The sequence below is a fragment of the Micromonospora sp. NPDC049175 genome, assembly GCF_043197345.1.
GTDB lineage: Bacteria > Actinomycetota > Actinomycetes > Mycobacteriales > Micromonosporaceae > Micromonospora.
On record NZ_JBICSY010000007.1, the window covers coordinates 223,598 to 279,921 of the forward strand.

Sequence of the window (56,324 nt, forward strand, 5' to 3'; positions counted from 1 at the left end):
CGCGCTCAGCCTCCCAGGGGTCACGTCCGCGCTCCAAGAGAGACCGGGGTTGGGGGCCCACCGCCGTCAAGGTCACGCTGAAACCAGGTTGTAGTGGCATCACCGATGCGCCGACACCACTACAACCATGATGTTGCGTGATCTTGCGCGACGGCGCGGCGCTCATCGCGTCGTCAAGCAACGTCAGGATGCCGTGGGGCCGGGACGCCGTAGCCAGTCTGGGCTCGGCGGTGCTGGGACCCGTAACGGCCCTCGCCGATCACGGATGTACGTCGCGTAGTCCGCGAAATGTCGATGGCGGCCCAGGTAGTGCGGGTAGTGGTCGAAGTGCCACCGGCAGGCCTCGATGAACTCGGAGTGGTCCTCAAGCCCGAGGCGAGCGCAGAGATGAGCGAATTCGTCCAAGCCGTCCATCATCTCGGCGCACTGTGCGGGCGTTGCGCCATCGGCGCCCCAGAGCACACCGACCGGAAGCTCGTGGACCGCTTGATCGAGCCATTGACGGTCATGGCGGTAGCGACCCTGGTCAAACTCGGCCGAGACGACCGCAAGGTTCCGCTTACCCTCCGTCGTCGCGATCCCGTCCGGCAGCGTCACGCCCATCTCACCGCCATCGACGCTTTCGATCTCGGCCTCGATCCAGAATCCAATGGGGAAAGATGAATCGGCCGTCATATTCAGCGACGTAATGGCGGGGACCTTCTCCACGATGCGGTGGTTCCGCCCGTGAGCGTCGCGAACGGAGACCTCGACCCAGCCGGGAAAGTCGTCAGAGTGCCAGCGCGTCACCAACGCCCTCAGCTTCACCATGAGGCGAACGCTAGGCAGCAGACGTTGGAGCGGCATCAGACGTTGAAGCGGAACTCCACCACGTCGCCGTCCTGCATGACGTACTCCTTGCCCTCGATGCGGACCTTGCCCGCCGCCTTGGCCGCCGCCATCGAACCGTGCTCGACCAGGTCGTGGTAGGAGACCACCTCGGCCTTGATGAAGCCGCGCTGGAAGTCGCTGTGGATGACACCCGCGGCCTCCGGCGCGGTGGCGCCGACCGGGACGGTCCAGGCGCGTGCTTCCTTGGGGCCGGCCGTGAGGTACGTCTGCAGGCCGAGCGTGCGGAAGCCGACCCGGACGAGCTGGTTGAGGCCGGGCTCGTTCTGCCCGATCGACTCCAGCAGCTCGCGGGCCTCGTCCTCGGGGAGGTCCACCAGCTCGGATTCGATCTTCGCGTCCATGAAGACGGCCTCGGCGGGGGCGACCAGGGCCCGCAGTTCGTCGAGGAACGCCTCGTTGGCCAGCTCGGCCTCGTCGACGTTGAAGACGTACAGGAAGGGCTTGGTGGTGAGCAGGTGCAGCTCGCGCAGGTGCTCCAGCTCGATCTTGGCGGCGGCGGCCCCGGAGTAGAGGGTGGTGCCGCCGTCGAGCACCTCGATCGCGGCCTTCGCGGCGGCGACCGCGGCGAGCCGGTCCTTGCGGAGCTTGGCTTCCTTCTCCAACCGGGGCAGCGCCTTGTCCAGGGTCTGCAGGTCGGCGAGGATCAGCTCGGTGTTGATCGTCTCGATGTCGTCGGCCGGGGAGATCTTGCCGTCGACGTGCACCACGTTGGGGTCGGAGAAGGCTCGGACCACCTGGCAGATCGCCGAGGCGTCGCGGATGTTCGCCAGGAAGGCGTTGCCCCGACCCTGCCCCTTCGACGCGCCACGGACCAGGCCGGCGATGTCGACGAACGACACCGGAGCAGGCAGCACCTTCTGCGAGGAGAAGATCTCGGCCAGCTTGCCCAGCCGCTCGTCCGGAAGCCCGACCACGCCGACGTTGGGCTCGATGGTGGCGAACGGGTAGTTCGCCGCCAGCACGTCGTTCTTGGTCAACGCGTTGAACAGCGTGCTCTTGCCGACGTTGGGCAGGCCGACGATGCCGATGGAAAGACTCACGACCAGCCAGCTTACGCGGCGCGCGGTTTATGTCGCGACGCGACCCGGCAAGCGTTGTTACTCTGCCGAACTCGATGTCTCGCTGTGGGAGGTGGGATGACCTCGACGTTGCCCGAGCTGTACATCGCCGTCGATGTGGAGGCGGACGGGCCGATCCCCGGGCCGTACAGCATGATCTCGCTGGGTATGGCCGTGGCCGGACACCCGGACCTGTCCTTCTACACCGAGCTGCGCCCCATCTCCGACGACTTCGTGCCGGCGGCACTTGCCGTCTCCGGCCTGGACCGGGACCGCCTGTTGCGGGAGGCGCCCACCGCGCAGGAGGCGATGACCGCGGCGGCGGCCTGGGTCAACGGGCTGCGCCGGATCGGCCGCCCGGTCTTCCTCGCCGCCCCCGCCGTCTGGGACGGCATGTTCGTGCACTGGTACTTCGTCCGCTTCGTCGGCCACAGCCCGTTCGGCGCCACCGGCTCGGGTGTCGACCTGCGCAGCTACTGGATGGGGCTGACCGGCAGCGAGTGGGTCCAGACCCGCAAGGGCAAGATCAAGCACGAGCTGGGCCTGCACGACGTGCCGCACACCCACCACGCCGGGGAGGACGCCGCCGAACTGGCGCAGGTCTTCGACGCGGTGCTCCGCCGCCGCCAATCCGACGAGCAGGCGTGACCGGCCCCGGGCGAGCAGGCGTGACAGACCTCGGCGAGCAGGCGTGATCGGCCTCGGCGCTCAGCCGAGCAGGCGCGGGGCGATCACCACCTCCTGGACGGTGCCGTCCGCGCCCCGGCTGACCTCGTACGCCGAGACGCCCTCGCGGTCCGCGACCGCCTCGACCAACTGGGTGCCCCGGTAGACCAGGCCGACCCCGTCGTCGGTGCAGTGGCTGGTCGGCAGCGTCCCGTTGCCGACCAGCTCGTGCATGAGCGGGCGCCGCTGCCCCTCGCTGTCGTAGTGCACCCCGTTGCCGTACGGCAGCCAGGCCAGGCCGTCGGTGAAGCCGCGCAGCCGGGGGCCGAAGCTGTCGGTGGCACCGCCGACATGCCAGCAGATCGAGCCCGCCGAGACCCCGGCCAGCACCACGCCGGCCTGCCAGCACTCGCGCAGGATCTCGTCGAGCCCGTGCACCCGCCAGACGGCGACCAGGTTGGCCACGCTGCCGCCGTCGACCCAGATCACGTCCTGGGCGAGCAGGTGGGCACGGACGTCCTCGATGTTCGGCATCGGGAACAGGGCGAGGTGCGACAGCCGGAACCGGGTCTTGGCGAACGCGCCGTAGACGGCGCTCAACACGACGGGGTGGTCCCCGACGGCCTGCCCGAGGTAGCAGACCCGCGGCTGCGAACCCGCCTCGGCCAGCTCGGCCGCCAGCTCGAAGACCGGGCTGGGGCGCAGGTCAGTCGGGCCCCGGTTGCCCCGGAAGAAGCCCATGCTGGTGGCGAGGATGGTCGGTGTGCTGGCGGGCATCGGGCGTCCTTCCGTCGGGGTGCGGCGTCCATCCTGCCGCAGCCGGCTGACGGCACACCGTCGAACCCGGCGAGGCCGGTCGGCCGACGAGGTCAGTTGCCGTGGCGCTGTCGGGGCACCCGGGCCTCGGGCCGGAGGCCCGGGGGCAGCTCGTCGAGCGGCCGGTCGGCCGGGGGCAGCTCGTCGAGCGGCCGGTCGGCCGGGGGCAGCTCGTCGAGCGGCCGGTCGGCCGGGGGCAGTTGGGCCGCGGCGGCGCGGGGCAGGGTGAACCGGTCGGCGGCGGCCGGACCGGCAGAGATCGACTCGCGCAGCATCCAGCGCACCTCGTCGGCCGTCCAGCCCAGCCCTGGCCGGGCGGCTATCTCGCGGACCAACCTCCGGCCGACCCGGGTGTCGTCGTCGTAGAAGCGCATGCACCAGTGGTGCGTCCACATGCCGAGCGCCCGCAGGCCCGCGTCGTCAAGCGAGCCGACCAGCCGACCGCAGGCGGTGTCGGTGAAGGTCTGCTCGGGGTCGGTCGTCCGGTCCCGGTCGATCGCGCCGCGGGCGGCGGGCGCGACGGCCCGCATCCGGCGGTAGAAGGCCTGCGCCACCGCGCGGGGCAGTGGCGGAAATGTGCCAGGTGTCGACGCCGCCGCCCAACCCGCCACGCTCGTCATCCGCCGCACCCCTTCTTGAGTTGGTGGCCGGACGCTACCCGGCACGACCGACACTTCCGGGCCGGAAAAACCCGTGGGATCGCGGATAGCGACGATGACCTGGGGCGTCTGTATCTGTGACAACGAAACGGGGGTGGTGGGTGGACGAGGACGAGCGTGCTCGGCTGGCCGAGTTCGTCGGCAGCCGGACGCCGGCGCTGATGCGTGTCGCGTACCTGCTGACCGGCGACCGCAACGCCGCCGAGGACCTGTTCCAGTCGGCACTGGCACGGACCATCCCGAAGTGGGGATCGATCCGACACGCCGATCCCGAGGGGTACCTCCGCGCGGTGATGTACCGCGAGCAGATCAGCTGGTGGCGACGACTGCGCCGATGGCGGGAGACGCCGCTCAATCCGGCGGACGAACCGGTCGGCGCCGACCCGAGCGGCGGCTCCGACGTGCGGTTGGCGATGCGCGCCGCACTGCGCCACCTACCACCGGCACAGCGGGCGGTGGTGGTCCTGCGCTACTACGAGGATCTGCCCGAAGCCCGGGTCGCCGAACTGCTCGGCTGTTCCGTGGGCACGGTACGCAGCCGTACCCACCGGGCGGTCACTCGTCTGCGCGAACTGCTGCCGGAGGTCGAAATGCTGGAGGTACGGCGATGACCGATCCCTTCGAGCACCTCATCCGCTCCACCCTCACCGACCTCGCCGAGGAGGCACCGATCGTGCATGACCAGTTGAACGGGGCGGAACGGCGGGTGCGCAACAGGCGCCGCGCCACGGTGACGATGGGGGCGGTCGGCACCCTCGCGGCGATCCTCATCGCCACTCCGCTCGCTCTCGCCTCGACCGGCTCGGACGAGGCTCCACCGGCCGCCCCCAGCCCGGCGGGCCCGGCGGCCGTGCCCGGTCCGCCCGCGCCCGACCAGTCCGCGCCGACGACCGTACCGAGTCCGGGCGGCGCGAAGCAGGACCCGCCGACGCGGCCGAGCGCGCCCGGCGAGCCCGCTGCACCCGGCGAGCCCGGTGCCCCCGGCGACGCCGCCGGTACGCCCGGTGCCCCTGGTGCGCCCGGTGCCCCCGCTGCTCCTGGGGTGCCCCGTGATCCATCCAAGCGTGACGTGCCCAGCGAGCCCTCGCCGGTGACCGCGCCCGGCGTGCCGGGCCAGCCGATGACCGGCTCGACTGTGCCGCGCTGAGCAGGATCGGTCAGGTCGGCGGCCTCCTCGCCCTGACCTGACCGGTCAACCGCCGGCGGCTCCGGCGGCCCACCGCTCGATCCTCTGGTCGCAGGACGAGGGCCAGCGCCGGTCAGCCGAGCGGCTGACGGCGATCCGGCCGCGGAGATGCCGGTCACGTCCACGCGGCCCCTCCCCGCACCGGCGAGCGCCGCGCGTCACCGGAAACGGCGGGCGCCGGCCCACCGGGTTTGCCGAGGCCGGTGAGCCCGCCCATCCTTGGGCGCATGACCGATCCCGGACACCCGACGTGCCAGCCGCGGGGGCGACGATGAGCACCACGATGCCCCGGGTCCCCACCTCGCTGACCGGGCAGATCGTCACACCCGGCGACCGCCGGTACGCGCAACTGCGCTCCACGTACACCACCACGGCGTCGCCGGCCGCCGTCCTGCTGCCGAAGACCACCGCACAGGTGATCGACGCGCTGCGCTACGCGCGGGAGCAGCGGCTCCCGATCTCCGTCCGCAGCGGCGGGCACGGCTTCTCCGGGACCTCCTCCAACAACGGTGGCGTGGTCATCGACCTGTCCATGCTCAACCGGGTGCAGGTGCTCGACGAGCGGGCCGGACTGGTCCGGGTCGAGGCCGGGGCCCGCTGGGCGAACGTCGCGAAGGCGTTGGCGCCGTACGGCCTGGTGATCAGCTCGGGTGACTACGGCGGCGTCGGCGTCGGCGGCCTGGCCACCGGCGGCGGTGTGGGCTGGCTGGTCCGCGCCCACGGTCTCACCCTCGACCGCGTCCGCGCGGTCGAGGTGGTGCTCGCCGACGGGACGCTGGTCCGCGCCGACGCCACCCACGAACCGGACCTGTTCTGGCTGGTCCGGGGCGCCGGAGCCGGAGCCGGGATCGTGGTGGCCTTCGAGATCGAGGCGGTCGAGCAGCGCAACGTCGGCGTGACGCAACTGATCGTCGAGGCGCATCCGGACGGGCGCACCATCCGGGAGTGGGTGGCCTACCTCGCGCAGGCCCCACGGGAGTTGTCCGCGGCGGCCGTGGTGTACGCCGAGGGGCGCTCGGCCCTCATGTCCATCACCGCCGTGGTGGCCGCCGAGAGCCTGCGCCGAGCCCGACCCGTGGTGGAGCCGCTGCTCGCCATCGGCAAGGTGCTCGAACACCGCACCGACCTGCTGCCCTACCCGACGTTGGTGCCGACCGCGCACCTGAGCCCCAACGTCGGGCAGCAGCGCGGCACGACCACGAACGGTCTGTTCACCGGGCTTGACGACGCCGGCGCGCGGGCCGTGCAGCGGGCGGTGACCGGGCCGGGGCGGGCCGTGGTCCAGCTCCGCTCGCTGGGGGGCGCGGTCAACGACGTGGCATCCGACGCGACCGCGTACGCCCACCGCCACCAGGACACGCTTGTCATCGCCTCGGTGTTCCCGCCGCGGGGTGGGCCGGCGTTGGACACCGCCTGGCGGACCGTCGGGGCGCGGGCCGACGGCGCATACGTCAACTTCGAGGGCCGACCGGACCCGGCCGCGTTCGCCCGGATCTACCCGGGCGAGACCGGGATCCGGGTACGCCGGCTGTGGAAGCGGTACGACCCGGACGGCGTGTTCCGGTCGGCCCTGCTGACCGGTCAGCCGCACCGCGCCGCCCAGCCGCACCGCGCCGCCCAGCCGAGCCGCGCCGCCCAGCCCAGCCGTTCCGCCCAGCCGCACCGTTCCGGCCAGCCCACCCGATCCGGCCAGCCCACCTCGGCCGGTCAACCGCATCGACGACGTCGCCGCCCCCGCTGACGGAGGCCCCTGCTCACCGGCACGCCGAGGTCCGATTCCCGCCAGCGATGGCGGGTCGAGCGGGGCATCATCGGTGACATGGAGCTGGACTTCGAGCGGTGTTACCGGGCCGTGGACAGTCGTGACCAGCGGTTCGACGGCTGGTTCTACACCGGCGTGACGTCCACCGGCATCTACTGCCGGCCGTCCTGCCCGGCGATCACCCCCAAGCGGCAGAACGTCCGTTTCTTTCCGTCCGCTGCCGCCGCACAGGGTGTCGGGCTGCGCGCCTGCCGCCGCTGCCGGCCGGACGCCGCGCCGGGCTCACCCCTGTGGGACGTCCGCGCGGACGTGGTCGGCCGGGCGATGCGGCTGATCGCCGACGGCGTGGTCGACCGGGACGGCGTACCCGGGTTGGCCTCTCGTCTGGGCTACACCGAGCGGCACCTGCACCGGATGCTGAGCGCCGAGATGGGCGCCGGGCCGCTCGCCCTGGCCCGGGCCCAGCGGGCACAGACCGCGCGGATCCTGATCGAGACCACCGACCTCGGGATGGCCGAGATCGCGTTCGCCGCCGGCTTCGGCAGCGTCCGGCAGTTCAACGACACGCTCCGCGAGGTGTACGCGAGTGCCCCGTCCGACCTGCGGACGGCGCGCGGCGGTCAGCGGACGCCGGCCGGTGCGGGGACCATCGCGCTGCGGCTGGCGTACCGTCCGCCGTTGCACGCCCAGGCGCTGCTGGACTTCTTCGCGACGCGGGCGCTGCCCGGGGTGGACGAGGTTCGCGACGGGACGTACCACAGGGGTCTGCGGTTGCCCCACGGCACCGGCGAGGTGGCGCTGACCCCGGCGGCCGGGCACGTGGCGGCGACGCTGCGGTTGACCGACCTGCGCGACCTGGCGCCCGCGGTGGCCCGGTGCCGTCGGCTGCTCGACCTGGACGCGGACCCGGCCGCCATCGACGCCACGCTGGCCGCCGACCCGGCGCTAGCCCCCCTAGTCGCAGCCGAACCAGGAATCCGCGTCCCCCGAGCGGTAGACGGCTTCGAAATGGCAGTCCGCGCCATCATCGGCCAACAGATCTCCCTAAAAGCCGCCCAAAAAACCCTAACCCGCCTCCTCACCACCCACGCTTCCGATCAGGTCGATCATGAGGTTGACCTGGCGATTGGAGATCGAACCCCAGGCCAACCTCATGATCAACGGGGCGCAGGGGGCGGGCGACGGGGCGCAGGGGGCGGGGCCGGGGGGCTCCGGGGGTTTTTGAGTCCGGAGGAGTTGTTGGCGGTGCCGGATTCCGGGTTCGGGATGCCGGCCGGGCGGCGGGAGACCCTTCGGGGGTTGGCTCTCGCGGTTCTTGACGGGTCCGTCGACCTGGCGGCTTCGGTGGATCGGGTGTCGGCCACTCGGGGGTTGCTCGCGCTGCCTGGTGTCGGGCCGTGGACCGCCAACTACCTTGCCATGCGCGCCTTCGGCGACCCGGACATCCTGCTCAGCACCGACCTCGCGGTCCGGCGCGGCGCCGCCGCGCTCGGCCTGCCCGACAACCCGACAACCCTCGACGGGTACGCCGACCGATGGCGTCCCTGGCGGTCCTACGCAACGATGAGACTCTGGAGAGCGGCATGAGCATCGACAGCACCGTACTGAGCACACCGGCCGGCCCGTTGAGCATCCTCGCCGGCCCGGACGGCGACGTACGGGCAGCCGGCTTCACACCGGACCCGGCGGCGCTGCTGCCCCTGATCCACCCGACCCTGCGGGCGCCGGTGCGCCAACGGGCCGACCTCGGCCCGGTCACCGCGGCGGTCCACTCCTACCTGGACGGTGACCTCGACGCGATCGACGCGGTGCCGGTCCGCCAACGCACCGGCGGGGAGTTCATGGCGCACGCCTGGCAGGTGCTGCGCGAGGTGCCGCCCGGTGCCCCGGTCACCTACACCGGGTACGCCGTGCTGGCCGGTCGGCCACCGGCGGTGCGGGCCGCGGCGGCCGCCTGCGCCCGCAACGCGGCGGCACTGTTCGTGCCCTGCCACCGGGTGCTGCGCACCGACGGCACGCTCGGCGGATACCGCTGGGGGCTGGACGTGAAGAAGTGGCTTCTCGGTCATGAGCGGCGCCTGACAGCAAGCTGACACCGGCGTCGCCCGCCATTGACGCTACCGTCTGGTATGCCTCTGCGGAGCGACGGCGACCCGGCCACCCCGGTCGCCGCGCCCCGGCACCCGTTGCACAACCTCTGGCGGCTACGCCCCTACCTGCGCCCGTACGCCGCCGAGTTCGCCTGGCTGCTCGTCGCGGGCCTCGCGGGCACGGCCGCCGGGATCGCCGTACCGCTCGTCGTGCAGCGGGTGGTGGACGGGCCGGTGGCCCGACACGAACCGGCCGGGCTGTTCCAGCTCGGCGGCCTGGCACTGCTGCTCGGTGTGGTCGAGGCGGTGCTCATCTTCATCCGCCGGTGGGTGCAGTCCTCCTCGGCGGTGGGCATGGAGGCGGCGCTGCGCGCCGACGTCTACGCCCACCTGCAACGGTTGGCGACAAGCTTCCACGACCGCTGGCAGTCCGGCCAGTTGCTGTCCAGGATCACCAGCGACCTGTCGGTGATCCGCCGGTTCCTCTCCTTCGGCGTGTTCTTCCTGGTGCTCAACCTGACCACCTACGTGGTCGTGGTCGTGCTCCTGGTCAACCTGCACCCGATGCTCGGTGCGCTGGTCGCGGCCAGCTCGGTGCCGCTGCTGCTGATCAGCCGCCGGTTCGGGCGGCACTACCACGCCGCGTCCCGGCGGATGCAGGACCAGCAGGGCGACGTGGCGACCCTGGTCGAGGAGACCGCGCAGGGCCTGCGCACCATGAAGGCGTACGGCCGGGGGCCGGAACTGGCCGCCCGCTTCGGCGTCGGGGCGCAGCGGCTGCACGACACGGGCGTCGGCAAGGCGCGGCTGCTGGCCAACACCTCGGCGTTGCTCGACCTGGTGCCCAACGTGACACTGGGCGTGGTGCTGGTGGCCGGTGCGGCCGCCGCCGCGAAGGGCTCGCTCACCATCGGCGAGCTTGTCGCGTTCGTCAGCCTCCAACTGATGCTCATCTGGCCGGTGCAGTCGCTGGGTTGGATCATCGCCAACGGTCAGGAGGCCGCCACCGCCGCCGACCGGCTCCAGGAGGTGCTGGACACCCCACCCCAGATCGTGGACTCCCCCGGCGCGCTCGCGCTGCCCCGGGACGCGGTGCACGGCCGGCTCCGCATCGAGCGGGTCTCGTTCAGCTACCCGGGCGCCACCGCGCCGGTGCTGCGCGAGATCGACCTGGTCGTCGAGCCGGGCGAGACGCTCGCCCTGGTCGGCGCCACCGGCTCCGGCAAGAGCACGCTGCTCTCGCTGGTGCCCCGGCTGCACGAGGTGACCGCGGGCCGGATCACCCTGGACGGTCACGACCTGCGTGAACTGCGGCTGGCCTCGCTGCGCCGACTGGTCGGGGTGGCGTTCGAGGAGCCCACGCTCTTCTCCATGTCGGTGCGGGAGAACCTCACCCTGGGGCACCCGGACGCCGGCGACGACGACGTCCGCGCGGCCCTCGCGCTGGCCCAGGCCGACTTCGCGTACGACCTGCCGTGGGGATTGGCCACCCGGGTCGGTGAGCAGGGGATCTCCCTCTCCGGCGGGCAGCGTCAGCGGCTCGCGTTGGCGCGGGCCGTGCTCGGCCGACCGGCGGTGCTGGTGCTCGACGACCCGCTGTCCGCTCTCGACGTGCACACCGAGGCGCTTGTGGAGGCGGCCCTGCGGCAGGTCCTGCGCAACAGCACCGCGCTGCTCGTGGTGCACCGGCCTTCGACGATCTCCCTGGCCGACCGGGTCGCGCTGCTCGAAGACGGGCGGATCACCGCCGTGGGCCGGCACTCCGACCTGCTGGCGACGGTTCCGGCGTACCGGGCGCTGCTGGCCGCCGAACCACCCACCGGGCAGCCGCCGGCGGCGGAGACCGCCGGCCCGAGCCCGTTCCCCTCCGACGGTTGGGGGCTGGTGCGCTCGTGACAGTGCCGAAGCAGGCCGAACCACCGCCCGAGGAACAACCGGAGCTGACCCGCTGGCGCGGGACGGCCACGGACCCGGAGGCGGACCGGAGCCGAGCCGAGGACACCGCACCCGAGGCGGTGGCCCGGCTGCGCCGGCTCAGCCGGGCCCTGCTCGCCGACCAGCTCCGACCACACCGGAGACGACTCGCCGCAGCGGTCGGCCTGCTGCTGACCCAGAACGCCGCCGCGATGGCCGGCCCGTACCTGGTCATGATCGGCATCGACCGGGCCATCGCGCCGCTGCGCGCCGGTGACGCCGTCCCGCTGGTCGCCGTCGCCGGGGCGTTCGTGGTCGCCTCGCTCACCGAGTACGCTGCCCGGCGCGGGTTCCTCACCCTCTCCGCCCGGATCGGCCAGGCCGTCCTGCTCGACCTGCGGCAGCGGGTTTTCGGGCACTTCCTGCGGTTGTCCGTCGGCTTCCACGAGCGGTACACCTCCGGCCGGATGGTCTCCCGGCTCACAAGTGACCTGGACTCGATCGCCGAACTCGTCGACGGTGGCATCGACAACCTGGTGATGGCCGGGCTGTCGATGCTGTCGGTGGCCGCCATCCTGCTCTGGCTGGACCTGCCGCTGGCCGCCGTGACACTGCTCGCCTTTCCGTTCCTGTTCGTGCTCTCCCGCTGGTTCGCCAGGTCGTCGGCGAGCGCGTACCGGCGGACCCGGGACGCGGTCGCGCTCGTCATCGTGCACTTCGTCGAGTCGATGCGGGGCATCCGGGCGGTGCAGGCGTTCCGCCGGGAACCGCGCAACCAACGGATCTTCGTGGCGCTCGGCGACGACTACCGGCGGAGCAGCCTGCACACGTTCCGCCTGATCGCCACGTACTCCCCGGCGATCAAGCTGATCGGCAACGTCACCGTGGCTGCGGTGCTCTGCTACGGCGGGTGGCGGGTGCTCGACGGCCAGACCGAGGTCGGTGTGCTCGCCGCGTTCCTGCTCTACCTGCGTCGCTTCTTCGAGCCGATGCAGGAGCTGAGCCAGTTCTACAACTCCCTACAGTCGGCCACGGCGGCGTTGGAGAAGCTGGCCGGGGTGCTCGACGAGCGGCCGGCCGTCGCCGAGCCGGCCCGGCCCACACCGCTGCCGACCGGGCCCGGTCGCGGCGAGGTGAGCTTCCGGGCGGTCTCCTTCGGATACCGGGCCGGCACCCCGATCCTCGGCGGGCTGGAGCTGACCGTGTCGGCCGGACAGACGGTGGCGCTGATCGGGCCGACCGGCGCGGGCAAGTCGACGATCGCCAAACTCGTCGCCCGTTTCCACGACCCGGACAGCGGCACGGTCCGGCTCGACGGGGTCGACCTGCGCGACGTCGGCGACGCCGACCTGCGCCGCGCCGTGGCGTTGGTGACGCAGGAGAACCACCTGTTCAGTGGGACCGTCGCGGAGAACATCAGGTTCGGCCGCCCGAGCGCGGACGACGAGACGGTCCAGGCCGCCGCGCGGGCGATCGGCGCGCACGACTTCATCGCCGCCCTGCCCGAGGGGTACGCCACCCAGGTGCACCGGCGCGGCGGCCGGCTCTCCGCCGGACAGCGCCAACTCGTCGCGTTCGCGCGGGCGTTCCTGGCCGACCCGGCCGTGCTGATCCTGGACGAGGCGACGTCGTCGCTTGACGTACCGACCGAACGGCTGGTGCAGCGCGCACTCGGCACCATCCTGCGCGACCGCACCGCCCTGGTGATCGCGCACCGACTCTCCACGGTGGAGACCGCCGACCGGGTGCTCGTCCTCGACGGCGGGAAGATCGTCGAGGACGGCCCACCCGCCGTGCTGGCCGAGGCCGGCGGCCGGTACGCGGCCCTGCACCGGCAGTGGCGCGACTCGCTGATCTGAACCAGCGATCCCACAACTGCGTGGCCCGACCCCCCGGCGGTGCCTACGATCGCAGCATGACCGATACGGCGAGGACGGCCCGCGCCGGCGTCCCCGAGCGTCCGACCCTGGACGGGCTCGAGGAAAGCTGGGCACGCCACTGGCAAGAGAAGGGCACGTACGCGTTCGACCGCTCGAAGAAGGCGACCGTTCCGGGTCCCGGCGCGGCGTCAGACGCGCCGAGCCGGAATGGTCGTAGTAAGGACGTGTACGCCATCGACACGCCACCGCCGACCGTATCGGGCGAGTTGCACATGGGGCACGTGTACTCGTACACGCACACCGACATCGTCGCGCGTTACCAGCGGATGCGCGGCAAGACCGTCTTCTACCCGATGGGCTGGGACGACAACGGCCTACCCACCGAGCGTCGCGTGCAGAACGTCTACGGGGTGCGCTGCGATCCGGCACTGGCGTACGACCCGGTGTGGCGGCCACCGGCGACTCCTGTCGACGACGCGGCCCGCCGCGACCCCACCCCGCTCTCCCGGCGCAACTTCATCGAGCTGTGCGAACGGCTGACGGTCACCGACGAGCAGGCCTTCGAGTCGCTGTGGCGACGGCTCGGGCTCTCGGTGGACTGGTCGTTGACCTACACCACGATCGGTCGGATCGCCCGGACCACAAGTCAGCGGGCGTTCGTGCGTAACCTGCTGCGCGGCGAGGCGTACCAGTCGGAGGCGCCGACGCTCTGGGACGTCGGCTTCGCCACCGCCGTCGCCCAGGCCGAGTTGGAGGACCGGGAGCGCCCCGGCGCCTACCACCGGCTGCGGTTCGCCGGGCCGGGCGGGCGGGAGGTGCAGATCGACACCACCCGGCCGGAGCTGTTGCCCGCCTGCGTGGCGTTGGTCTGTCACCCCGACGACGAGCGGTACGCCGACCTGGTGGGCACGACGGTGCGCAGCCCGCTGTTCGGCGTCGAGGTGCCGGTGCGCGCCCACCCGCTCGCCGAACCGGGCAAGGGCACCGGCATCGCGATGGTCTGCACGTTCGGCGACCTGAGCGACGTGACCTGGTGGCGGGATCTCGACCTCGACACCCGGGTGGTCATCGGCCGCGACGGCCGGCTGCTTCCGGAGCCGCCGGACGGGGTGCCGGCTCCGCCGTACGCGGCGTTGGCCGGGCAGACCGTCAACGGCGCCCGCCGGGAGATCGTCGGGATGCTTGCCGACGCGGGCGACCTGGTCGGCGAGCCCCGTCCGATCACCCATCCGGTCAAGTTCTACGAGCGCGGCGACCGCCCACTGGAGATCGTCTCGACTCGACAGTGGTATCTGCGCAACGGCGGCCGGGACGCGGACCTGCGGGCCACACTGCTGGCCCGGGGCGAGGAGTTGCACTGGGTGCCGGCGCACATGAAGCACCGCTACGACAACTGGGTGGGTGGCCTGACCGGCGACTGGCTGGTCAGTCGGCAGCGCTTCTTCGGGGTGCCGGTGCCGGTGTGGTACCGGCTCGACAACACTGGCGAGCCGGACTGGTCCCACCCTCTCACGCCGGACGAGTCCGCGCTGCCGGTCGACCCATCCAGTGACCCGGCGCCCGGCTACGACGAGTCGCAGCGCGGCCGACCCGGCGGTTTCATCGGTGATCCGGACGTGCTGGACACCTGGGCCACCTCGTCGCTGACCCCGCAGATCGTCGGTGGCTGGGAGACCGACCCGGAGCTGTTCGCGCAGGTCTTTCCGATGGACCTCCGCCCGCAGGGGCAGGAGATCATCCGGACCTGGCTGTTCGACACCGTGGTCCGTTCGCATTTCGAGCACGGGGTCCTGCCCTGGCGGGACACCGTGCTGTCGGGCTGGATCCTCGACCCGGACCGCAAGAAGATGGCCAAGTCCAAGGGCAACGTGGTCACCCCGCTGGCCCTGTTGGAGCAGCACGGCTCGGACGCGGTGCGCTACTGGGCGGCCAGTGGCAAGCCCGGCACGGACCTGGCCTTCGACCCGGCGCAGATCAAGATCGGCCGCCGACTGGCCACCAAGCTGCTGAACGCGTCCAAGTTCGCGCTCGGGCTGGGGGCGGCGGACGCGCTGCGCGCCCCCGTGACCACGCCACTGGACCGGGCCATGCTCGCCGAGCTGACCACCGTGGTCACCGCCGCGAGCACCGCCCTCGACGCGTACGACCACACGGCCGCGTTGCAGGCGGCCGAGGCGTTCTTCTGGCGGTTCTGCGACGACTACATCGAGTTGGTCAAGGAGCGGGCGTACGCCACCGGCGCGGCCGGCGACTCGGCGCGGGCGGCGCTGGCCTCGGCGCTCTCGGTGCAGCTACGACTGTTCGCCCCGGTGCTGCCCTACGTGACCGAGGAGGTCTGGTCGTGGTGGCGGTACGGGTCGGTGCACCGCGCGACGTGGCCCACCACCTACGAGGTGGCCCGGTCGATCGAGGGGTCGGGTGACCCGGCGCTGTTGCGGCTCGCCGGCGATGCGTTGAGCCAGGTGCGGCGGGCCAAGTCGGAGCGGAAGCTGTCGATGAAGGCGGAGGTGCCGCTGGCCGAGGCGCTCGGCCCGGCGGCCCTCCTGGAGCAGCTCACCCTGGTCGCCGACGACCTCCGGGCGGCCGGCCGGATCGACAAACTCGACCTGCTCCCCGACCGCACCCCGGAGCTGGTCATCGCCTGCGCCTTCTGACCCGGTACGGGTGCTGGACGGTCTCGCTGACCGATGCGATGATCACGGGCCATCATCCAGCACAGTGAGTACGGGGATCATGCGCATTCGTACACTCGTCGCCGGGCTCACGGCCGGGCTACTCCTCGCCGTCGGCCTGGCCGGACCCGCCCAGGCGGCGACGGTCACCGCCACCTACACCGGTTGGACGTGGAACGTCGCCGGCTGGACAATCCACCGAGGCGTCACCAACGACGGCCTCATCCCGGCCCTCGCGGACTCCATCCGGAACCGGGCCGCCAACTTCGCGGCGCTGAACGAGCTCTGTTGGAGCCAGTACAAGGCCGTCCAGGCGAACCTGCTCGCGTCCGGCTGGCCGCAGGACGACACCAACTTCTCCCGGTTCGAGGCGCACAGCGAGACCGCGTGTGGCGGTGAACCGTTCGGGGTGGCCCTCTTCAGCCGGGCACCCCTCGGGGCGGCCAACCGCTACGCGTTGGCCGCGGACGGCACCAGCGAGCGACGCAAGCTGCTCTGCGCCCCGCTCGAAGCGCGCCCACACCTGCGGTTCTGCACCACCCACATCACGCCGTCGAATGCGGTGATCAACGGCAAGAACATCAACGTGACCCAGTTGGACGAGGTACGCGGCAGGATCGACAGTTTCGCCGCCAACGGTGACACCGTCCTGATCGCGGGTGACTTCAACGCCCAGCCGCACTACGGACGGCTCGACTCCTGGTACTCGACCACTCTGAACACGCCGAACAACGGCGCCAACACCGGCGCCTACCGGGAGCTCGACGACACCGACAGCCGCTGCCCCGGGTACGGCGAGACCACCGTCTACGACGGCAACACCGAGGGGCTCTGCGGCCAGGGCAAGAAGATCGACCTGATCTTCGTTCGCAACGACCGGATCGCCGGGTCGTACAGCGGCGACTCGCTCGCCATCTCGACCACCTGCGGCGGCCCCTGTTCGGATCACCGGATCGTCATCGGCACTGTCACCGTCTCCGTGACCGCCTGATCAGGTGACCGGTCCGCCGCCGCTCACCCCCCTTCGGCGGCGGCGGACCGGCCGTCACCAGCCGCGCAGGAAGCGCAGCCCGAGCAGGAACGCGACAACCGCGGGACCGACGAGCAGGGTGATCGCCTGCAGGCGGTACGGCATCCGGTGTCGGGTCAGCTCGCCCGCGTTGCCCAGCACGATGGCCCCGGCCAGCATCAGGAACGCCCCCCACCAGCCGGTCTCCAACTCGATCAGGTCGACCCGGATCAGTTGCAGGGTCACCCCGAGCAGCGCGCCGGTGAGCGCGAGCAGGGCCACCGCCCGGTGCAGGCCCCGGGCCAGCGGGTGGGCCGCCCGCCAACCGTAGGTGCCGGCGACCGCCAGGCAGGGCAGCACCACCATCAGCGGCCAACCCCGCCCCATGACGCCGAACATCAGCAGCGCGCCCACCGCGAACACCAGGGTGCCGACGCAGGCGAGCATGTAACCGCCGAAGGCCCGGCCACCGCCCCGGGCCAGCAACGGGCCGCCGCTGGCCGCGATCAACGCGGCCGGGATCAGGATGAACACGGCCCACCAGTGGAACTGGCCGCTGCCCTGGGCAGCCGTGGCGACCGTGGCGCAGGCCAGCCCGGCAACAGCCAGGCTGGTCAGCCACGGCCGACTGCTCCGGGAGTACGGCTCAGCCAACGACGTCCGCTCCGCTTCGACGCTCACACCCAACAGCCTGGCCCGACAGGGCCCAGCCGGTCCATCCGGCCAGCCCTACCGCCGAGGGGTGGCTGGCCGGAACACCCCCTCGTACCGCTCTCAGCTCGTCTCGCCGGCCACGCTGAACGAACGCAGGCGATCGATGGCCAGCACGGTGAAGCCGACGCTTACCAGCGCGGTCATCACCGAGGCCACCGGCACCGACACGGTGGTCTCCAACAGCCCGGTCGGGGCGATCCGGTCGGCGAGGGCGATCACGTACTGCTGGATGGAGAGCACCTTGGTGCCGCTGACGAAGTTGCCCAGCAGCCCCTCCCAGATCAGCACGTAGACCAGGCCGAGCAGCACCGGCCGCCTGGTGACCAGGCTGAGGGCGAGGAACAACGCCGAGTACGCCAGCGCGCCGAGCGCCGCCGCGACGGCCAACGCCAGTCCGAGGCGTACCGAGTCGGCGAGCACGCCCGCGACGTAGAGCGGCAGCGCGACGGTAGCCGCGCTGACCCCGGCGGCCACCGCGAGCTTCGGCAGCACGATCTGCCAGCGCGGCAGCGGCTTGGTCAGGATGTGCACGACGGTGCCGTCGTCGATCTCGGCGCCCAACACGCCGGTGCCGATGATCAGCGCAACCACCGGCAGCACCACGGCCAGCCCCAGGCCGACGAGCACCGGCGGCCCCCACTCGCCCGGGTCCACCCCCAGCGACCGGCAGAGCACGGCCAACCCGAGCAGCACCAGTGGCAGCGGAAGCAGCAGCAGGAACCGACGCCGGCCGAACAGCCCGCGCGCGGTGATCCAGGTAATTGTCGACATGTCAGGCCTCCACCAGGTAGGAGAAGACGCTCTCCAGAGACTCGTCGGACGGCACCAGTTGGCGCACCCGGATGCCGTGCTTGAGCGCGATCCGGGGCAGTGCCCGGGTGAAGGCGCCGTAGTCACCGGCCCGCACGGTCAGGCCGGTGGGGTCCAGCTCGACACCGCTGACGGACGGCTCGGCGATCAGCGCGACGGCAAGCGCCCGGTCGTCCGTCGACCGCACCGCGAACACGTGTGGGCGGTTGGTCATCAACCGGCGGATGGTCCGGAAGTCGCCGGAGGCCGCCAACCGCCCGGCCACCATCACCTGCACCGTCCCGGAGACCTGCTCGACCTCCTCCAGGATGTGCGAGCTGAACAGGATGGTCCGGCCGGCGTCGCCCAGGCTGTGCAGCAGTTGCATCATGTGCAGCCGCTGGCGCGGGTCCATCCCGTTGAACGGCTCGTCGAGGAGCAGCACCTGCGGGTCGTGCACCAACGCGGCGGCCACCCGGGCCCGCTGCCGCATGCCCTTGGAGTACGTGCCGATCCGGCGGCTCTGCGCCGACTCCAGCTCGACCAGGTCGATGGCCCGCCGGGCGGCCTCCGCCGGATCGGCCAGCCGGTGCAGCTTGGCGCTGGCCAGCACGAACTCGTACGCGGTGAGGAAGCCCTGCACCGCCTCCCGTTCACTGACCAGCCCCAACCGTCGGTAGACGTCGGGGTTTCGCCAGGTCGGCTGGTCGTCGAGGGTGACCGTGCCGCGCGACGGGGCGAGGAACCCGGCCATCATGTGCAGCAGGGTGGTCTTGCCGGCGCCGTTCGGGCCGAGCAGCCCGGTCACGCCCGGCCCCAGGGCCATGCTGATGTCGTTGACGGCGACCACGTTGCCGTACCACCGGGACACCCCGGTCAGGCTCAGCGTGCTCATCAGGAGGCGACCTTCCGGTAGCGGACCAGCAGGAGGGCGGTCGCACCGGCGACCAACAGCACCGCGGCCAGGGCGTAGACCGGGCCGAAGCCGCCGATCATCATCTCGCCCGGATCGCCCTCGACCAGCAGGTCACCAAGCGACCAGATGCCCACCCCCTGCACCAGCGTGGAGGGGGAGGCGAGCCCGGCCAGCTCGTTGGCGGCGCGCGACGGCAGGATGCTCAGCACCCCGACGATCGGGGTGGTCATCAGGAAGACCGCGACCACCCCACCGGCGGCGAAGGCGCGCTTGCCGGTCAGCGAGGCGACCAGCAACCCGACCGAGGCGAAGACCACCGCCCACAGCCCGGCGTACAGCAGCCCGGGCAGCAGGTCGAGCAGCTCGTTCCAGACCCCGCGCATGCCCTGCTTGGTGGTGAAGGCAGCACCCAGGAACATCAGCAACTGCGGTCCGCCGAGCAGCAGCCAGAGGGCGGTGACCAGCGCCAGCAGCTTGGCCAGCGCGTAGTCGCTGCGGGGCAGCGGTCGGGAGAAATACAGTGGCAGGACGCCGCTGCGCAGGTCCCGGGAGACCAGCTCCGGAGCGACCACCGCGACGAAGAAGATGACGAGCCAGCTCATCGCGTCGGCGAACTGGGCGTACGTGGCGACCGGCTCGCCGATCTGGCTGCGGATGGCCGCGAGGGCCACCGCGACCAGGGAGACGATGCCGACCACGAGCCACGGGAAGATCTTGGCCTTGGCGCTGCGCCCGAACCCGAAGGCGGTACGCAGCCCGTGCCCGTAGAGGGCGCCGAAGACCTGGCGGCGGCCCAGCCTCGGGCCCTCGTAGCGCTGGTAGCCGATGTCGTGGATGACGCCTGTCGGCGCCTGGCGCACGGCGGCTGCGGTCGGCTCAGGCATGGGAGAGCTCCCTCGTGGCGAAGAGTTCGGCCACCCGGTGCCGGCGCTGGTCCAGTCGGTGCAGTGGCAGGTCCAGTTCGGCGACCGCGCCGAGGATCAGGTCGTAGGTGCCGTCGTCGGCGAGTGGCACGAGCAGCAGTCGCCCGTCCCGCGCGACCGGCAGCTTCAGCTCGGCGAGCCGGGCGGCGAGCTCCTCGGTGCCCTCGCTGACCTCGACGGCGAGCACGTCGGTGGCCGTGGTCATCGCGGAGATGTGGTCGGCGCGCAGCAGTTTGCCGCCGTCGATGGCGATCAGCGTGTCGCAGATCCGCTCGACCTCGCCGAGCAGGTGCGAGCAGACGAGCACGGAGATGCCGAACTCGGTGCCGATCCGGTGCACGAGCGCCAGCATGGCGTCGCGGCCGGCCGGGTCCAGGCCGTTTGTCGGCTCGTCCAGCAGCAGCAGGTCGGGGTCGTGCACCAGCGCCTGGGCCAGCTTGACGCGCTGCTTCATGCCTGTGGAGTAGCCGCCCACCGGGCGGTAGCGCTCCTCGTAGAGCCCCACGTGCCGCAGGGCCTCCGAGGCTCGCTCGCGGGCGGCGGTGCGGGGCAGGCCGCTGATCCGGCCGAGGTGGGTGACCAGCTCGGCGGCGGACAGGTCGGGTGGGAGGCAGTCGTGCTCGGGCATGTAGCCGACGCGGGCACGGACCGCCGCCGGGTCGGCCGACGGGTCGATGCCGAGCACCGAGACCTGACCGCTGGTAGGTGCGATCAGGCCGAGCAGAATCTTGATCAACGTGGATTTTCCGGCGCCGTTCGCGCCCACCAGGCCGATGATCCCGGGCTCGACGGCGACGGTGAGGTCGGCCAACGCGGTGACCCGACCTCCGTACGTCTTGGTGAGCGACTGGGTCGCGATCAGTGTCACGCTGCCAGCGTAGGGAGTCGACGCCCACCACGGGCACCGGCGCGCCCCCGGCGCTTCCCTGATCCTTGCCCCGAGCGACCCTTAAGGTCTCCTGCCGAGGGTGGTGGAACCGTTGCCGCCGGTAGCGTGTCCGGCGCGACCCCGCCTCGGGAAACACCGATCCGGGGTGACACCATTCATCTCCCGGCCCGTCGGGAGTCGTGCCCGCGTCACCTGGATGTCGAGCGAGCCCGTCCTCCACGCCGACCACAACCGGTCCGGGGTGCAGTCGGCTGCGGTCGGCGACGGCCGGGGAATCCGCCGCCGATCCGCCCGACCGGGTCGTGGAGTGGCGGCCTCGACCGATCGGCGGTCGGCTGCGAAACTGTGTGCCGGTCAGCGAGTGGGGGGTGTGGATGAGCAACGGCTGGGTGCTGCCCGACGAGGTGCTGCAAGACGCACCGGCGTACACGCCGCGTCCCGGTGAGCTCGCTGATCTGGAGCTGCTGCTGATCGGCGCGTACGCCCCCCTGATCGGTTTCATGACCCGTGCCGACCTGGTGTCGGTCAGCCGGCGCGGCCAACTGGCCGACGGCACTCCCTGGCAGGTCGCGGTGACCCTCCAGGTGCCGGCCGCGCTGGCCCAGGGCTTCGATCCGCGTGACCCGGCCCGTCGGGCGCTGGTGCTGACCGACGGCGAGGGCGCGCCGGTGGCCGCCCTGGACGTGGCGGACGTCTGGCCGGTCCGCGACGGTGTGGCCGGGGTTGGCGGCCAGGTCCGGCGCTTGGGCGACGGCGGCCACGGCCCGTTCCAGCGACTGCGCCGCAGCCCCGAGGAGGTCCGCGCGCTGCTGCCTCCGGGCCGGGTGCTCGGTGTGATCGCCGACCGGCCCCTGCACCGTCCCCAGCTCGCTCAGATCGCCCACGCCGCCCGCACCCTGGCCGCGCACCTGCTCGTGATGATCCCGGTCGGTGAGGGTGGCGTCGGTGGGCTTCCGCCGGAGGCGCTGGTACGCATCATCTTCGCCGCCCGGGACCGGATGCCGCCCGCGACCGTGATCGCGGTGCCGCTGTCGCATCGCCGCGAGGAGATCAGCGACGCGCTGCTGCGTGCCCGGGTCTCCGCCGCGTACGGGGTCACCCACCTGCTCTCCACCGGAGAGATGCTCTCCGGCGCCGGGTTGCGGGTGCTGGTGCCGCGCGAGCTGGCCTACGACAACAGGGACGGGCAGTGGCGCTGGCGGGAGGACATCCCACCCCGTAACCGCCGGCTCGCGCTGACCCAGCAGGAGATCGACGACCTGCTGGATCGCGGCTTCCCCCTGCCGGAGTGGCACACCCCGCCGGCCGTGGCGAGGGAGCTGGCCCGGGCCCGGCCACCGCGTCGGCACCGGGGGCTCGTGGTCTTCCTGACCGGCCTCTCCGGCTCCGGCAAGTCGACGATCGCCCGTGGGCTGGCGGACGCGTTGCGGGAGGGCGGCGACCGCACGGTGACCCTGCTCGACGGGGACGTGGTGCGCCGGGAGCTCTCCGCCGGGTTGGGCTTCAGCAAGGCCGACCGGGACATGAACGTCCGGCGGATCGGGTGGGTGGCCGCCGAGATCGCCCGGCACCGGGGGGTGGGCATCTGTTGCCCGATCGCCCCGTACGCGGCGGCCCGTGCCACCGCCCGCGAGATGGCCATGGCGGCGGGGGCGGGTTTCGTGCTGGTGCACGTCGCCACTCCGCTCGAGGTGTGTGAGCGCCGGGACCGCAAGGGCCTGTACGCGCGAGCGCGGGCCGGCCTGCTCACCGGGATGACAGGCATCGACGATCCGTACGAGGAGCCGAGCGACGCCGACCTGGTGCTGGACACGACCGATCTCAGCGTGGCGGACGCGGTTCAGGCCCTGCTGCACCAGCTCACCGAGACGGGTTGGGTGGAGTTGAAGATCGCTTCTGCCTGAGGCGTTTTCCGCATCCGCCGTCCGGCCACCGTCGGCTCCGCGCTAGTGTTCGTCTTTGTTGGAACACGTTTGACCGCGTGAGAGTACGGGGACCACCGGGAGGCACGGCGAATGCTCGCTCAGCAGCGGCAGGCGGCCATCCTGGAGCGGGTCCGGTCCACCGGCGGTGTCCGGGTGAGTGAGCTGGCGGGCGAGTTCGGCGTCTCCGACATGACGATCCGCCGTGACCTGGAGACGCTGCACGAACGTGGCCTGCTGGCCAAGGTGCACGGCGGCGCCACGGCAGCCGGGCCGAGTTCGACCGACGAGCCGGGCTTCCACGCCAAGTCGGTCCGCCAACTGGCGGAGAAGGCCGCCATCGCGGATCGGGCGGCCCAACTGGTCCGGCCGGGCGCGGCGGTCGCGCTCTCCGCCGGCACCACCACCGCCGAACTGGCCCGCAAGCTCGTGGACGTGCCCGGCCTGACCGTGGTGACCAACTCGCTGCCGGTGGCCGAGATCCTGCACGCCGGTGGCCGGCCGGACCAGACGGTGGTGCTCACCGGGGGTGAACGCACGCCGTCGGACGCGCTTGTCGGCCCGCTCGCGGTCGGGGCCATCCGGACACTGCACCTGGATCTGCTCTTCCTGGGCGTGCACGGCATCACCGAGCGGGCCGGCTTCACCACCCCGAACCTCATGGAGGCGGAGACCGACCGGGCGCTCGTGGCCGCGGCGGACCGCCTGGTGGTGTTGGCCGACCACACCAAGTGGGGCACGGTGGGCATCTCCTCGATCGTCGAGCTGGCGGCAGCACACGTACTGGTCAGCGACGACCGGTTGCCAGCGGCCGCACGACGGGTACTCGACGAACGAGTGGGCGAATTGATCATGGTAGAAGCGACAGGGGCGGGCCGCGCGACGCGCACGCCGACGAGTGAGGGGGCGGCGCAGTGAAACGCACCGCGATCGACCTGGCCGACGGCCGGGAACTGATTTACTTCGACGAGCGCGACGACGCGGTCCGCGACCAGCCAGACCGCCGCGACCTGCCGCCGCCGCCCCCCGCGTCCCAACTGCGCTACGACCCGCTCACCGACGAGTGGGTGGCGGTGGCCGTGCATCGGCAGACCCGCACCTTCCTCCCACCGGCGAACGAGTGCCCGCTCGACCCGTCGGTGGGTGACCGACTGACCGAGGTCCCCGCGCCCGACTACGACGTGGTGGTCTTCGAGAACCGGTTCCCGTCGCTCAGTGGCCGGGTCGCCGAGGAGCCCGGGGAGATCACCCCGTTCACGCCTGTTCGACCGGGAGTCGGCCGATGCGAGGTGGTCTGCTTCACCTCGGACCACAACGCCTCCTTCGCCAGCCTGCCGCCGAGCCGGGTCCGCACCGTCCTGGACGCCCTCGCCGACCGCACCGAGGTGCTCGGCGAACTGCCCGGCGTGGAGCAGATCTTCTGCTTCGAGAACCGGGGCGTCGAGATCGGTGTCACGCTGCACCACCCGCACGGGCAGATCTACGCGTACCCCTTCGTGACGCCGCGCACCCGCGCGCTGCTGGCCGCGGCACGCCGGCACGCGGAGCGGACCGGCGGGGGCAACCTGTACGCGGACGTGCTGGCCGCCGAGCGCGCGACCGGCGACCGGGTGGTCGCGGAGAACGAACACTGGACGGCGTTCGTCCCGGCGGCCGCCCGCTGGCCGTTCGAGGTGCACGTCGCGCCGCACCGGGTGCTACCCGACATTCCGGCGCTCAGCGACAGTGAGCGGGATGCTTTCGGGCCGCTCTACCTGGATCTGCTGCGCCGCTTCGACGGCCTGTTCGACATGCCGATGCCGTACATCTCGGCCTGGCACCAGGCGCCGGTGCGGATCGACCGCGAGTTGGGCCACCTGCACCTACAGCTGTTCAGCATCCGGCGGGCCAAGGACAAGCTGAAGTATCTGGCCGGCTCCGAGTCCGGGATGGGTGTCTTCATCAACGACATCTCGCCCGAGCGGGCCGCCGACCTTTTGCGCGCCGCCTGAGCAGCCCCGCTGTGCGCGTGGCCTGAGCTTGGCGGGAAACAGGGCGCGGGGGGCCCGGGACAGGGCCCCCCGCAGGGAAGGGACGGCTGGCTGTGCACGGCACAGCCGGGAAGGCTGGCTGATCGGCGCACGGGTGCCGCGGGTCGACCGTGGTCAACCTTCCTCGGACGCGACTGGCATCTCGTCCATCCTGGTCAACGAGGCGCGCCGACGGCGGTGACGCCAACCGGCGCGTCCGCGCCGGACACGCCGAAGCCCGCCGGCTGGTGCCGGCGGGCTCCGATGACGCGGTACGCCTGGATCAGGCGGCGATCTTGCGAGCCAGGTTCTCGTCGAGCGCGTTCATGAACTCGTCGGTGGTCAGCCACGGGGCGTCCCGCGAGATGAGCAGCGAGAGGTCCTTGGTCATCTGGCCGCCCTCGACGGTGTCGACGATGACCTGCTCCAGCGTGTTGGCGAACTCGGTGACCGCCGGGGTGCCGTCCAGCTTGCCCCGGTGGGCCAGACCCCGCGTCCAGGCGTAGATGGACGCGATCGGGTTCGTCGACGTCTTCTCACCCTTCTGCCACTGCCGGTAGTGCCGGGTGACGGTGCCGTGCGCGGCCTCGGCCTCGACGGTCCGGCCGTCCGGGGAGAGCAGGACGGAGGTCATCAGACCCAGCGAGCCGAAGCCCTGCGCGACGGTGTCGGACTGCACGTCACCGTCGTAGTTCTTGCAGGCCCAGACGTAGCCGCCCTCCCACTTCAGCGCGGCGGCGACCATGTCGTCGATGAGCCGGTGCTCGTAGGTGATGCCGGCGGCGGCGAACTCGTCCTTGAACTCGGTCTCGAACACCTCGGCGAAGATGTCCTTGAACCGGCCGTCGTACGCCTTGAGGATGGTGTTCTTGGTGGACAGGTAGACCGGGTAGTTGCGGTCCAGCCCGTACCGGAACGAGGCCCGGGCGAAGTCCCGGATCGACTCGTCGTAGTTGTACATGCCCATGGCGATGCCGCCGCCGGGGAAGTTGGCGACCTCCATCTCCATCGGGGCGCCGCCGTCGGCCGGGGTGTAGGTGATGGTCACCGTGCCCGGGCCGGGGACGACGAAGTCGGTGGCCTTGTACTGGTCACCGTGGGCGTGCCGGCCGATGATGATCGGCTTGGTCCAGCCGGGGACCAGCCGCGGCACGTTGGACATGATGATCGGCTCGCGGAAGACGACGCCGCCGAGGATGTTGCGGATCGTGCCGTTGGGCGACCGCCACATCTTCTTCAGGCCGAACTCCTCCACCCGGGCCTCGTCCGGGGTGATGGTCGCGCACTTGACGCCGACGCCGTGCTCCTTGATGGCGTTGGCGGCGTCAACGGTGACCTGGTCGTCGGTCTCGTCGCGGTGCTGGATCGACAGGTCGTAGTAGTGCAGGTCGACGTCGAGGTAGGGCAGGATCAGCTGCTCCCGGATCTGCTTCCAGATGATCCGGGTCATCTCGTCGCCGTCGAGCTCCACGACCGGGTTGTTTACCTTGATCTTCGCCATCGGCCGGCGCTCCTCTCGGGGGACACGTGCTCAAGCAGTACGAGCGTACTGCAATTGGACCGGCAGCCCCCACCCGGCCTCGGTCGGCCGACGGAAGCGGACTGCACGGCACAGAATTCCCTGACACCATCGCCCGATGCCACTGAGCCGCACCCTCGGGTCTATCACGGTCACCGCGCTCACCGACTCCGAGGGAGCTTTCTTCCAACCTCGCAGCGAGGCGTTTCCGCACGCCACGGCGGCCCACTGGCGGGAGGCCGACCGCCGCGACCCGGGCGCGGTGACCGCCGACGGGCGGTGGTGGCTGCCGTTTCGCAGCTTCGCGATCCGATCCGGGGACGGGCCGGTCACACTTGTCGACGCCGGCATCGGCCCGGCCGACTCACTTGCCGCGAGCTGGGCACCCGTACCGGGACGGCTGCCCGCCGAACTGGCCGCCGCCGGCATCGACCCCGCGGACGTCGACACCGTCGTGCTCACCCACCTGCACACCGACCACATCGGCTGGGCCGTGACCGGCACGCCGGGCCGGCCGTACTTCCCGAACGCGAGCTACCTGCTGCAGCGCGCCGAACTCGACGCGGCGGAGACCCTCAATCCGGCACTGCCGGCCGGCCTGGTCGCGCCGTTGCGCGCCGCCGGCCAACTCCGGGTGGTCGACGGCGAGACCACCCTCACCCCGGCGGTACGTCTGCTGCCCACCCCCGGCCACACGCCCGGCCACCAGTCGGTGCTGGTGACCTCGACCGAGGAACGCGTGCTGGTCACCGGCGACCTGCTGGTGCACATGGTGCAACTGGTCGATCCCGACCTGGCGTACGCCCACGAGGAGGACCCGGAACAAGCCCGCCACTCCCGACGATCAACCCTGGACACCCACTCCCCCACCCTCCTGGCCACCCCCCACCTGACCACCCCCTTCACCCCCACCCCACCCCCGCCCCCCACCCCGCCCCACCCGGCCCCCCAGTCCCACCCGTTCCCGCGTTGATCATGAGGTTATTGCCTCGACTCGCCGACGAAACTGGCAATAACCTCATGATCAACGCCGGTTTGGGCGGGGGTGGGGGGACGGGGAAGGGCGCGTCGGCTTTGCCGACGCGCCCTTCGGTGGAGCGGTGTTTCGGGGTACTACATGCTGGAGATGTCGCCCTGCTTGGCGCGGACGGCCTCGGCGGCCTCCAGGAGGCTGGCGCGCTCGTCGGCGTCCAGGTCGGTCTCGACGACCCGCTTGACGCCCTCGGCGCCGATCTCGGCCTCGACACCGAGGTAGACACCGGAGATGCCGTACTCGCCGTCGACCCAGGCGCAGACCGGCATGACCTCGCCGGAGTCCTCCGCCACGGCCTTCGCCATCCGGGCGGCGGCGGCGGACGGGGCGTAGTACGCCGAACCGGTCTTGAGCAGCGCGACCACCTCGGCGCCACCGTTGCGGGTCTTGACGACCAGTTCCTCGATCTGCTCGGCCGGCATCGCGTCACGCAGCGGCTTGCCGTTGACGGTGCTCTTCGACGGGACCGGGACCATCGTGTCGCCGTGCGAGCCCAGGGTCAGGGTGCGTACCGACGCGACCGGCACGTTCAGTGCCTCGGCGACGAAGTTGCTGAACCGGGCGGTGTCGAGCATGCCGGCCTGGCCGAGCACCCGGTTCTTGGGGAACTGGGTGGCGAGCTGCGCCAGCGCGGTCATCTCGTCGAGCGGGTTGGAGACCACGATGACGACGGCGCTCGGCGCGTACTTGGCGACGTTCTCGGCGACCTGGCGGACGATCTTGGCGTTGGTCTCCAGCAGATCCATCCGGCTCATGCCGGGCTTGCGGGGCAGACCAGCGGTGATCACGACGACGTCGGAGCCCTCGATCTGCTCGTAGCCCTCACCGTTGGGGCCGGTGGTCACGCCGACCACCTTGGTCTCGAAGCCCTCGATGGCCCGGGACTGGTTGAGGTCGAGCGCGAGACCCGCGGGCTTGCCCTCCACGATGTCGGTGATCACTACGGTGTCGAAGACGTCGTACTCGGCCAGGCGCTGTGCGGTGGTGGAGCCGTAGAAGCCAGCCCCGACGACAGTGACCTTCTTACCCATGGTCGTCCCACTCCCTGATACCAGTCGGTTTTCCGGACCGTATCAGTCATCCTGGCACCGATCGGGCCAGGGGCGGCGGCCATCGCCGGGATGGGGCGAACGTCACCACCGTCCGGGTTTGGGCCGCCGAGGAGTGGGTCAGCCGCGCTCCGCACGCTCCACGACGTTCGTGAGCAGCATGGCCCGGGTCATCGGACCCACGCCGCCCGGCATGGGGACCAACGCGCCGGCGGTCTCGGCCACCTCCGGGTCCACGTCACCGGTGTAGCGGCCCTTGCCGTCCGCGCCGATCACTCGCGTGATGCCGACGTCGACCACGACCGCGCCCGGGTTGATCATGTCGGCGGTGAGCAGACCCGGTACGCCGGCAGCGACGATGACGATGTCGGCTGCCCGGGTGTGCGAGGCGAGGTCGAGGGTGCCGGTGTGGCAGAGGGTGACGGTGGCGTTCTCGCTGCGGCGGGTGAGCAGCAGACCGAGCGGCCGACCGACGGTGTTGCCCCGACCGACCACGGCCACGGTGGCGCCGCGCAGGGCCACGTCGTGCCGGCGGAGCAACTCGACGATGCCGCGCGGGGTGCAGGGCAGCGGGCCGTCGTAGCCGAGCACGAGGCGGCCCAGGTTGACCGGGTGCAGGCCGTCGGCGTCCTTGTCCGGGTCGATCAACTCCAGCACGCGCTGGGTGTCGAGGTGGGCCGGCAGCGGCAGTTGGACGATGTAGCCGTGGCACGCCGGGTCGGCGTTCAGCTCGGCCAGCACGTCGTCGACCTGCTGCTGGGTGGCGTCGGCGGGCAGCTCCCGCCGGATCGAGGCGATGCCGACCTCGGCGCAGTCGCGGTGCTTGCCGTTGACGTACGCCTGGCTGCCCGGATCCGCCCCGACCAGGACCGTGCCCAGCCCGGGGATGATGCCGCGTTCCGCGAGTGCCTTCACCCGTATCCGCAGCTCGTCCTTGATCTCCGCCGCGGTTGCCTTGCCGTCCAGAAGCGTCGCCGTCACCACCAGATCGTCTCACGGCCGCCACCTGAGCGTTCGGACGACCTCAGGTGGCGCGGGCCCCCGCCACCGGTTGGCCACCCTCGACAGCAGGTGACGGTGAGTTACGTGGTGCTAGTCACTCTCAGTCACAGATCGTGGATTAGGTCACCGTAGAACCGGACGGACCGGCGGAGTGCGACAGGGACCGGACGGGCGGCCGAGACTGCGCCAGACCGGCCGAGGCCGACCCATCGGGCGCTTCAGTTGGCCGAATTTTTGCAGGTGAACGACGTTTGAGCCGAATTCGGCTAGCAGATCTGGTGACCCTCGACAAGCCCACACGTGCCGGACCGTTACCCACCCGCAACCGCCTCGTTGCCGACGGCCGGTCGCCGACCTACCGTTGCCGCTTGTTGCGCAGCGTAACCCAGCGTCGGGCCTGACTGCGCAGCGTGAGGAGATGAGGAGGCTCAATGCGAGTTCGTAGACTCGCCGCCTGGACCGCCCTCCCGCTCGCGGTGACGCTGGGCCTCGCGGCCTGCGGCAGCGGCGGAGACGGTGGATCCGGCGGCAGCGGCACGTCGGCGGTCAGCATTCAGATCGCCGAGCCGAAGCACCTGGTTCCCACGAACACCACCGAGACGTCCGGGTCGCAGGTGCTCGCCGGCCTGTTCAGCCCGCTCGTCGACTACGACGCCCAGAACAAGCCGTACGAGGTCGCCGCGCAGTCGATCACCTCGTCCGACAACAAGGTCTGGACGATCAAGCTCAAGGACGGCTTCACCTTCCACAACGGTGAGAAGGTCACGTCCGAGGACTACATCAACGCCTGGAACTACGGCGCGTACGCCCCCAACGGCCAGGACGCCAACGCCTTCTTCGACAAGATCGCTGGCTACGCGGACCTGCAGGGCAAGGCGCCGAAGGCCAAGGAGATGTCCGGCCTGAAGAAGGTCGACGACGCCACGTTCACCGTGACGCTGTCCGACCCGTACATCGACTTCAAGACCACGCTCGGCTACAACGCGTTCTTCCCACTGCCGAAGGCCGCGTTCTCGGCCCCGGGCGTGCTCAAGGACGGCTTCGAGCAGGCGCCGATCGGGCAGGGCCCCTTCAAGATGAAGGGCACCTGGCAGCACGACAGCAAGATCGACGTCGAGCGCTTCGACGCGTACCCGGGCGAGAAGCCCAAGGTCAAGGACATTGAGTTCCGGATCTACCAGCAGCTCACCGCGGCCTACGCGGACGTCCAGGCGGACAACCTGGACGTGCTGCCGACGATCCCGACCGAGAGCCTGAGCACCGCGCCGAGCGACCTGGGCGACAGGTACCAGACCAGCCCGATGTCGTCGTTCCAGTTCCTCGCGTTCCCGACGTTCGACAAGGACTACAGCAACCCGGACGTGCGCAAGGCCATCTCGATGGCGATCGACCGTGACGAGATCACCAAGTCGGTCTTCAAGGGCTCGCAGACGTCGGCACGCTCCTTCGTCTCGCCGGTCCTGCCGGGCTACCGGGACAACACCACGGGCAAGGCGGGCGAGTTCAACCCGACCGAGGCCAAGAAGCTCTACCAGGCCGCCGGCGGCCCGTCGAAGATCGTCATCTCGTACAACGGCGATGGCGGGCACAAGGACTGGGTCGACGCCACGGTCAACCAGCTCAAGGCCAACCTGGGTGTGGACGCCGTCGGTTCGGCCGAGCCGAAGTTCGCCGACCTGCTCACCAAGGTCGAGAAGAAGCAGCCGGTGGGTGCGTTCCGGATGGGTTGGGTCATGGACTACCCGACCATGGAGGACTACCTCGGCCCGCTGTACAGCACCAACGGCTCGTCGAACTACTACGGCTACAGCAACAAGGAGTTCGACAAGCTGGTCAAGGAGGGTTCCGCCGCCAAGACGCAGGACGAGGCGATCGCCAAGTACCAGCAGGCGGAGGACCTTCTGGCCAAGGACATGCCGGTGATCCCGCTCCGCTTCGGCGAGAACGTGTTCGGCCACTCGTCCAAGGTCAAGAACGTGCAGATGGACCTGTTCCAGCGGGTCAACCTCGTCAAGATCGAAGCGGCCAGCTGAGCTGACCATGGTGCGGGCCACCCGGGCGACGACGCCCGGGTGGCCCGACCGCACCACCGGGCCGGGTCGCAGCAGCGGACCCGGCGTCGGTGGTGCCGGCTTCCCCGGGCCGGACGGCACGTCTCGGATATTTCGGGTACGACCAGAGATGCCGTCCTGCGACCCTTTCGCACATTTCCGGAGAGACTGCTAAGCATGTTCCGCTACATCTTGCGGCGCCTACTGCAGATGGTCCTGGCGTTCTTCGGGACCACCCTGATCGTCTACGCGCTGACATTCGCCGGGCAGGGCGACCCCATCCAGGCGCTCGCCGGTGAGCGGCCGGTGACGCCTGCCCAACGGGCCTACCTGACCGAGAGGTACCACCTGGACGCGACGGGCGTCGGTGGCTTCTTCTACCGCTACTTCGACTACGTGAAGAACCTGCTCCAGGGCAACCTGGGCGAGTCGCTCACCGGTCGGAACATCGGCGACATCCTCCAGCAGGCCTGGCCGGTCACCGTCCAGCTCGCGCTCATCGCGCTCGCCGTGGCGATCATCTTCGGTGTCACCGCCGGTGTGCTCGCCGGCATCCGCCGGGCCAGCATCTTCGACAACTCGACGCTGGTGCTGACCCTGCTGGTGCTGGGCATCCCGACAATCGTGCTGGCGCCGCTGGCGCAGTACTTCCTGGGCGTCAGGTGGCAGCTCTTCCCACCCACCGCCGGCTCCGACCCGACGTTCTACGCACTCCTCCTGCCCGGCATCGTGCTCGGCTCGCTGTCGCTGGCCACCGCGCTGCGGCTCACCCGAGCCTCGGTGGCGGAGAACCTGCGCGCGGACTACGTCCGGACCGCCCGGTCCAAGGGCCTGGTCAAGCGCCGCATCGTCGTCGTCCACGTGCTGCGCAACTCGCTCATCCCGGTGGTCACCTTCCTCGGCGTGGAACTGGGCAACCTGATGAGCGGCGCGATCATCACCGAGGGCGTCTTCAACATCCCCGGCGTGGGCTTCAACCTCTTCCGCGGCATCCGCACCGAGGACGGCCCCCTGGTGGTCGGCATCGTCAGCGTGCTCGTCGTGGTCTACCTGGTCTCGAACCTGGTGGTGGATGTCCTGTACGCCGTACTCGACCCGAGGATCCGCTATGAGTGAGCGCAGCGAAGGTGCAGGCATGAGTGAGCGCAGCGAACGAATCATCAGCGCAGCGTGCCTGGGCTCTCATGCCGGCACCGAGCGCAGCGAGGGGCGGGCATGAGTGAGCGCAGCGAACGAATCATCAGCGCAGCGTGCCTGGGCTCTCATGCCGGCACCGAGCGCAGCGAGGGGCGGGCATGAGTGACTTCGAGACGGTGGCGGCCAGCGAGAACCAGGCCGCCCGCCGTGGCCCCTCGGGCGAGCCGGGCACACCCAACCAGGTCGGTGCCGCGAACAAGCCCCGCAGCCTGGCCGGCGACGCCTGGCGCGACCTGCGCCGCAACCCGATCTTCTGGATCTCGCTGGCGCTTGTCGTCATCTTCACCCTGATGGCGCTGCTCCCGGGGGTGTTCACCGCCAACAACCCGAACGACTGCCTGCTCTCCCGGCAGCACGCCGGGCCGTCCGGCGGGGCCATCTTCGGGTACGACTTCCAGGGCTGCGACACGTACTCCCGGGCGGTTTACGGCACCCGCGCCTCGCTGCTGGTCGGCGCGCTCGCCGCGCTCGGCACCGGGATCATCGCGCTGGTGATCGGCATGCTGGCCGGCTACTTCGGCCGCTGGATCGACGCGGTGCTCTCCCGGGTGATCGACGTGGTGCTCGGCATCCCGCTGCTGCTGGCCGCGATCGTGCTGCTCAAGCGGGTGTCCAGCGACAGCCAGTGGGCTCGGATCGGCGCGGTCGTCTTCGTGCTGGCCCTGCTCGGCTGGACCACCGCCGCCCGCGTGGTCCGCTCCTCGGTGATCACCGCGAAGGAGCAGGACTACGTCGCGGCGGCCCGGATGCTCGGCGCCGGCAACAGCCGGATCATGTGGCGGCACATCCTGCCGAACTCGCTGGCCCCGGTCATCGTCGTGCTGACCATCGCGCTCGGCTCGTTCATCGCGGCCGAGGCGACGCTCTCCTTCCTGGGCATCGGTCTGAAGGCGCCGACCATCTCGTGGGGTCAGGACATCGACACCGGCCGCATCCACATGCGGGAAGCCGCTACGCCGCTGATCGTCCCGTCGGCGTTCCTCGCGCTGACCGTGTTGGCGTTCATCATGCTCGGCGACGCGATCCGTGACGCCTTCGACCCGAAGCTGCGGTGACTCTGATGACCCACTCCACAGTCGAACCCACACCCGCCTCCGCGACGCCCGAGGGCGGCCACCTGCTGGAGTTGCGGGACCTGCACGTCGAGTTCCGCACCAACGAGGGCGTAGCCCGGGTGATCAACGGCGTGTCCTACCACCTGGACGCCGGCGAGACGCTCGCCGTGCTCGGCGAGTCCGGCTCGGGCAAGTCGGTCACCGCCCAGGCGATCATGGGCATCCTGGACACCCCACCGGCGTTCGTCCGCTCCGGCCAGATCCTCTACCAGGGTCAGGACCTGCTCACCCGCTCCGAGGAGCAGCGCCGGCAGGTACGCGGCACGGAGATCGCGATGATCTTCCAGGACGCGCTCTCCGCCCTGAACCCGGTCTTTCCGGTCGGCTGGCAGATCGGCGAGACGCTGCGCCAGCGCGCCGGCATGTCCCGGGCCGACGCCCGACGTCGCGCCATCGAGCTGATGGACCTGGTCAAGATCCCGGGAGCCGCCAAGCGGGTCGGCGACTACCCGCACCAGTTCTCCGGCGGCATGCGGCAGCGCGTCATGATCGCCATGGCGTTGGCGCTGGACCCGAAGGTGCTGATCGCCGACGAGCCCACCACCGCGCTCGACGTGACGGTCCAGGCCCAGATCATGGACCTGCTGGCCGACCTGCGTCGGGAACGCAACATGGCGATGATCCTGATCACCCACGACCTGGGTGTGGTCGCCGGTGTCGCCGACCGGATCGCGGTCATGTACGCCGGCCGGATCGTCGAGCACGCCGACGTCCGCTCGCTCTACAAGGCGCCCGCCCACCCGTACACGAAGGGTTTGTTGGAGTCGATCCCGCGCCTGGACGTCCGCGGTGCGGAACTGTCGACGATCAAGGGGTTGCCGCCGAACCTGATGCGCATCCCGTCCGGCTGCCCCTTCCACCCCCGGTGCCCGTACGTCCAGCAGGTCTGCGTGGACGTCGTACCGCACGACCTGGTCCTCGGCGACGGCCGGACCAGCGCTTGCCACTTCGCGCAGGAGGTCCGTGATGACAGCGTCGCCCGCTAACCCCACGAAGGTCCGCGGCGAGGCGATCCTCTCCGTCGACAACCTGGTGAAGCACTTCCCGATCACGCAGGGCGTCCTGTTCCAGCGGCAGATCGGCGCGGTCAAGGCCGTCGACGGGGTGAGCTTCGAGCTGCGTCGGGGCGAGACGCTGGGCGTGGTCGGCGAGTCCGGGTGCGGCAAGTCCACCCTCGCCCGGCTGCTGATGCGGTTGGAGACGCCCACCTCCGGCCGGGCCACCCTGGAAGGTCGGGACCTGTTCAAGGCCTCCGGGGGCGAGCTGCGTCGGGTACGCCGCAACATGCAGATGGTGATGCAGGATCCGTACACCTCGTTGAACCCGCGGATGACCGTCGGCGACATCATCGGCGAGCCGTTCGAGATCCACTCGGATGCCGCCCCGAAGGGCAGCAAGCAGAAGCGGGTCCAGGAACTGCTCGACCTGGTCGGGCTCAACCCGGAGCACATCAACAGGTACCCGCACCAGTTCTCCGGCGGTCAGCGCCAGCGCATCGGCATCGCCCGCGCGCTCGCCCTGCGGCCCGAGGTGATCGTCTGCGACGAGCCGGTGTCGGCCCTCGACGTCTCCATCCAGGCCCAGGTGATCAACCTGCTGAAGCAGCTCCAGGACGAGCTGGGGCTCTCGTACATCTTCATCGCCCACGACCTGTCCGTGGTGCGGCACATCGCCGACCGGGTGGCCGTGATGTACCTCGGGCGGATCGTGGAGATCGGCACCGAGGACGAGATCTACGAGCGAGCCACCCACCCGTACACCCAGGCTCTGCTCTCCGCGGTGCCGGTGCCGGACCCGGAGGCCCGCGATCAGCGCAACATGATCCGGCTGGTCGGCGACGTGCCGAGCCCGGCCGACCCGCCGAGCGGGTGCCACTTCCGCACCCGCTGCTGGAAGGCCCAGGACATCTGCGCGGTAGAGGACCCGAAAACGGTCCCGAGAGCAGCGGACCCCCACCCGTCCGCCTGCCACTTCGCCGAACTCCGCCCAACCCTCCCCGCCTAACCCCGGCCCCGGCCCCGGCCCGGGTGATCATGAGGTTGACGGGCCGTTTCGTCCGGCTTGTCGCCCGTCAACCTCATGATCAACCCTGTCCCGGCGTGGGGTGGGTGGGGGTTCGGGTTAGTGGTAGAAGTGGCGCGTTCCTGTTAGGTACATTGTTACGTTTGCCTTTTTGGCTGCTTCGATTACCTCTTCGTCGCGGATCGAGCCGCCCGGTTGCACGATGGCGCGGACGCCGGCGTCGATGAGGATCTGCGGGCCGTCGGCGAACGGGAAGAACGCGTCCGAGGCGGCGACCGAGCCGCGGGCCCGGTCGGCGCCGGCGCGGCTGACCGCGAGCTGCGCCGAGTCGACCCGGTTGACCTGACCCATGCCGACGCCGACCGTGGCGCCGTCCTTGGCGAGCAGGATCGCGTTGCTCTTCACCGCGCGGACCGCCCGCCAGGCGAACGCGAGGTCCCGCAGCAGCTCCTCGTCGGCGGCCTCGCCGGTCGCCAACCGCCAACTCGCCGGGTCGTCGCCGGGGGCGTTCACCCGGTCGGCGACCTGGGCCAGCACGCCACCGGTCACCGACCGCAACTCCACGAGGGCGGGCGTCCAGGCCGGCGCCCGCAGCAGCCGGATGTTCTTCTTGCCCTGCAACACCTCGACCGCGCCCTCGTCGAAGCCGGGGGCGACCACGACCTCGGTGAAGATCTCGGCGACCTGCTGGGCCAGCTCGACCGAGACCGGCCGGTTGACCGCGATGACACCGCCGTACGCCGACACCGGGTCACAGGCGTGCGCCAGGCGGTGCGCCTCGGCCACGTCCGCGCCGACCGCGATGCCGCACGGGTTGGCGTGCTTGATGATCGCTACCGCCGGCTGGTCGGCGAAGTCGTTCGCGGCCCTCCAGGCGGCGTCGGCGTCGACGTAGTTGTTGTACGACATCTCCTTGCCGTGCAGCTGCTCGGCCTGGGCCAGCCCGGCGGGAGCGTCCGGGTCGGTGTAGAGCGCGGCGGGCTGGTGCGGGTTCTCGCCGTAGCGCAGCGCTGTCGACTTGCGCAGCGTCAGCCCCGCGAACTGCGGCCACGAGTCGTCGGCGGGCGCCAACTCTTGGGCGCACCACTGGGCCACCGCGACGTCGTACTCGGCGATGTCGGCGAACGCCCGGGCGGCCAGCGCGCGACGCTGGGCCAGGGTGAAGCCGCCCTCGTCGAGCGCGCCGAGCAGGGCCGGGTAACCGGCCGGGTCGGTGAGCACGGCGACCGAGGCGTGGTTCTTTGCGGCGGCCCGCACCATGGCCGGGCCGCCGATGTCGATCTGCTCCACGCACTCCTCGACGCCGGCGCCGGACGCGACGGTCGCCTGGAACGGGTAGAGGTTGGAGACCAGCAGGTCGAACGCCGCCACCCCCAGCTCGTCGAGCTGCGCCACGTGCGTGTCCTTGCGCAGGTCGGCGAGGAGACCCGCGTGCACCTTCGGGTGCAGGGTCTTCACCCGGCCGTCGAGCACCTCGGGGAAACCGGTCACCGTCTCCACCGGCGTCACCGGCACGCCGGCGGCGGCGATGGTGCCCGCGGTGCTGCCGGTGGACACGATCTCCACACCGGCCGCGTGCAGGGCCTGGGCCAGCTCGACCAGCCCGGTCTTGTCGTAGACGCTGACCAGCGCCCGCCTGATCGGGCGGCGCCCGTCCTGAGTGGGACTCACGGAACCGTGACCTTCCTTCCGGTGATGGTCCAGCCTTCGCGGACCAGGCGACCGACCTGCTCGACGAGCTGGCGCCGCTCGGCTTCCTTGATGCGCTCGGTGAGCGTGTCGACGTCGTCGTCGTCGAGCACCGGCACCGCGACCTGCGCGACGATCGGCCCGGTGTCCATGCCCGCGTCGACGAAGAAGAGGGTGGCCCCGGTGAGCTTCACGCCGTAGGCGAGGGCGTCCCGTGGACCGTGGATGCCGGGGAACGCCGGCAGCAGGGTGTTGTGGGTGTTCAGGTAGCGGTCGCCGAAGGCGGCGAGGAAGTGCGGGCCGACCAGCTTGAGGAAGCCGGCGGAGATGACCAGGTCGGGTTGGTGCTTCGCGACGTGCGCGGTGAGCGCGACGTCCCAGTCCTCCCGGGTGCCGTGGTCGCGGACCCGCTCGACGAAGGTCGGCACCCCGGCCGCCTCGGCCCGGTCCAGGCCCGCGATCCCGTCGCGGTCCGCGCCGACCGCGACGACCTGTGCGCCGTACGCGGGGTCGGTGGCGGCATCCAGCAACGACTGGAGGTTGCTTCCGGAGCCGGAGATGAGGACGACGATGCGGGCGACAGGCGCGGGCTCGGTCACCGGGCCACCCTATCGGGCAGGTCAGGACGTCCTTTCGCTGGGCGGTGCGCCGATCTTTGCCGGCGTCGACGTGCATCGACCCGGTACGCTGCCGCTCGCTCGGGCCGAACGTCCCACCGACCCGCGCCCCGGCACTGGCCCGACCCGCGGAACTGGTCGAGAAGGGCCTTTTCCTCCGCTTCGCGGAAAATGTCCCCGGGATGCTGCACTGGGCATCGGGAGGACTGACCGCGATCATGGATGGAAACACACAGCAGTAACTGACGGAACCAGTCCAAGGAGCTTTCGAATGCAGCCCGGTACCCCCGGTCAGGACCCGTACGGCCAGCAGCCCAACCAGGACCCGACCGCCCCGCCGCCGCCAGCCGCCCCGTACGGCCAGCAGCCCACCTCCGGTCAGCCCTACGGCCAGCAGGATCCGTACGCGGCGCCGCAGGCCCCGTACGGCCAGCAGCCCACCTCGGGGCAGCCGTACGGCCAGCCCACCTCGGGTCAGCCGTATGGTCAGCCGCCGGCGTACCAGGACCCGTACGGCCAGCAGCAGCCCCAGTACGGCGCCGCCCCGGGATACCCGAACGCCGGGTACCCGCAGGCGCAGGGGCAGAACAACACCCTCGGCCTGGTGTCGATGATCCTCGGTATCGCGTCGATCCCGCTGCTCTGCTGCTTCTCGCTGGGCATCCCGGTCGGCATCGCGGCAGTGATCACCGGTTACCTCGCCCGGCAGAAGGTCGCCCGCGGGGAGGCCAACAACGCCGGGCAGGCCAAGGCCGGCCTGATCTGCGGCGCGGTCGGCGTCGGGCTCGGCATTATCTTGATCATCCTGTCCGTCGTGGCACAGGTCACGCTGCCCGGCCAGCCCTGACCGGCTCGCTGTCGACGGGGCGCTCCGGATTCGTCCGGGGCGCCCCGCGCTCGTTCACCCCGCGAAGACGCGGCCCGTTCCTACTGGGCCGGGGTGCGGGTGAGCGCTCGGGTGGCCGCGGCGCCGAGCAGCGCGCCGACCGCGATCACACCTGTCGCCACCGCCCCGACCTGCCAGCCCACCGGCCCGACCTGCGCCAGCCGACCGGCGCCGAGCGACCCGCCGGACACCGCGGCGGCCACGCCGAGCAGCACTCCGGCCACCGGCCCGGCCAGTGCCGCCGGCACCAGCACCTCGGCCCAGCGCTGCGGGGCCCGCTCCGACCCGGCGAGTCGAGCCACCCGGCGGGCGAGCAACAAGCCGGCGACCATCCCGGCCAGCACCGGCACCGCGAGCAGGAGAGCGCCGAGACCGTCCACCGGACCTCGCGGCAGGCCGGCGAGCAGTGGCACGGCCGGCAACGCGCCGACCGACACCTCGCTGGTGCGGACCGCGGTGTCGGTGCCGACCGCGAAGCCCGGCCCGAGCAGGTAGCTGGCTGACCAGACCGCCGCGTTCGGCGCGTACGCGGCGCTGACCAGCGTGATCCCGGCCTGCCCGGCGACCCCGGTCCGGTACGCGCCGATCATGTCGGCCGCGTCGCCCCCGCCGGTGGCCACCGCCAGGCCAGCCGCGCCGGCACCCGCGCCGAGCAGCAGGAGTCCGGCCACCAGGCCACTGCGCACGCCGTCGCGCACCGGACCCGGCAGCCGGGTGACGAGCAACCGGGTCACGGCGGTGACGCGGGTCGCGCCGACGAGCGCGGCGAGCGTGCCGACCACCGCGAACGTCGCTCCGGCCCGGATCACCGACACGTCCGTCGCGCCGGCGCCGACCAGCACCGCCGCGAGAGCGCCGAGCAGCGCGTACGCGATGCCGACCGCGCCCGCGGCGAGCAGCGCCCGACGCGGCGAGCGGGTGTCGCGGGCACCGATCGCGCGGCTGACGTGCACGCCGGCCCGGGTCAGTCGCCACAGTGCGAGCACCGTCAGCGCCAGAGGAGCGAGCCCGAGCGGGCCGGACGCGGTGTGCAGCGGCACGCCGTGCCCGAGCAACCAGCCGGCCAGCGCGGTGCGCAGGGTGTTGGTCAGGCTGCCGGAATCCGCGCCGAGCTGCACCAGGCCGAGCACGATGGCGACCGGCAGGTAGGAGGTGAGCGCGGCCCCGCAGGCGGCCACCCCGGCGGCGACGGGCAACGGCGCGCGCCCGCGTGGCGACCCGCCCGCGCGGGGCGCGGGCACCCGTCGGGCCGGCGCGGCACGACCGACCGGCCGGTCGTCGGCGCGCACACCGCCGGGACGGCTGGGACGGTCAGGGGTGACGGGGGACATCCGCTCTACTCTGGCACGTCGCGAAGGCGGTGGCAGTCCGTTAACCCGTCCGAAGGGCGACGAGTTGACCGAACCGGGGATCCGGCGACCCGGTCCGGTCTAGCCTCGGCCAGAGGGGGCGCGACCCGCCGCCGCCCGGGTCGGGTCCGCCGGTCGCGGTCCGGCCGGCTCGCCGCCCACGACCGCCCGGAGGACGCCGTGACGACGCCATACCCGCCACCACCGCCACCACCGGCCCGGGGACGAGACCGGACCACGCTCTGGGGTGTGCTTGGCATCGTGCTGGGGCTGATCTGCTGCGGCATCCTGGGCATCATCTTCGGCTACCTGTCCATCCGGGACGCCCGCCGGTACGGGCAGTCACCGTTGCTGGGCTACCTCGCCATCGTGTTCGGCGTGATCAACATCATCGGCGGGGCGATCCTGCGCGCGACCGGTAACTACCCGTTCTGGAACAACGACTGAGCGGGCCGGTCGACCAGCGAGCTGACGCTTGTAGAGCAGAGCGGGGCGGCCGCCGATGCTGGTCTCACCGGTCACGGTGAACCCAGTGCGTGCCAGCACCGCCTGGGACGCCGGGTTGTCGAGTGTGGCCAGCGCGGTGAGACCGGCGAGCCGGTAGTCGTCGGCGGCCAGGTGGCACACCTGCTCGACAGCCGCGGTGGCGACGCCCTTGCCGGCGGCCCGCTCACCGACCCGGTAGCCGAGTTCGGCGAACCCGGCCGCGACATCCACGAGGTTGACCCGGCCGACCAGGTCACCCTGCTCGGTCAGGACGACGTGGAAGTGACACAGGCCCGCCTCCTGCTCGGCCAACAACGCGCGGTGCCGATCGGCGAACCCGGAAAAGTACGCGTCGCCACGATCCGGCACCGAGCCCGCGAAGTACGCCCGGTTCTCCCGTTCGAACGCCAGCAGAGCGTCCGCGTGGTCGGCCCTCAGCCGCTGCACTGTCAGCACGCCGGCAGCCTACGGTCCGTTCGGCGGCCCGGTGGTACGCCGAAGGGGGTCGACCGTGACCGGTCGACCCCCTTCGCTGTTGCTGGACCGGCTCAGTTGCCGGACATGAGCTCCCGCATCAGGTTCGCGGTCTCGGTCGGCGTCTTGCCGACCTTGACCCCGACCGCCTCCAGCGCCGCCTGCTTCGCCTCGGCGGTGCCGGCCGAGCCGGAGATGATCGCCCCGGCGTGACCCATGGTCTTGCCGGGCGGAGCGGTGAAGCCGGCGATGTAGCCGACCACCGGCTTGGTGACGTTCGCCTTGATGAACTCGGCGGCCCGCTCCTCGGCGTCGCCACCGATCTCACCGATCATCACGATGGCGTCGGTCTCCGGGTCGGCCTCGAACGCCGCCAGGGCGTCGATGTGGGTGGTCCCGATGATCGGGTCGCCACCGATGCCGACGCAGGTGGAGAAGCCGATGTCGCGCAGCTCGTACATCATCTGGTAGGTCAGCGTGCCGCTCTTGCTGACCAGGCCGATCCGGCCGGAGCCGGTGATGTCGGCCGGGATGATGCCGGCGTTGGACGCGCCGGGCGAGGCGATGCCGGGGCAGTTCGGCCCGATGATCCGGGTCTGCTCGCCCTTCGCCACGTTGTACGCCCAGAACGACGCGGTGTCGTGCACCGGGACGCCCTCGGTGATCACCACGGCCAGGCCGATCGCGGCGTCGATCGCCTCGACCACGGCGGCCTTGGTGAACTGCGGCGGCACGAAGATGACTGTGACGTCGGCCCCGGTCTCGGCCATCGCGTCCGCGACGGACGCGAAGACCGGCAGCTCGGTGCCGTCGAAGTCGACCTTCTGGCCCGCCTTGCGCGGGTTGACGCCGCCCACCACGTTGGTGCCGGCGGCGAGCATCCGCCGGGTGTGCTTGGAACCCTCGGAACCGGTCATCCCCTGCACGATGACCTTCGAGTCCTTGGTCAGCCAGATAGCCATGATCAGACCCCCGCAGCTGCCAGCTCGGCGGCCCGCTCGGCCGCACCGTCCATGGTGTCCACCCGCTGCACGAGCGGGTTGTTCGCGCCGTCCAGGATCGCCCGGCCGGCCTCGGCGTTGTTGCCGTCGAGACGGACGACGAGCGGCTTGGTGACCTGCTCGCCGCGCTGCTCCAGCAGGGCCAGCGCCTGGATGATGCCGTTGGCGACCTCGTCGCAGGCGGTGATGCCGCCGAAGACGTTGACGAAGACGCTCTTCACGGCCGGGTCGGAGAGCACGATCTCCAGCCCGTTCGCCATCACCGCGGCGCTCGCGCCGCCGCCGATGTCGAGGAAGTTCGCCGGCTTGACGTTGCCGTGCCGCTCACCGGCGTACGCGACGACGTCGAGGGTCGACATGACCAGACCCGCGCCGTTGCCGATGATGCCGACCTCGCCGTCGAGCTTGACGTAGTTGAGGTCCTTGGCCTTGGCGGCCTGCTCCAGCGGGTCCACGGCGGCCTGGTCGACAAGCGCCTCGTGGTCCGGGTGCCGGAACGCGGCGTTCTCGTCCAGGCTGATCTTGGCGTCGAGCAGCAGCATCCGGCCGTCGCCGTTCTTGGCCAGCGGGTTGACCTCGACAAGTGTGGCGTCCTCGGCGACGAACGCCTGCCACAGGCCGACGGCGATCTCGACCACCTGGTCGGCGACCTCGGCCGGGAAGCCGGCTGCGGTCACGATCTCGCGGGCCTTGGCCTCGTCCACGCCCTTGACGGCGTCGATCGGGGCCTTCACCACCTTGTCGGGGGTGTCGGCGGCGACCTGCTCGATGTCCATGCCGCCGGCCACGCTGGCGATGCAGAGGAAGGTGCGGTTCGCCCGGTCGAGCAGGTACGAGAAGTAGTACTCCTCGGCCACGTCCGCGGTCACCGTGATCATGACCTTGTGGACGGTGTGGCCCTTGATGTCCATGCCGAGGATGTCGGTGGCGCGGGCCACCGTCTCCTCGGCGCCCTCGGCCAGCTTGACGCCGCCGGCCTTACCTCGGCCGCCGACCTTCACCTGCGCCTTGACGACCACGCGACCGCCGAGGCGGTCGGCGATCGCACGGGCCTCTTCGGGGGTAGTGGCGACGCCGCCGGCCAACACGGGCAAGCCGTGCCGCTCGAACAGGTCCCGCCCCTGGTACTCGTACAGGTCCACGATTGCGCGTCCCGTCCCGTCTCCGCGGCGCGCCGTCGCGCCGCCACCAGCGTTCGAAAAACAGTTTGACGCCTGTCATCAGTTGAAACAGGCCATTGGCCGCAGCCTAGCGAGGTCGGCACCGCCGGCAACCGAGCGGGTGCGTGGTGTGCGGTAATGCACAACCGGACATCGGGAGCAGCCGGTTTCCGGCCACGACTCCGGCCGCATCCACCGTCCGGGCGATGTTGCCCTGGTGGCGTAACCCGGCCGTGGGGGCGTCGTTGAGTCAGATGTCGGAGCGCTTCACAGCGCGATGACGGGAGACGGCCGATGCCCTGTCGGTCGAGGGGTGGCGGCGGGGCATCGTGCATAGAGGGGCCGGACGTGTGAGGGGTGCGTCCGGCCCCTCCCCCGTGCCCAAATCCGGTCGCCGAGCAAATCCGGTCGCCGAGCAACCCGTCGCGACGAGCCTCAGGAAACCGGCTGCGCGACGTTCTGTCGGACCCACTCGACGATTGCCTGAGTGGTGGCGCCCGGCGTGAAGATCTTTGCGACGCCCAGCTTCTCCAACTCGGGAATGTCGCCGTTCGGAATGATGCCGCCACCGAACACGACGATGTCGCGGGCATCCCGCTCACCGAGCAGTTCCAGCACCCGCCGGAAGAGCGTCATGTGCGCGCCGGAGAGAACGGACAGGCCGACCGCGTCGGCGTCCTCCTGGATGGCGGTCTCCACGATCTGCTCGGGGGTCTGGTGCAGGCCGGTGTAGACGACCTCCATCCCGGCGTCCCGCAGGGCGCGCGCGACGACCTTCGCTCCCCGGTCGTGGCCGTCCAGACCGGGCTTGGCGACGACGACCCGAATACGAGAGCTCATCAGCGCACACCTTTCACCGGCTTCACGGCCTTCACCTTAACGAACGGTAACCCGGCGGACCCGGCCCGGGAAATCCGGGCTCCGCGCCCCGGCCACCGCCCGCCCCGACCACGGCCTGCCGGGAGCAGCGCACCGAGGCGAGCCGCACCCGTCCCGGCGCGGGCCGCCCGGCCCGCAGTCAAGCCGGACGACTCCGCCGGACCGGTCACGCTCGGCGACGAACGGGCAGCAACGGGGGCACCGTTCGGCGTCGCGATGCATGACAATCATGGACGCAAACGGACAGATCGACACGCCAATTTTCCGCTCTAGCTTGTGACTCGCCTGGTGGTTGGCTAACGTGTCCACGGTTGTCATCAGGTCCATGGACGGGTGACGACGCGGTCAGCGGACGTTCACCGGAGCTTCACGAACGCCCACCGGCCGCTTCGGAACCCCGACAACGGAGGGTGTGCGTGCGCCAGCGCCTGTCGTCTGAGCCCGATCGATATCGCGGTCGTCGCCGCGTACCCACCCCACCGCGTAGCCGTTACGCCGCTGTCGTCACCACCGCCTTCGTCGGGGCCGGCATCGTCGCGCTCGGCGCGAGCGCGCTGCCGGACGCCAAGGACGTCAGCCCGAAGGTGCTCGACGAGCTCAAGCAGGCGTCGGTCACCAGCCAGGAAGTGGCGACCCGTGCGGACAACGCCGACCGCGCCTCGCGGGACAGCCGCAGCAAGGTCAGCGCCGAGCCCGAGGTGTGGCTGCTGCCGCTCCAGGGCTACGACTTCAACTCCCCCTACGGGATGCGCTGGGGCAAGATGCACACCGGCGTGGACCTGGTCGCCGGCGAGGGCACGCCCTATGTGGCGATCCACGACGGCCTGGTCACCAAGGCCGGCTGGTTCGGTGGGTACGGCAACGCCGTGATCGTTCAGCACGCCGACGGCAGTGAGGCCATCTACGGCCACTCCTCCGCGGTGAGCGTCAAGGAAGGCCAGCAGATCAAGGCGGGCGACCAGCTCGGCCTGGTCGGCCAGACCGGTCACGCCTACGGCACCCACCTGCACCTCGAGATCCATGTCAAGGGCAAGCCGATCGACCCGGTGCCGTTCCTGCAGGACCGCGGAGTGGACATCAAGCTGCAAGTCGAGGCAATTTACAGCGAGGTAGCCGGCTCCTGACGCTGCGTACCGACCGTTGACCGCCCGGATCTGTCGATCCGGGCGGTTTTTCGTGGGCGTCTGTCTGCCAGGTCACAGTCGAGATTGTGAGCGGCGACACCGTACCGCATGATCACTTTTCCGGTCGTAGCGCCGCAGAGTGGGTCATATCCGGGCAGGTGAGCCGCTCTCCCTGGCCCTGCCACCCGGTCCCCATCCCGCCCCCGCTCGGCGCGATACCAGTATTTCGAGGTCAAGTGCCCCTCGACCGTGAAGGTTCGCCGTGCAGGAAGACAGCCCCGTCCAGAACGAGAACACCCCCGACACCGCCCCGACCGAGCAGCCACGGCACTCCCGTCGACGCAACCGGCTCATCGTGCTCGGCGCCGCCGCGCTGCTCGCCCTCGGCCTCGGCGGCGTCATCGTCGCCACCACCGGTAACGACCACCCGGCACCCGCCGCCGTCTCCCTCGACGCGCAGTCCCGCAACGAGGCCGCCAGCCGGGCCGACCGCTCCGTTCGCGAGTCGAGCACGCCGGCCACCCCCTCGGTCAGCCCCACGCCGAGCCCGTCGGCGACAAGCGCCAGCCCGACGCCCACGAAGACGGCCGCCGCGAAGGCCAAGCCCACGCCGAAGAAGACCTCGAAGCCCACACCCGCCTGGGTCGACCCGATGCCGGGCGCCGCAGTCACCTCCTGCTACGGGCAGCGCTGGGGAACCCTGCACGCCGGCATCGACCTGGCGCTGCCCTCCGGTACGCCGATCCGCGCCGCCGCCTCCGGCACCGTGACCCAGGCCGGTGACGCCGCCGACGGGTACGGCAACTCGGTCTTCATCGACCACGGCAAGGGGTACCTGACCCACTACGCCCACCAGAGCCGCATCGCGGTCACCGTGGGGCAGGCGGTCAAGGCCGGCCAGGTCATCGGCTACGAGGGGGCCACCGGCGACGCCACCGGCCCGCACCTGCACTTCGAGGTGCACCAGGGCATGTGGAACCAGATCGACCCGGCCCCGTTCATGCGGGCGCGCGGCGTGGATCTGGGCTGCTGAGGCCGAGATCCATCGGTCAGCTCGTGCCGCTGTTGGCGGCCGCGCGCTCGGCTGCCTCGTAACGCCGCGCCACCTGGCGGAAGGCTTCCTTCGGCTCCCACCGTGTGGGGTCCTCGGCGGGTACGCGCACCACGCCGAAGCCCGCCATGTCCAGGTCGTGACGCGGGTCGGCGTGGTGCGGGAAGTCCGGCATGGCAAAGGTGTAGACGAAGCAGCCGTGCACGCCGTGTGCGGCGTAGAGGTCGATGAGTTCGGCCAGATACGCGGCCTGGGTCGGCTCGTCGCGGACGTGTCCGTCCCTGACCCGGGGTGGTTGGGTGAACCAGTTCACGATCCGGAACGAGCCGGGCCCGCGGCGCTCGGCCCCGAGGTGGGCGCCGCACCCGAACTCGGTGATGACCACCGGCTTGTCCGCCTCCCGCAGCAGGGCGCGCAGCCGTTGCTGGTAGGCGGCCGGGTCGGGGCCGAGACGGTAGAGGTTGACGCCGACGAGGTCGAAGCCGGACCAGTCGACCTTCTCCCAGAAGCCCGCGGCGTAGCTGACCGGCCCGTGGAACGCGGCGCGGGCGACGGGCAGGGCGGCACCGAGCAGGGCGTTGAGCTTGCGGGTGATCCGGCGGTCGAAGAAGCGGCGCCACCGCACCAGCACCTGTAGCCGGATGAAGACACGCGGTCCCGGGAGCATCCCCGGGGAGGTGAGGGAGAACTCGCTGCCGAGCAACAGCGTGACCCGACCCGGGTACTGGACGCGCAGTTGCTCGGCCGCCGCGGCCGTCGCCGCGAGGTGGGCCAGGATCTCGCGGTGCGGGCGGTCGGCGACATACGGCCGGACGTAGACATCGAGCCCGACTTCCAGGGCGCACCGCGCGGCTTCCATCTGCGTCCGGGTATCGGTGTCGATCACCATCACGGTCGTGCAGTGCAGGTCGTCGCGGATGGCGCGCATGTCCCGACGCACCGCCTCGCCGGAGGTATGGCCGGCGACGTAGGAGATACCTCTGATGTCCAGGCTCATGCTCCTCACTATCCGGGGCCGGGTGCGGTGCCGGCCACGGCCGAGGACCGGAAATAGACCTTGGTTAACGTCTCTATACCTTCGGCGCTGCCGCCCGCGGCAGGGTGCGGCAACGCCGTACGCGTTCCACCTTCCCGGCGTGCTCCGGGCGATGGTCTGGTCGCCGAGGCCGCGACCGGCGACCGGCCCGTCGTTCAGGTGTGCGCCTGGGCGCGCGCCGCGCGGCGTTGCGTCGGCGCGGCCAGGCACCAGGTCAGCACCACGGCCGGCGCGATGTGCAGAACGGCGCCGAGCCAGTCCGCGGCACCGAAGGTACCGCCGAGGATCAGGGTGACGATGATTGCCGCCGGCACCACGTGCATCACGATGTTCGGCAGCAGGAACTGTCGCATTGTCGCGTCCTGACCCCTACTGATGATCCAGTTCATCATCCCGACGACCACCAGATCGGTGCCGAGCGCCCGTGCCACGAGCAGCGATCGAGCATCCGGGTGGTCAGCAAGGCCGGTCCCGGGCGCGATGAGCCACACCGCACCCAGGACCACGATGTCGAGCACCGCGACAGCCTTCAGAACGAGCGACAGTTTCACGGGACTTCTCCTCACCCTCTAAACGGGATGCACATCCCGTTTTGGTGAAAGATACGGGACGCGCATCCCGTTTGTCCAACCACACCGGACACCGCCATGAGCGCGACCCCCAGGGCGGCCACAAGGATGGCGACAGTGATGCGGCCGGCGTGGCCGAGCGGCTCGGTGAGGTACGCGCCGAGCAGCACCCCCGCCGCGACCAGGACGGTCACACCGGCGCGCCGAACCGGCGCGTTGGAGTCCGGCAACCGGGCGGATCGCAGCAGTCGCGCCAACTGCCAGGCCACCGGCCCGGCCAGGCCCAGCGTCGCCGCGCCGACCCCCTCGAACACCACGTCGTCGGGCACCGCGAAATTCAACCCACCGAACACGTTCCGCAACCTGTCGTCAGACATCCCCCCGGCGTGGAACGCCAGCTTGAGAGCGTGGTTGAACCCGCCCTCAACGAGGCCAGCCAGGCCGACGAACGCCACGGCGACCATGACCGCACCGGCGGAGAGCGCCAGACGGCTGCCGGTGCGGGCATGTCGGGCGAGCAGCGCCAGCGCCAACACCAGCAGCAGCCCCAGCGGCAGGAGACCGACGAGCCTGACCGGGGTGCCGTACCGGGCCGCGCCGTAGGCGTGCTCGACGACGAACGCCACGTACAGCGCGATCAACCACCGACCCAGGTCACGTCGCGCACGCGGATGTTCGGACAATGTGCCCACCACCTATAATCGGAACCGCCATCCCGCTTGACCATACGGGATGGCCATCCCGTTTAGGAGTCCGAGATCGCCGAGCAACGCAAGCCGCGCGCCGATGGCGTACGCAACCGGGCGAAGGTCTTGCGCGCTGCGATCGACGCGTTCGCCACGGATGGGCCGACGGTGCCGATCCACGAGATCGCCCGCCGCGCCGGTGTCGGCACCGGCACCGTCAGTCGACACTTCCCGACCAAGGAATCGCTCTACGAGGCGATCGTGCAGAGCGTGGCCAAACGCCTGGTCAGCCGGGCGACCGAGCTGCGGGCCACTCGCGAGGCGGGCCCGGCTCTGTTCGAATTCCTCGCCAGCATGGCAGCCGAGGGCGCGACGAACCGCGCACTGGCCGATGCGCTCTCGGGCACCGGGTTCGACATCGCCGCCGCGGCGGCGAAGGGCGAACACGACCTCAATCATGTCCTGACCGAACTGCTCAGCGCCGCTCAGCGCGCAGGCGCGGTGCGTCCCGACGTCGACGCCGCCGACCTGAAGGCATTCCTGGTCGGTTGCGCGGTCCGGGAACGCGACGCCGCCGCCCCGGCGGCCCGAGACCGCATGCTCACGATCGTCCGGGACGGCCTGAGCACCGTGCGGCGGCCATGATCTCCAGGCGTGCCGGGGTCAGAGTTTGTCGACCGGGGCGTGCCGGAGCACCAGCCACATCGTCTGGTCGCCGAAGTCGATCTGCGCCCGGGCACCCGGGCCGTGCCCCTCGACGGCGAGCACCCGCCCCAGCCCGTACCGCTGGTGGTTGACCCGGTCGCCGGCCGACACCTTCGGCCCCTGCGGCAGCTCACTGGCCGTGGTCAGCCGGCTGGCGTCCACGCCGAGCCGCTGCGCCAACTGCGCGGCCTTCGGCGTGCCCCCGGTGAAGGTGCCACGCACGCCGGGCGCGCGGTCCGCACGACCGCCGACGCCGCCGCCCCCGCCGGCCCACGAGGTGTACGACCCCTCGGTGCGCTCCCAGTGCACCAGCTCGGTCGGCAACTCCTCCAGGAACCGCGACGGCGGGTTGTAGGACGGCTGCCCCCAGGCCGAGCGGGTCACCGCGCGGGAGAGGTAGAGCCGCTGTCGGGCGCGGGTGATCCCGACGTACGCCAGCCGGCGCTCCTCCTCCAACTCGCGGGTGTCGCCGAGCGAGCGCAGGTGCGGGAAGACGCCGTCCTCCAGCCCGGTCAGGAAGACCACAGGGAATTCCAGGCCCTTGGCGGTGTGCAACGTCATCAGGGTGACCACGCCCTGGTGGTCGGGATCGTCGGAGGGGATCTGGTCGGCGTCGGCGACGAGCGCCACCTGCTCCAGGAAGCCGGCCAGGGTGGCCCGCTCCCCCTCCTCGCCCAGCGCCTCGATCCGCTCGGTGTACTCCCGGGCGACGCTCACCAGCTCCTGGAGGTTGTCCACCCGGCCGGCGTCCTGCGGGTCCAGGCTCTCCTCCAGCTCGGTGAGGTAGCCCGAGCGGGTCAGCAGCGCCTCCAGCACCTCCTCCGGGGTGCCGGTCTCGGACAGCTCCCGGGCGCCGTCGAGCAGCGCCACGAAGTCGGCGATGCCATTGGCCGCCCGGCTGGAGATGCCCGGCGCCTCCCGGGCCCTGCGCAACGCCGCGCCGAACGAGATCCGGTCCCGGCTGGAGAGCGCCTCGACACACGCCTCGGCGCGGTCGCCGATGCCCCGGCGGGGGGTGTTGAGGACCCGCCGCAGGCTCACCGTGTCGTCGTCGTTGACCACCGAACGCAGGTACGCCAGAGCGTCACGGACCTCCTTGCGCTCGTAGAAGCGCACCCCGCCGACCACCTTGTAGGGCAGGCCGACGCGGATGAACACCTCTTCGAACACGCGGGACTGGGCGTTTGTGCGGTAGAAGACAGCGACGTCGCCGGGTCGGGTCTCGTCGGCGTCGACCAGCCGGTCGATCTCCCGGGCCACCCAGTCGGCCTCGGCGTGCTCGGTGTCGGCCACGTAGCCGACGATCCGCTCGCCGGCGCCGGCCTCGCTCCACAGCCGCTTGGGCTTGCGGGAGGTGTTGCGGTCGATCACCGCGTTGGCCGCGTTGAGGATGGTCTGGGTGGAGCGGTAGTTCTGCTCCAGCAGGATCGTCCGGGCGTTTGTGAAGTCCCGTTCGAACTCCAGGATGTTGCGGATCGTCGCGCCCCGGAACGCGTAGATCGACTGGTCGGCGTCACCCACCACGCACAGCTCCGCGGGCTCCAGCCCGTCGGTGCCGGACACCAGCTCCTTGATCAGCACGTACTGGGCGTGGTTGGTGTCCTGGTATTCGTCCACCAGCACGTGCCGGAACCGCCGACGGTAGCTCTCCGCGACGTGCGGGTGGGACTGGAGCAGGTGCACCGTGGTCATGATCAGGTCGTCGAAGTCCAGCGCGTGCGCCTCACGCAGCCGCCGCTGGTAGAGCGTGTACGCCTCGGCCAACGCCCGCTCGTTGGGCCCGGTGGCCCGCGCCGCGAACTGCTCCGGGTCGACAAGCTCGTTCTTGAGGTTGGAGACCTGGGCGGCCAGCCCGCGCGCCGGGTAGCGCTTCGGGTCGAGATCGAGCTCGCGGGTGACGAGCTGCATCAGCCGGCGGGAGTCGTCCGCGTCGTAGATCGAGAACGTCGACTTGAGGCCGGCGTGCTCGTGCTCGGCGCGCAGGATCCGGACGCACGCGGAGTGGAACGTCGACACCCACATCAGGCGGGCCCGGGGGCCCACCAGCGCGGCGACGCGCTCCTTCATCTCACCGGCCGCCTTGTTGGTGAAGGTGATCGCGATGATCTCCCCGGGATGGACGTCCCGTGCGGCGAGCAGGTAGGCGATCCGGTGCGTGAGCACCCGGGTCTTGCCGGATCCGGCGCCGGCGACGATCAGCAGCGGCGAGCCGGCGTGGCTGACGGCGTCGCCCTGTGGCCCGTTGAGCCCGGCGAGGAGCTGCTGCGGATCGAGGCGCACGGGGGCCGGCCCGGGTCGGTGCGGGCGGGCCGGCGCGGACTCCGGCGCAGGCGGGGACGCGGGAATGTCGAAGAGAGGATGCATCGCCCGACAAGTCTATGCCGCCGGTCGGACACTCTCCCGCCCGCTGCGCCGAGGCGCGAGGATGGGCCGCTTGATGCTTGCGCAGCCGGTGCCGACGTGGGCATACTCGTCAACGTGATCGCTGCGCGCTACCACTTTTACTATGGCACCGGGAGTCCGGCTGCCGTAGGTCGCGCCTGATCGATTCAGACCTGCAAAAGCCCCGGGCTCCTGGAGTCCGGGGCTTTTTCCGTCCCGGGTTCCGGGCACCGGGCACCACAGTGCGAGAGGTACCCGATGATGACAGACGTGATGGAGCAGAGCGGCGGCCCGACCCGGCCCGAGGCGGAGCGGCCGGTGCCGAACGAGACCGAGGCGACGCCGGCAGCGGTCGACAACGCCGGGCCGGTCGAGGCACGGACCGGCACCGAGGAACCCACCGCCTCGGCACGGATCGTGCAGATCAGGGAACGGATCGACGAGATCGACAACGCGATGATCGCGCTCTGGCAGGAGCGCGCCGCGTTGTCCCAGGAGGTCGGCGCGACCCGGATGGCGTCCGGCGGAACGCGCCTGGTGCTCGCTCGGGAACGCAAGATCCTGGAGCGGTTCCGGGTCGCGCTCGGCACCGACGGCACCCAGTTGGCCCTGCTGCTGCTCCGCGCGGGCCGCGGCCCGCTCTGAGCCGGGTGGCGGGCGGTCAGCCCGAGCCGGCCCGGAAGCGGCCCGGCCGGGTCACCGACAGACGAAACCGCCTGCCGTCGTCGTGGTGACGTCGGCAGGCGGTTTCGGGTGGCTCAGGCCTCGTGGGTGGCGACGATCTCGCGCCGCTCCGCGAAGTGGCAGGCGCTCGGGTGGTCCGAGTCCCGCCGGATCTCCAGCAGTGGGACCTGCTCGGCGCAGATGTCCTGCGCCTTCCAGCAGCGGGTCCGGAACCGGCAGCCCGAGGGCGGGCTGATCGGCGACGGCACGTCACCCGTGAGCCGGATGATCGTCTTGTTGTTGCGCTGCGTCGGGTCCGGCACCGGCACCGCCGACAGCAGAGCCTGGGTGTACGGGTGGGTCGGCCGCTCGTAGATCTCGTCCTCGGTGCCGATCTCGACGACCTTGCCGAGGTACATCACCGCGACCCGGTCCGAGAGGTGGCGGACCACCGACAGGTCGTGCGCGATGAAGACGTACGAGAGCCCGAACTCGCCCTGGAGCTTTTCCAGCAGGTTCATGACCTGGGCCTGGATGGAGACGTCAAGGGCCGACACCGGCTCGTCGCAGACGATGATCTCGGGCCGCAGCGCGAGCGCGCGGGCGATGCCGATGCGCTGACGCTGACCGCCGGAGAACTGGTGCGGGTACCTGTTGATGTGCTCCGGGTTGAGCCCGACCAGGTCCAGCAACTCCCGGACCTTGGCCCGACGGCTGCCCTTCGGCGCCACCTCCGGGTGGATCTCGAACGGCTCACCGAGCAGGTCGCCGACGGTCATCCGGGGGTTGAGCGAGGTGTACGGGTCCTGCATGACCAGCTGGATCTGCCGACGGAGGCGTCGCAGCGCCCCACCGGACAGCTTGGAGGTGTCCTGGCCCTTGTAGATCACGCTGCCGGCGGTCGGCTTCTCCAGGTTCATCAGCACCCGGGCGAGGGTCGACTTGCCGCAGCCGGACTCGCCGACCACGCCGAGCGTCTCACCGGCGCGCAGACCGAACGAGACGCCGTCCACCGCCTTGACCTGACCGACCGTCTTCTTGAACACCACACCCTGCGTGACGGGGTAGTGCTTGACCAGGTCACGGACCTCGAGGATGTTCTCAGACACGGTTCACCAGCTCCTCGGCGAAGTGGCAGGCGCTGGCCCGGGCGGGACCCACCTGCAGCAGCGGCGGGATCTTCTCCCGGCACACCGGCTGAACCATGGGGCAGCGGGGGTTGAACGGGCAGCCCGGCGGGATGTTCATCAGGTTCGGCGGGAGGCCCTTGATCGTCCGGAGCTGCTGCCCCTTCTCGTCCAGGCGCGGGATCGAGTCGATCAGGCCCAACGTGTACGGGTGCGCCGGCTTGGCGTACAGGTCGTACACGTCGGCCTGCTCGACGATCCGGCCCGCGTACATGACCGCGATCCGGTCCGCGACGTCGGCGACCACGCCGAGGTCGTGGGTGATCAGGATCATGCCCATCTGCCGCTCACGCTGGAGCTCGGCGAGCAGGTCCATGATCTGGGCCTGCACGGTCACGTCGAGCGCGGTGGTCGGCTCGTCCGCGATCAGCACCTCCGGGTCGAGCGCCAGCGACATCGCGATCATCGCGCGCTGCCGCATACCGCCGGAGAACTGGTGTGGGTAGTTGTTGAACCGGCCCTTGGCGTTCGGGATCTTGACCTGGTCGAGCATGTCGATCGCGCGCTTCTTGGCCTCGGCGCGACCCATGCCCCGCCGGACCCGGAACTGCTCGGCGATCTGGAACCCGACCGTGAACACCGGGTTCAGCGCGGAGAGCGCGTCCTGGAAGATCATCGCGATGCCCTCGCCGCGGATGCGACGGCGCTCCTCGTCGGACATGCGGAGCATGTCCTTGCCGTGGAAGCGGACCTGCCCGCCGGTGACGAAGCCGGGAGGCGTGTCGAGGATGCCCATGATGGTCTGCGCGGTGACGCTCTTGCCGGAGCCGGACTCGCCGAGCACGGCGAGGGTCTCCCCCGCGTCGACGTGGTAGGTGACCCCGTTGATGACCTTTGCGACGCCGTCCCGGGTGCGGAACTCCACCCGCAGGTCGTCGACCTCGAGCAGCCGGCCGGAGGGACGTCCGGACCCGCCGGATCCCGGCGCGGACTGCTCGGACACGAGAATGTCGGACACTGGATCTCCCCTAGCGGAGTTTCGGATCGAGGGCCTCGCGGACCGCCTCGCCGAGCATCACGAAGCTCAGCACTGCGGTGACGAGGAACGCGGCGGGGAAGAAGACAAGCCCCGGTGCGACCCGGATGAAATCCTTACCCTCGCTGATCATGATGCCCCAGGACACCACCGGCGACTTCAGGCCGACACCCAGGAACGACAGGGTGGCCTCGGCGCCGATGAACGAGCCGACCATGATCGTGCCGTAGACCAGCAGCGGAGCCAGGCAGTTCGGCAGCAGGTGCTTGAGGATGATCCGACCGGTGCCGGCACCCAGCGCGCGGGCCGCCACGATGTAGTCGGCCTCCCTGGTGGCGAGCACCGAGGATCGCATCAGGCGCATCACGACCGGCCAGCTCAGCACGATCAGTGAAGCGATCACCAAGCCCATGATCTCGGCCTTGCTGTTGTTGGTGCCCGAGCCGTTGAACGTGGTCAGGATGACGATCGCACCCAGCACGAACGGCACGCCGAAGAACACGTCGCCGATCCGGCTGAGCAACCCGTCCACCCAGCCGCCGCGGTAGCCCGCGATGACGCCCATGAAGCCACCGACCAGCAGGGTGCCGACCACGGAGAGGACGGCGACGATGATGGAGGCCCGCGCACCGTAGATGACCCGGGCGTAGACGTCGCGGCCCTGCAGGTCGTACCCGAACCAGGCGTCTCCGCTGGACTTGCCGAGGCTGCGGGACAGCGCGCCGGTCTCCGGGTCGCCGCCCGGAGCGAACAGCCCCGGGACGATCGCCATCAACAGGAAGATCACGATGAACGTCGCCGAGATCCAGAACAGCGGCTTGCGACGCAGGTCCCGCCAGGCGTCACCGAGCAGACCACGTGGCTTCTCGTTGCCCTGCCCCGTGGCGGGGGCTACCGGGTCGGTCGGCTGCGCGGACGGGGTGCTGACAATCGATGCGGTACTCGGGTCACTCATAACGGATCCTCGGGTCCAGTGCGGCGTAGAGCAGGTCAACCAGCAGGTTCATCACGAGATAGACGACCACCAGGACGACCACGATCCCGACCACGGTGGCGCTCTCCTTGGTGATGATCGCGCGGTAGACCTCGCGGCCGATGCCGTTGATCTGGAAGATGCCCTCGGTGATGATCGCGCCGCCCATCAGGGCGCCGAGGTCGGTGCCGAGCAGGGTGACCACCGGGATGAGCGAGTTGCGCAGCAGGTGCACGCCCACGACCCGCCGCATGGGCAGGCCCTTGGCGATGGCGGTGCGCACGTAGTCGGCCCGGCGGTTCTCCGCGATGCTCGTCCGTGCCACCCGGGCGATGTACGCCACCGACGCGCTACCGAGCACGAAGCCCGGCACGATCAGCTCGGACCACCGCATCTCGGAGGAGACGGTCGGCTTGGTGATGCCCCACTGCACGCCCAGCAGCCACTGCAGCACGAAGCCGACCACGAACACCGGCAGCGCGAGCAGGAAGAGGGTGGAGACCAGGACAAGGTTGTCCAGGAAGCCGTTGCGGCGCAGACCGGTCAGCACGCCGGCGCCGAGACCGATGACGGCCTCGATGGCGAGCGCGACCAGGGCCAGCTTCAGCGTGTTCGGGTACGCCGTGGCGATGATGCCGCCGATGTCGCGCTGCGAGAACGTCTGACCGAAGTCGCCCT

General features: G+C 70.9%; 52 protein-coding genes and 1 pseudogene (2 of these 53 running past the window's edge). 25 read left to right on the forward strand and 28 right to left on the reverse strand.

The window, feature by feature from the left end; all coding sequences use genetic code 11:
• The 3 genes from ACGFH8_RS26995 to ychF all read right to left on the reverse strand — a co-directional run.
• Position 1, reverse strand: partial view of a DUF2625 family protein gene (locus tag ACGFH8_RS26995; RefSeq protein WP_393372245.1) — a 1-nt sliver only. The gene continues 617 nt to the left of window position 1, outside the view; just 1 of its 618 coding nucleotides falls inside the window; the start codon is cut by the window's left edge — 1 of its three bases falls inside, at position 1; its stop codon lies beyond the left edge, outside the window.
• 182 nt (positions 2–183) lie between these two features.
• Positions 184–810: a hypothetical protein gene (locus tag ACGFH8_RS27000; protein WP_393372248.1), complete on the reverse strand. Its 627-nt coding sequence runs from the start codon at positions 808–810 to the stop codon at positions 184–186.
• Positions 811–845: 35 nt separating this feature from the next.
• Complete coding sequence (gene ychF, locus ACGFH8_RS27005) at positions 846–1,931, reverse strand: redox-regulated ATPase YchF (protein WP_393372250.1); 1,086 nt, start codon at positions 1,929–1,931, stop codon at positions 846–848.
• A 96-nt stretch (positions 1,932–2,027) separates the two neighbouring features.
• On the opposite strand from ychF, the gene ACGFH8_RS27010 reads away from it, so the two are divergent.
• The gene (locus tag ACGFH8_RS27010; RefSeq protein ID WP_393372253.1) at positions 2,028–2,597 is read left to right on the forward strand and encodes an exonuclease; all 570 of its coding nucleotides are present in this window, start codon (positions 2,028–2,030) and stop codon (positions 2,595–2,597) included.
• Positions 2,598–2,657: 60 nt separating this feature from the next.
• On the opposite strand, the gene ACGFH8_RS27015 is transcribed toward ACGFH8_RS27010, so the two are convergent.
• On the reverse strand, positions 2,658–3,392 hold the full coding sequence (locus ACGFH8_RS27015) for a Type 1 glutamine amidotransferase-like domain-containing protein (RefSeq protein WP_393372256.1): 735 nt from the start codon (positions 3,390–3,392) through the stop codon (positions 2,658–2,660).
• Between the two features lie 182 nt (positions 3,393–3,574).
• A pseudogene (locus ACGFH8_RS27020) lies at positions 3,575–4,051 on the reverse strand (hypothetical protein); the annotation flags it as partial.
• 140 nt (positions 4,052–4,191) lie between these two features.
• Here ACGFH8_RS27020 and ACGFH8_RS27025 point away from each other — a divergent pair.
• The 9 genes from ACGFH8_RS27025 (at position 4,192) to ACGFH8_RS27065 (ending at position 16,585) form a co-directional block, all read left to right on the forward strand.
• Entirely contained in the window at positions 4,192–4,701 is a 510-nt protein-coding gene (locus ACGFH8_RS27025; protein ID WP_393372259.1) for a SigE family RNA polymerase sigma factor, read from the forward strand.
• Positions 4,698–5,237 (forward strand): hypothetical protein, encoded by a 540-nt coding sequence (locus ACGFH8_RS27030; RefSeq protein ID WP_393372262.1) that lies wholly within the window; start codon positions 4,698–4,700, stop codon positions 5,235–5,237. Before ACGFH8_RS27025 ends, ACGFH8_RS27030 begins: the two co-directional genes overlap by 4 nt.
• A 310-nt stretch (positions 5,238–5,547) precedes the next feature.
• The gene (locus ACGFH8_RS27035; protein WP_393372265.1) at positions 5,548–7,017 is read left to right on the forward strand and encodes an FAD-binding oxidoreductase; all 1,470 of its coding nucleotides are present in this window, start codon (positions 5,548–5,550) and stop codon (positions 7,015–7,017) included.
• 78 nt (positions 7,018–7,095) lie between these two features.
• Positions 7,096–8,625, forward strand: a complete 1,530-nt coding sequence (locus tag ACGFH8_RS27040; RefSeq protein WP_393372267.1) for a DNA-3-methyladenine glycosylase 2 family protein — start codon at positions 7,096–7,098, stop codon at positions 8,623–8,625.
• Complete coding sequence (locus ACGFH8_RS27045) at positions 8,622–9,131, forward strand: methylated-DNA--[protein]-cysteine S-methyltransferase (RefSeq protein WP_393372269.1); 510 nt, start codon at positions 8,622–8,624, stop codon at positions 9,129–9,131. Before ACGFH8_RS27040 ends, ACGFH8_RS27045 begins: the two co-directional genes overlap by 4 nt.
• A 36-nt stretch (positions 9,132–9,167) precedes the next feature.
• A complete protein-coding gene (locus ACGFH8_RS27050; RefSeq protein ID WP_393372272.1) occupies positions 9,168–11,024 on the forward strand; it encodes an ABC transporter ATP-binding protein in 1,857 nt (618 codons plus the stop codon).
• On the forward strand, positions 11,021–12,901 hold the full coding sequence (locus ACGFH8_RS27055) for an ABC transporter ATP-binding protein (protein WP_393372273.1): 1,881 nt from the start codon (positions 11,021–11,023) through the stop codon (positions 12,899–12,901). The genes ACGFH8_RS27050 and ACGFH8_RS27055 overlap by 4 nt, the downstream gene beginning before the upstream one ends.
• A gap of 56 nt (positions 12,902–12,957) precedes the next feature.
• Positions 12,958–15,576 carry a valine--tRNA ligase gene (valS, locus tag ACGFH8_RS27060; RefSeq protein WP_393372276.1) on the forward strand — a complete coding sequence of 873 codons (2,619 nt, stop codon included), beginning with the start codon at positions 12,958–12,960 and terminating at the stop codon, positions 15,574–15,576.
• A gap of 79 nt (positions 15,577–15,655) precedes the next feature.
• A complete protein-coding gene (locus ACGFH8_RS27065; protein WP_393372278.1) occupies positions 15,656–16,585 on the forward strand; it encodes an endonuclease/exonuclease/phosphatase family protein in 930 nt (309 codons plus the stop codon).
• Between the two features lie 54 nt (positions 16,586–16,639).
• On the opposite strand, the gene ACGFH8_RS27070 is transcribed toward ACGFH8_RS27065, so the two are convergent.
• The 5 genes from ACGFH8_RS27070 to ACGFH8_RS27090 all read right to left on the reverse strand — a co-directional run bounded on the left by ACGFH8_RS27070 (position 16,640) and on the right by ACGFH8_RS27090 (position 20,813).
• On the reverse strand, positions 16,640–17,284 hold the full coding sequence (locus ACGFH8_RS27070; protein ID WP_393372280.1) for a hypothetical protein: 645 nt from the start codon (positions 17,282–17,284) through the stop codon (positions 16,640–16,642).
• Positions 17,285–17,377: 93 nt separating this feature from the next.
• Positions 17,378–18,088, reverse strand: coding sequence for an ABC transporter permease subunit (locus ACGFH8_RS27075; protein ID WP_393372283.1), 711 nt, complete (start codon positions 18,086–18,088; stop codon positions 17,378–17,380).
• A 1-nt stretch (position 18,089) separates the two neighbouring features.
• The gene (locus tag ACGFH8_RS27080; protein ID WP_393372285.1) at positions 18,090–19,001 is read right to left on the reverse strand and encodes an ABC transporter ATP-binding protein; all 912 of its coding nucleotides are present in this window, start codon (positions 18,999–19,001) and stop codon (positions 18,090–18,092) included.
• Positions 19,001–19,906, reverse strand: coding sequence for an ABC transporter permease (locus ACGFH8_RS27085; RefSeq protein WP_393372287.1), 906 nt, complete (start codon positions 19,904–19,906; stop codon positions 19,001–19,003). Before ACGFH8_RS27085 ends, ACGFH8_RS27080 begins: the two co-directional genes overlap by 1 nt.
• On the reverse strand, positions 19,899–20,813 hold the full coding sequence (locus ACGFH8_RS27090) for an ABC transporter ATP-binding protein (RefSeq protein WP_393372290.1): 915 nt from the start codon (positions 20,811–20,813) through the stop codon (positions 19,899–19,901). Before ACGFH8_RS27090 ends, ACGFH8_RS27085 begins: the two co-directional genes overlap by 8 nt.
• Positions 20,814–21,208: 395 nt before the next feature.
• On the opposite strand from ACGFH8_RS27090, the gene cysC reads away from it, so the two are divergent.
• The 3 genes from cysC to galT all read left to right on the forward strand — a co-directional run bounded on the left by cysC (position 21,209) and on the right by galT (position 24,747).
• A complete protein-coding gene (cysC, locus tag ACGFH8_RS27095) occupies positions 21,209–22,738 on the forward strand; it encodes an adenylyl-sulfate kinase (RefSeq protein WP_393372292.1) in 1,530 nt (509 codons plus the stop codon).
• Positions 22,739–22,849: 111 nt separating this feature from the next.
• Positions 22,850–23,674: a DeoR/GlpR family DNA-binding transcription regulator gene (locus ACGFH8_RS27100; RefSeq protein ID WP_393372295.1), complete on the forward strand. Its 825-nt coding sequence runs from the start codon at positions 22,850–22,852 to the stop codon at positions 23,672–23,674.
• On the forward strand, positions 23,671–24,747 hold the full coding sequence (gene galT, locus ACGFH8_RS27105) for a galactose-1-phosphate uridylyltransferase (protein ID WP_393372298.1): 1,077 nt from the start codon (positions 23,671–23,673) through the stop codon (positions 24,745–24,747). The genes ACGFH8_RS27100 and galT overlap by 4 nt, the downstream gene beginning before the upstream one ends.
• Before the next feature lie 301 nt (positions 24,748–25,048).
• Here galT and ACGFH8_RS27110 read toward each other — a convergent pair whose 3' ends face one another.
• A complete protein-coding gene (locus ACGFH8_RS27110; protein WP_393372301.1) occupies positions 25,049–26,266 on the reverse strand; it encodes an NADP-dependent isocitrate dehydrogenase in 1,218 nt (405 codons plus the stop codon).
• Between the two features lie 136 nt (positions 26,267–26,402).
• On the opposite strand from ACGFH8_RS27110, the gene ACGFH8_RS27115 reads away from it, so the two are divergent.
• Positions 26,403–27,257 (forward strand): MBL fold metallo-hydrolase, encoded by an 855-nt coding sequence (locus tag ACGFH8_RS27115; RefSeq protein ID WP_393372304.1) that lies wholly within the window; start codon positions 26,403–26,405, stop codon positions 27,255–27,257.
• 140 nt (positions 27,258–27,397) lie between these two features.
• On the opposite strand, the gene ACGFH8_RS27120 is transcribed toward ACGFH8_RS27115, so the two are convergent.
• The gene (locus ACGFH8_RS27120; RefSeq protein WP_393372307.1) at positions 27,398–28,348 is read right to left on the reverse strand and encodes a malate dehydrogenase; all 951 of its coding nucleotides are present in this window, start codon (positions 28,346–28,348) and stop codon (positions 27,398–27,400) included.
• Between the two features lie 138 nt (positions 28,349–28,486).
• Positions 28,487–29,347 (reverse strand): bifunctional methylenetetrahydrofolate dehydrogenase/methenyltetrahydrofolate cyclohydrolase, encoded by an 861-nt coding sequence (locus ACGFH8_RS27125; protein WP_238644677.1) that lies wholly within the window; start codon positions 29,345–29,347, stop codon positions 28,487–28,489.
• Positions 29,348–29,799: 452 nt separating this feature from the next.
• On the opposite strand from ACGFH8_RS27125, the gene ACGFH8_RS27130 reads away from it, so the two are divergent.
• From ACGFH8_RS27130 to ACGFH8_RS27150, 5 genes are all read left to right on the forward strand, one after another.
• Positions 29,800–31,401: an ABC transporter substrate-binding protein gene (locus ACGFH8_RS27130; RefSeq protein ID WP_393372310.1), complete on the forward strand. Its 1,602-nt coding sequence runs from the start codon at positions 29,800–29,802 to the stop codon at positions 31,399–31,401.
• A gap of 195 nt (positions 31,402–31,596) precedes the next feature.
• A complete protein-coding gene (locus tag ACGFH8_RS27135; RefSeq protein WP_393372313.1) occupies positions 31,597–32,535 on the forward strand; it encodes an ABC transporter permease in 939 nt (312 codons plus the stop codon).
• A gap of 179 nt (positions 32,536–32,714) precedes the next feature.
• Complete coding sequence (locus ACGFH8_RS27140; RefSeq protein ID WP_393372316.1) at positions 32,715–33,671, forward strand: ABC transporter permease; 957 nt, start codon at positions 32,715–32,717, stop codon at positions 33,669–33,671.
• Positions 33,672–33,676: 5 nt separating this feature from the next.
• Positions 33,677–34,717 carry an ABC transporter ATP-binding protein gene (locus ACGFH8_RS27145; RefSeq protein WP_393372318.1) on the forward strand — a complete coding sequence of 347 codons (1,041 nt, stop codon included), beginning with the start codon at positions 33,677–33,679 and terminating at the stop codon, positions 34,715–34,717.
• Entirely contained in the window at positions 34,698–35,735 is a 1,038-nt protein-coding gene (locus ACGFH8_RS27150; protein WP_393372320.1) for an ABC transporter ATP-binding protein, read from the forward strand. The genes ACGFH8_RS27145 and ACGFH8_RS27150 overlap by 20 nt, the downstream gene beginning before the upstream one ends.
• 117 nt (positions 35,736–35,852) lie before the next feature.
• On the opposite strand, the gene purH is transcribed toward ACGFH8_RS27150, so the two are convergent.
• Both purH and purN read right to left on the reverse strand, forming a co-directional pair.
• Positions 35,853–37,424: a bifunctional phosphoribosylaminoimidazolecarboxamide formyltransferase/IMP cyclohydrolase gene (gene purH / locus ACGFH8_RS27155; protein WP_393372323.1), complete on the reverse strand. Its 1,572-nt coding sequence runs from the start codon at positions 37,422–37,424 to the stop codon at positions 35,853–35,855.
• The gene (gene purN, locus ACGFH8_RS27160) at positions 37,421–38,041 is read right to left on the reverse strand and encodes a phosphoribosylglycinamide formyltransferase (RefSeq protein ID WP_393372326.1); all 621 of its coding nucleotides are present in this window, start codon (positions 38,039–38,041) and stop codon (positions 37,421–37,423) included. The genes purH and purN overlap by 4 nt, the downstream gene beginning before the upstream one ends.
• Positions 38,042–38,330: 289 nt before the next feature.
• Between purN and ACGFH8_RS27165 the strand changes: the two genes are divergently transcribed.
• Positions 38,331–38,906 (forward strand): DUF4190 domain-containing protein, encoded by a 576-nt coding sequence (locus ACGFH8_RS27165; RefSeq protein ID WP_393372329.1) that lies wholly within the window; start codon positions 38,331–38,333, stop codon positions 38,904–38,906.
• A gap of 80 nt (positions 38,907–38,986) precedes the next feature.
• Here the strand turns inward: ACGFH8_RS27165 and ACGFH8_RS27170 are convergent, their stop codons facing one another.
• On the reverse strand, positions 38,987–40,276 hold the full coding sequence (locus tag ACGFH8_RS27170; RefSeq protein WP_393372331.1) for a DUF6350 family protein: 1,290 nt from the start codon (positions 40,274–40,276) through the stop codon (positions 38,987–38,989).
• Between the two features lie 198 nt (positions 40,277–40,474).
• Here ACGFH8_RS27170 and ACGFH8_RS27175 point away from each other — a divergent pair, with 198 nt between their 5' ends.
• Positions 40,475–40,741, forward strand: coding sequence for a DUF4190 domain-containing protein (locus ACGFH8_RS27175; protein WP_179780945.1), 267 nt, complete (start codon positions 40,475–40,477; stop codon positions 40,739–40,741).
• Here ACGFH8_RS27175 and ACGFH8_RS27180 read toward each other — a convergent pair.
• From ACGFH8_RS27180 to ACGFH8_RS27195, 4 genes are all read right to left on the reverse strand, one after another.
• Positions 40,637–41,236, reverse strand: coding sequence for a GNAT family N-acetyltransferase (locus tag ACGFH8_RS27180; protein WP_393372334.1), 600 nt, complete (start codon positions 41,234–41,236; stop codon positions 40,637–40,639). The genes ACGFH8_RS27175 and ACGFH8_RS27180 overlap by 105 nt on opposite strands.
• Positions 41,237–41,328: 92 nt before the next feature.
• Positions 41,329–42,216, reverse strand: coding sequence for a succinate--CoA ligase subunit alpha (gene sucD / locus ACGFH8_RS27185; protein ID WP_393372337.1), 888 nt, complete (start codon positions 42,214–42,216; stop codon positions 41,329–41,331).
• Positions 42,217–42,218: 2 nt separating this feature from the next.
• The gene (gene sucC / locus ACGFH8_RS27190) at positions 42,219–43,397 is read right to left on the reverse strand and encodes an ADP-forming succinate--CoA ligase subunit beta (protein ID WP_393372339.1); all 1,179 of its coding nucleotides are present in this window, start codon (positions 43,395–43,397) and stop codon (positions 42,219–42,221) included.
• A 453-nt stretch (positions 43,398–43,850) separates the two neighbouring features.
• Positions 43,851–44,255 carry a cobalamin B12-binding domain-containing protein gene (locus ACGFH8_RS27195; protein WP_030491849.1) on the reverse strand — a complete coding sequence of 135 codons (405 nt, stop codon included), beginning with the start codon at positions 44,253–44,255 and terminating at the stop codon, positions 43,851–43,853.
• Positions 44,256–44,710: 455 nt separating this feature from the next.
• Here ACGFH8_RS27195 and ACGFH8_RS27200 point away from each other — a divergent pair, with 455 nt between their 5' ends.
• Positions 44,711–45,418: a M23 family metallopeptidase gene (locus ACGFH8_RS27200; RefSeq protein ID WP_393372342.1), complete on the forward strand. Its 708-nt coding sequence runs from the start codon at positions 44,711–44,713 to the stop codon at positions 45,416–45,418.
• A gap of 262 nt (positions 45,419–45,680) precedes the next feature.
• Positions 45,681–46,451, forward strand: coding sequence for a M23 family metallopeptidase (locus ACGFH8_RS27205; protein WP_393372344.1), 771 nt, complete (start codon positions 45,681–45,683; stop codon positions 46,449–46,451).
• A 16-nt stretch (positions 46,452–46,467) separates the two neighbouring features.
• Here ACGFH8_RS27205 and ACGFH8_RS27210 read toward each other — a convergent pair whose 3' ends face one another.
• The 3 genes from ACGFH8_RS27210 to ACGFH8_RS27220 all read right to left on the reverse strand — a co-directional run bounded on the left by ACGFH8_RS27210 (position 46,468) and on the right by ACGFH8_RS27220 (position 48,757).
• On the reverse strand, positions 46,468–47,466 hold the full coding sequence (locus ACGFH8_RS27210; RefSeq protein ID WP_393372347.1) for a hypothetical protein: 999 nt from the start codon (positions 47,464–47,466) through the stop codon (positions 46,468–46,470).
• A 194-nt stretch (positions 47,467–47,660) separates the two neighbouring features.
• The gene (locus ACGFH8_RS27215) at positions 47,661–48,023 is read right to left on the reverse strand and encodes a hypothetical protein (protein WP_393372349.1); all 363 of its coding nucleotides are present in this window, start codon (positions 48,021–48,023) and stop codon (positions 47,661–47,663) included.
• Between the two features lie 44 nt (positions 48,024–48,067).
• Positions 48,068–48,757: a hypothetical protein gene (locus tag ACGFH8_RS27220; RefSeq protein WP_393372352.1), complete on the reverse strand. Its 690-nt coding sequence runs from the start codon at positions 48,755–48,757 to the stop codon at positions 48,068–48,070.
• Positions 48,758–48,886: 129 nt separating this feature from the next.
• Between ACGFH8_RS27220 and ACGFH8_RS27225 the strand changes: the two genes are divergently transcribed.
• Complete coding sequence (locus ACGFH8_RS27225; protein ID WP_393372355.1) at positions 48,887–49,405, forward strand: TetR/AcrR family transcriptional regulator; 519 nt, start codon at positions 48,887–48,889, stop codon at positions 49,403–49,405.
• A gap of 18 nt (positions 49,406–49,423) precedes the next feature.
• Here the strand turns inward: ACGFH8_RS27225 and pcrA are convergent, their stop codons facing one another.
• On the reverse strand, positions 49,424–51,829 hold the full coding sequence (pcrA, locus tag ACGFH8_RS27230; protein WP_393372357.1) for a DNA helicase PcrA: 2,406 nt from the start codon (positions 51,827–51,829) through the stop codon (positions 49,424–49,426).
• A gap of 276 nt (positions 51,830–52,105) precedes the next feature.
• Between pcrA and ACGFH8_RS27235 the strand changes: the two genes are divergently transcribed.
• Positions 52,106–52,492 carry a chorismate mutase gene (locus tag ACGFH8_RS27235; RefSeq protein ID WP_393372360.1) on the forward strand — a complete coding sequence of 129 codons (387 nt, stop codon included), beginning with the start codon at positions 52,106–52,108 and terminating at the stop codon, positions 52,490–52,492.
• A 113-nt stretch (positions 52,493–52,605) separates the two neighbouring features.
• On the opposite strand, the gene ACGFH8_RS27240 is transcribed toward ACGFH8_RS27235, so the two are convergent.
• The 4 genes in view from ACGFH8_RS27240 to ACGFH8_RS27255 are tightly spaced (at most 25 nt apart) and all read right to left on the reverse strand, a layout consistent with a single transcriptional unit that may run on beyond the window.
• Positions 52,606–53,619, reverse strand: a complete 1,014-nt coding sequence (locus ACGFH8_RS27240; protein ID WP_393372363.1) for an ABC transporter ATP-binding protein — start codon at positions 53,617–53,619, stop codon at positions 52,606–52,608.
• On the reverse strand, positions 53,612–54,640 hold the full coding sequence (locus tag ACGFH8_RS27245; RefSeq protein ID WP_393372445.1) for an ABC transporter ATP-binding protein: 1,029 nt from the start codon (positions 54,638–54,640) through the stop codon (positions 53,612–53,614). Before ACGFH8_RS27245 ends, ACGFH8_RS27240 begins: the two co-directional genes overlap by 8 nt.
• A 25-nt stretch (positions 54,641–54,665) precedes the next feature.
• Complete coding sequence (locus ACGFH8_RS27250) at positions 54,666–55,628, reverse strand: ABC transporter permease (RefSeq protein ID WP_393372365.1); 963 nt, start codon at positions 55,626–55,628, stop codon at positions 54,666–54,668.
• Positions 55,621–56,324: the 3' portion of an ABC transporter permease gene (locus ACGFH8_RS27255; protein WP_393372368.1), read on the reverse strand. The gene runs 223 nt beyond the window's last position; only the last 704 of its 927 coding nucleotides appear in the window; its start codon lies off the right edge, out of view; the stop codon is at positions 55,621–55,623. The genes ACGFH8_RS27250 and ACGFH8_RS27255 overlap by 8 nt, the downstream gene beginning before the upstream one ends.

Bases quoted from the DNA above. Each gene is read 5' to 3' on its own strand.
- ACGFH8_RS27065 (WP_393372278.1), top strand. From the start codon at position 15,656: ATGCGCATTCGTACACTCGTCGCCGGGCTCACGGCCGGGCTACTCCTC.
- ACGFH8_RS27075 (WP_393372283.1), bottom strand. From the start codon at position 18,088: ATGTCGACAATTACCTGGATCACCGCGCGCGGGCTGTTCGGCCGGCGT.
- ACGFH8_RS27195 (WP_030491849.1), bottom strand. From the start codon at position 44,255: ATGAGCTCTCGTATTCGGGTCGTCGTCGCCAAGCCCGGTCTGGACGGC.
- pcrA (WP_393372357.1), bottom strand. From the start codon at position 51,829: ATGCATCCTCTCTTCGACATTCCCGCGTCCCCGCCTGCGCCGGAGTCC.
- ACGFH8_RS27085 (WP_393372287.1), bottom strand. From the start codon at position 19,906: ATGCCTGAGCCGACCGCAGCCGCCGTGCGCCAGGCGCCGACAGGCGTC.
- ACGFH8_RS27100 (WP_393372295.1), top strand. From the start codon at position 22,850: ATGCTCGCTCAGCAGCGGCAGGCGGCCATCCTGGAGCGGGTCCGGTCC.
- ACGFH8_RS27050 (WP_393372272.1), top strand. From the start codon at position 9,168: ATGCCTCTGCGGAGCGACGGCGACCCGGCCACCCCGGTCGCCGCGCCC.
- ACGFH8_RS27015 (WP_393372256.1), bottom strand. From the start codon at position 3,392: ATGCCCGCCAGCACACCGACCATCCTCGCCACCAGCATGGGCTTCTTC.
- ACGFH8_RS27120 (WP_393372307.1), bottom strand. From the start codon at position 28,348: ATGGGTAAGAAGGTCACTGTCGTCGGGGCTGGCTTCTACGGCTCCACC.
- ACGFH8_RS27080 (WP_393372285.1), bottom strand. From the start codon at position 19,001: ATGAGCACGCTGAGCCTGACCGGGGTGTCCCGGTGGTACGGCAACGTG.
- ACGFH8_RS27035 (WP_393372265.1), top strand. From the start codon at position 5,548: ATGAGCACCACGATGCCCCGGGTCCCCACCTCGCTGACCGGGCAGATC.
- ACGFH8_RS27140 (WP_393372316.1), top strand. From the start codon at position 32,715: ATGAGTGACTTCGAGACGGTGGCGGCCAGCGAGAACCAGGCCGCCCGC.
- ACGFH8_RS27170 (WP_393372331.1), bottom strand. From the start codon at position 40,276: ATGTCCCCCGTCACCCCTGACCGTCCCAGCCGTCCCGGCGGTGTGCGC.
- ACGFH8_RS27210 (WP_393372347.1), bottom strand. From the start codon at position 47,466: ATGAGCCTGGACATCAGAGGTATCTCCTACGTCGCCGGCCATACCTCC.
- ACGFH8_RS27145 (WP_393372318.1), top strand. From the start codon at position 33,677: ATGACCCACTCCACAGTCGAACCCACACCCGCCTCCGCGACGCCCGAG.
- ACGFH8_RS27130 (WP_393372310.1), top strand. From the start codon at position 29,800: ATGCGAGTTCGTAGACTCGCCGCCTGGACCGCCCTCCCGCTCGCGGTG.
- ACGFH8_RS27000 (WP_393372248.1), bottom strand. From the start codon at position 810: ATGGTGAAGCTGAGGGCGTTGGTGACGCGCTGGCACTCTGACGACTTT.
- ACGFH8_RS27165 (WP_393372329.1), top strand. From the start codon at position 38,331: ATGCAGCCCGGTACCCCCGGTCAGGACCCGTACGGCCAGCAGCCCAAC.
- cysC (WP_393372292.1), top strand. From the start codon at position 21,209: ATGAGCAACGGCTGGGTGCTGCCCGACGAGGTGCTGCAAGACGCACCG.
- ACGFH8_RS27040 (WP_393372267.1), top strand. From the start codon at position 7,096: ATGGAGCTGGACTTCGAGCGGTGTTACCGGGCCGTGGACAGTCGTGAC.
- ACGFH8_RS27030 (WP_393372262.1), top strand. From the start codon at position 4,698: ATGACCGATCCCTTCGAGCACCTCATCCGCTCCACCCTCACCGACCTC.
- ACGFH8_RS27150 (WP_393372320.1), top strand. From the start codon at position 34,698: ATGACAGCGTCGCCCGCTAACCCCACGAAGGTCCGCGGCGAGGCGATC.
- ACGFH8_RS27045 (WP_393372269.1), top strand. From the start codon at position 8,622: ATGAGCATCGACAGCACCGTACTGAGCACACCGGCCGGCCCGTTGAGC.
- ACGFH8_RS27135 (WP_393372313.1), top strand. From the start codon at position 31,597: ATGTTCCGCTACATCTTGCGGCGCCTACTGCAGATGGTCCTGGCGTTC.
- sucD (WP_393372337.1), bottom strand. From the start codon at position 42,216: ATGGCTATCTGGCTGACCAAGGACTCGAAGGTCATCGTGCAGGGGATG.
- valS (WP_393372276.1), top strand. From the start codon at position 12,958: ATGACCGATACGGCGAGGACGGCCCGCGCCGGCGTCCCCGAGCGTCCG.
- ACGFH8_RS27010 (WP_393372253.1), top strand. From the start codon at position 2,028: ATGACCTCGACGTTGCCCGAGCTGTACATCGCCGTCGATGTGGAGGCG.
- ACGFH8_RS27235 (WP_393372360.1), top strand. From the start codon at position 52,106: ATGATGACAGACGTGATGGAGCAGAGCGGCGGCCCGACCCGGCCCGAG.
- ACGFH8_RS27250 (WP_393372365.1), bottom strand. From the start codon at position 55,628: ATGAGTGACCCGAGTACCGCATCGATTGTCAGCACCCCGTCCGCGCAG.
- ACGFH8_RS27110 (WP_393372301.1), bottom strand. From the start codon at position 26,266: ATGGCGAAGATCAAGGTAAACAACCCGGTCGTGGAGCTCGACGGCGAC.
- ACGFH8_RS27115 (WP_393372304.1), top strand. From the start codon at position 26,403: ATGCCACTGAGCCGCACCCTCGGGTCTATCACGGTCACCGCGCTCACC.